Below are 57671 nucleotides of genomic sequence, written 5' to 3'. Positions count from 1 at the left end.
TGCTGTTCGGCGAGGTAGAGGTAGTTCTTGACCAGGGTGTTCTTGGCGTTGTGGCGGCAGCCGGTCATGCACTCGCCGCAGCCGATGCAGGTGGTGCGCTCGGGGCCGGCGCCGCCGAAGAACGGGTCGGCGACCCGCTCGCCCTGCTCCTGACCGGGACCGCCGAAGAAGACGCCGACCGGGGTCGGGTGGAAGGTGTCGGCCACGCCCATCTCGGAGGCGACCTTCTCCATCACCTCGTCGGACGGGGTGCGCAGCGGGTTCTCGACGACGCCGAGCATCCGCTTGGCCTGGTCGTAGTAGGGCGCGAGCTCGGAGCGCCAGTCGGTGATGTGGCCCCACTGCGGGTCCTCGTAGAACGCCGGCAGCGGCTCGTAGAGCGTGTTGGCGTAGACCAGCGACCCGCCGCCGACGCCCGCGCCGGAGACGATCAGGCAGTCGCGGAGCGCGTCGATGCGCTGGATGCCGTAGCAGCCGACCTCGGGACGGAAGAGGTACTTCTTCACGTCGAACGAGGTGTCGGGCAGGTCGGCGTCCTCGAAGCGGGCGCCGGCCTCGATCACGCCGACCCGGTAGCCCTTCTCGGTCAGGCGCAGCGCGGTGACCGAGCCGCCGAAGCCGGAGCCGACGACCAGGACGTCGAAGTCGAAGTCCTCGTGCTTGCCGGTCATCAGGCTCGCCCCAGCTTCTTCATCAGCCGCAGGTTGGCGGTCATCACCTTCGCGTACGCCGCGTCGGACATGCCGAGCATCGGCGCGAACCGGATCAGGCGCTGGGTCGCCACCGACTGCGACTCGGTGTAGCGGTGGATGCCCTCGCTGCCCTGGCGGCGACCCATGCCGGACTGCCGCATGCCGCCCATCGGGGAGTCGATGCTCGCGAAGGTGGCCCCGAAGGCCTCGTTGATGTTGACCGTGCCGCACTTGATCCGCGGCGCGATCGCCCGGGCGCGGGCGCCGTCCTGGCTGTAGATCGACGCGTTCAGGCCGTACTCACCCTCGTTGGCGCGGGCGACGGCGTCCGCCTCGTCGTGGAAGCGGTAGAGCGAGACGACCGGACCGAAGGTCTCCTTGCCGAAGCAGGTCATGTCGGGCGTGACGCCCTCCAGGACGGTCGGCTCGAAGAAGTAGGGGCCGAGGTCGGGCCGGGCGCGGCCACCGGTCAGCACTCGGGCGCCCTTCGCCACCGCGTCCTCCACGTGGGCGACGACCGTGTCGAGCTGGGCCTGGGAGATCAGCGAGCCCATGTCGTTGCCCCAGTCGAGCGTGGCCCCGAGGGTCATCGCCTCGGTGCGGGCCACGAACCGCTCGACGAACCGGTCGTAGACCTGGTCGGCCACGAACACCCGCTCCATCGACACGCAGAGCTGGCCCGCGTTCGAGAACGACGCGCGTACGGCGCCCTCGGCCGCCTTCTCGAGGTCGGCGTCGCGCAGCACGAGCAGCGGGTTCTTGCCGCCGAGCTCGAGCGAGCAGCCGATCAGCCGCTCGGCGCAGGCCTGGGCGACGGTGCGACCGGTGGCGGTCGACCCGGTGAAGCAGACGTAGTCGGAACGGGCGATCACGGCAGGACCGGTCTCCGCGCCGGGGCCGGCGACGACCTGCCACAGGTCGCGCGGGAAGCCGGCCTCCTCGAGCAGCTCGGCCGCGAGCAGGGCCGAGAGCATGGTCTGGGCGTCCGGCTTGGCGACCACGGCGTTGCCGGCGAGCAGGGCCGGGAGGCCGTCGCACAGCGCCATCGTGAAGGGGTAGTTCCAGGGCGAGATGATGCCGACGACGCCCTTGGGGACCCGGTTGACCTCGACGCGCGTCAGGCCCGGGACGACGCCCAGCTTGCGCTGGGTGTCGAGGTGCTGGTGGGCGGTGCGGGCGTAGTAGCGCGCGGTCAGCCCGATGTGGAGCGGCTCGTCGAAGGCGTGCTTGCGGGCCTTGCCCGACTCCCACACGATCAGGTCGATGATCTCGTCCTGGCGGTCGAGCACCAGGTCGTGCAGGCGCAGCAGGGCGGCCGACCGGGCCTCGATGCTGGTGCGCGCCCAGGCCGCCTGCGCGCGCCGGGCCCGTGCGAACGCCTCGTCGACGTCGGCGTCCGTCGACTGCGGGATGTGGGCCAGGGGCGCGCCGTTCAGCGGCGAGCGCACCTCGACCGTGCGCCCGGACGTCGCGAGCAGCCGGGCGGTCAGCGCCTCGACGTACTCCGGCTCGAGGGCGTACGACGCCGCCGGGTCGTGCTCGGGGTCGCGCGGTCCCTCGACGAGCGGACCGCCGGACGGGCTGGGGTTCGAGGCACTCATGATTCCGAGGGTATGTGACCCGCGTCTCCGGAACTACCTCCCAGTAGGAATGTGTCCGGATTTACAAGAGCGGGGTCGCTGTCAACGCCGCGCTCCGGTGGTTGAGGTGCGAGCGGAGCGAGCCTCGAAACCCGTCTTGCCGAGAGTCGGCCTCGTCCGAGGGGGCTTCTCAACTCATCGGGTTTCGAGGCTCGGCGCTAGCGCGCCTCGCACCTCAACCAGCGTCGGGGGTCACATGGCCGGCGCGCTGGGGTAGATCGCCTTCAGCTCGGTGTACTGCGCGAGGCCCTCGGGACCGAACTCCCGACCGATGCCGGAGGCCTTGAAGCCGCCGAACGGGGCGGCGAAGTCCATCGTGTAGGTGTTGACGCCGTACGTGCCGGCGCGGACCCGGCGGGCCACGTCGAGGCCGGCGGACTGGTCGGCGGTCCACACCGTGCCGGCCAGGCCGTAGTCGGACTCGTTGGCGATCCGGACGGCGTCGTCGACGTCGTCGTACGGGATGACCGAGAGGACGGGTCCGAAGATCTCCTCCTGGGCGATCCGCATCCGGTTGTCGACGTCGGCGAAGACGGTGGGCCGGACGTACCAGCCCGAGGAGAGGCCGTCGGGCATGCCGTTGCCGCCGACGACGAGGCGGGCGCCCTCCTCCTGACCGAGGGCGATGTACTTCTCCACCCGCTCCTGCTGGCGCTGCGCGACCATCGGGCCGATCTCGGTCGCCGGGTCCTCCGGGTCGCCGACGGCCATCCCGGAGACGGTCTCGGCGAGCGCGTCGACCACGGCGCCGTAGTTCTTCCGCGACGCCAGGATCCGGGTCTGGGCGACGCAGGCCTGCCCCGAGTTCATCAGGGCCACGAACTTCAGCCCCTCCATGGTCGCGGCCAGGTCGGCGTCGTCGAGGACGATCGCCGCCGACTTGCCGCCGAGCTCCAGCGACACGCGCTTGAGCTGCTCGCCGCACACCGCGGCGATCTTGCGGCCGGCCGCCGTCGAGCCGGTGAAGGCGACCTTGTCGACTCCCGGGTGGGCGACCAGGTGCTCCCCCACCTCGCGGCCGGCGGCCACGATGTTCACGACCCCGGCGGGTACGCCGGCCTCCGCGAGCAGCTCGGCCATCAGGTAGGCGTCCAGCGGGGTCTCGGGCGCCGGCTTCACCACCACGGTGTTGCCGGCGAGCAGCGCCGGGACGACCTTCGAGATGGTGGTGAACTGCGGGACGTTCCACGGCGGGATGGCCGCGACCACACCGACCGGCTCACGCCGCACGATGACGTCGGCCCCCAGCGCCCCCGGCCGGGTCTCCTCCCACGCGAAGGCGCGGGCGATGGTCAGGAACGACTCGATCTGCATCCACGGCGCCGGCGACTGCGCCAGGTTCGCGAACGAGGTCGGGGAGCCCATCTCGGTCGTGATCAGGCCCGCCATCTCGGTCAGCTTGCCGGCGTACAGCATCGAGAAGGCCTGGATCACCTCGATCCGCTCCTCCGGGCTCATCCGCGGCCACGGTCCCTCGTCGAAGGCCCGGCGGGCCGAGGCCACCGCGGCGTCGACGTCGGCGTTGCTGCCCTCCGGCACGGTCGCCACGACCTGCTCGGAGTGGGGCGAGACGACCTGGAGGGTCGCCGAGGTGGCGGGCGCGGCCCAGCCGCCGTCGATGAAGAAGGAGTCGCGGTCGAGGCTCATAGCAAGGTCTCCTGGAGGATGCGGTGGTTGAGACGGGACGTCGTCCCTCCTCAACCACCGTCGGTCGGGGTCAGGGGGCGAGGGTGAAGTAGTCGACGAAGCCACTGGGGTCGTGGCGGCCGATGCAGAAGTGCTCGAAGAGGCCCCAGCCCTCGACGGTGCGGCCGCCCTCGGTGAGCAGGCCCTGGCCGACGTGGTCGACGCAGCCGAACATGAAGCGGCCCGTCACCGCCTCGTCGGCCATGTCGTAGGTGACGCGCTCGACGAACTTCTCGCCCTTCCACACGCCGTGGGTCCAGTCCGGGTCGCCGCCGTACCCGCCCCCGACGTGGAGCGGCGTCGCCAGCAGCGAGGAGACCTCGAGCTCGATCGGGTCGCCCGCGCCGTTCGTGCACCGGATCGTCGCGCCGGTCGGGGTCCGGGTCCCGGCCGTGTAGTGGACCTCCACCCGCGGCCAGCCGAGCTGCTCGACGCGACCGTCGGGCCAGACCCGGTGGCAGTCGTTGAGGGTGCGGTAGCCGTTCGGGTCCTCCTGCAGGATCAGGACGACCGCGAAGTCGTCGAAGGCCAGCGGCACGTAGAGCCACCACATGCCCTCGAACGGCGGGTCGCTCGGCGCGCCCGGAGGCTCGGCCTCCCCGACCGGCCGGATGCCCCAGGAGCGGTCGCGGCTGCCGATCCAGCGGTCCGGGGTGACCTCGATCCGCTCTCCGTCGATCTCGAGGTGGCCGGACCAGCTGCCGAGCTGGGCGAACCGCTGCGCGTCCAGGGTGGTCCGGGCGCCCGAGCGCAGGATGTGGTGCTCCTCCTGGATCACCGGGAAGAGGCCCTGCCAGGTCAGGTCGGCCGCGATGCCCTCGGTCTCGTCGACCTGGATCCGGATCCGCTGGAGCGGCTCCTCCACCTCGACGCGGTAGCCGCCGACCTGCTGGTGCAGCCGGTCCCCGTCGCAGAGGTCGGAGAAGTGCAGGGCGGTCTGCTTCCCGTCGCGCGCGACGAGCAGGTAGGCGTCCTTGGTGCCGAGGTTCGGGTAGTAGCCGAGCCCGGTGATCACCATGATGTCGCCGCTGCGGTCGTGGCAGTTGAAGTAGTTGCGGTCGTAGAAGTTGCGGTCGCTGGACGCCGGCCAGGCGATCGGCAGCGGCGCCTGGTGGATCGGGTACTCGTCGAGCTCGGTGATTGCCATCGCTTAGGCCCCTACCTGGTTCATGATCCGCTCCATCAGCGGCTTGTGGTGCATGGCGGTCTCGATGTCCTCGGGCTTCTCCATCTCGCCGAAGTGCACCGAGCGGGCGGTGGTGCGCATGAAGATCACGCACCACTGCAGGGCGTTGAAGACGTGGTACCAGCCGAGATCGCCCAGGGTCGTGCCCGCGGCCGCCTCGTAGGCCGCGACGACGTCCTCCTCGCGCATGAAGTCGGGCATGCCCGGCATCTCGAGCATGTCGGTGATCGACTGAAACACCCAGTGGGCGAAGAGCATCCAGGACACGTCCAGCTCGCGCGGACCGATGGCGGCCATCTCCCAGTCCAGGACCGCGACCGGGGCGAAGTCCTGGTACATCACGTTGCCGATCCGGGCGTCGCCCCAGCAGAGCACGGTGTCGCCCTCCTCGGGGAGGTTCGCCTCGAGCCAGGCCAGGGCCCGCTCGGCGGTGGCCGAGCGACCGATGTCCGGTACGGCGAACTCGTACCAGGCCCGCGCCCGGGCCAGGTGTCGCTCCAGCAACGTCGCGCCCGGCTGCTCGGGGTCGAGGAACGCGAAGGTGCTCGCCACGTCCGGGATCGCGTGGAGCGCCGCGAGCGTCTGCGCGCTGGTGTCCTGCAGACGACGCTGCTCCTCGGGAGTGGCGTCGAAGAGCCAGTTGTCGCCGAAGGTGTAGGGCAGCACGTCCTGCGGCACGACGCCCTCGATCCGCTCCATGAGGAAGAACGGGGTGCCGAGGACCGAGCCGGTCGGCTCCATCTTGCTCACGGCGGGGACCGGCACGTCAGACAGCTCGCCGACGACCCGCATCGCGTCGTACTGGTGCTGGAGGTCGTAGCTGGGGAAGACGGGGAAGTCCGAGGCCGACGGGGCGACCCGGGCGACGTAGCGGCCGACCTGCTGCTCGCCCCCCTCGCTCCAGGTGGCGTCGAAGAGCAGGGTCTCCGACGACATCCCGTTGGCATCGATCCCGCTGTGCAGGACGACGACGGGGTCGGCACCGGCGGGCAGCAGGGTGGCCAGCCAGTCGGCCAGCAGGCCCGGGACGGTGCTGGCGTCGCGGCTGGAGACCTGCAGCTTCATGTCGGCGGGCGGCGGTGCCTGGGTCACGGTTCCTCCCGGGGTGTGACGTAGGTCATGAGGCAGTCAGCATTGTTGGAACGTGTTCTAGTTGTCAACGGGTTCCGTTACGCTGCGTCTCGTTATGGCCTCACCGGTTCAGTCCGCCGCCCCCGGTCGACCGCGCGACCCGCGCATCGACCAGGCCGTGCTGCGCGCGGCCGAGGAGCTCGTCGTCGAGGTCGGGTACGCCGACCTGACCGTCGGCGCGATCGCCGAGCGGGCCGGCACCACCAAGCCCGCCGTCTACCGACGCTGGCCCGGGAAGGCCTACCTGGTGCACGAGGCCGCCTTCCCCGACCTCGCGCCGGGTCCCGCGCCCGACGACGGACCGCTCGCCGACGACGTCCGCGCGATGGTGGCCGCCTGCCGCGACGTGTTCGCCCGGCCGGTGGCCCGCGCCGCCCTGCCCGGCCTGCTCGCCGAGGTGGTCGGCGACCCGGTCCTCAACGCCGCCGTGCTCGCCCGCTTCCGGGCCGGCACCTGGGGGTCGATGCACGAGCGCCTGGTCCGCGCCGTCGAGTCCGGCGAGGCCCGCCCCGACGTCGACCCCGACGTCCTCATCGAGACCGTCGGCGGCGCGACCCTGCTGGCCCTGCTCAACCGTCCCGACGGCGTCCTCGGCGACGACTGGGTCGAGTCGCTGTCGGCCCTGCTGCTCGGCGGCCTCCTCGGCCCCGATAGTCCCTGACGTCCTGCTGGTCGCCGACCCGCAGATGGTCAGGGACTATCGGCGGAGGCGGGGGCCGAGGGTGGGGCGGTGGTCGTGGTGCATGCGGTGGCGGGCGCGGGTGGCCGTGACCAGGGCCGGGTCGAGGTCCGCGACCGCCAGGCCCTCCTCCTCGGCCAGGCGCGCGAGCGGGCGGCCCTCGGGGTCGTAGACGGCCGAGCCGCCGATGAAGGACGACGCGCCGCAGCTGCCGGTCAGACCGGCGACGACGACGTAGAAGCCGTTCTCGAGGGCGCGGGCGGCGTAGTAGAGGTCGCGGCGGTGGGCGCCGCCCGGGAAGTAGGCCATCGAGCTGAGGTAGCCGACCGCCCCGTCGTCCGCCGCCGCGCGCGCGTGCTCGGGGAAGCAGCCGTCGTAGCAGATCGAGAGGCCCAGCTCATGGCCGTCGACGGTGATCGAGGCGCCGTGGTCGCCGGGCGCGAAGTGGTCGTTCTCGGCCCCGTCGAGATGCTGCTTGTCGTACGGCGCATCCGTCCCGCCGTCGGGCCGCACCACCACCGACGAGAGCGTACGACGACCTCCGCGCTCCAGGGCCGCGCTCGCGACGACCGTGGTGCCGGTCGCGGCCGCGGCGGCGCGGAGCGGGCCGAGGACCGGGCCGGCCAGGTCCGCGGCCGTGGGGAGCGGGCCCGCGAACACGGCGGCGTCGTACCCGGTGAGGAAGGCCTCGGGGAGGACGAGCAGACGGACGTCCTGGCTCCCGGCGAGCTCGGTGAGCCGGGCGGCGGTGGTCACGTTGGCGGCCAGGTCGCCGGCGACCGCGGCGGCCTGGCCGGCCGCGACGCGGAGCACGGGAGGATCGACGTCCATGCGCCGATCCTCCCGTGCCCGGGGGTGGATCAGGGGGAGGGGTAGGCCCAGGCGGTCACGTTGAGCGTGTCCTCCAGGCCGGTGAAGCCCTCCGCCGGGGTGTAGGTGTCCTCGGTGAAGTGCACGTCGAGGTCGTCGGCGGTGCCGCCGATCCCGTCGGGCCCGACGCCGAAGAGGTTGTCGAAGCCGGCGCCGCCCGAGTCCATGATGTTGACGGTCTCGGACAGGTTGTCGGTGTGGTAGCTGCCCACCATGTGGCCGACCTCGTGGGCGGTCACGTTGCCGACGGCCTGCGCGACGAACGCCTCGCGGTCGCTGGCGCTCGTCAGGTAGGTGTTCAGCGACGCGTCGTCGCCGGCCGGGTCGCTGAGCACGTCGAGCAGGACCAGCGCGGTGTCCTCGTGGCCGTAGTTGCCGGGGTCGATGTACTGGGCGATGCCGATGGTGCTGATGCCCGACTCGGCGATGGTGCCGCCGACGACGACCCGCGACACGTTCTCCTTCCCGGCCACCTCCGGGTGGTTGCGGGAGTTCACGACCCGGACCTGGAGGTTCGGGTTGAGGCCGCCCTCGGCGACCTCGTCGCGGAGGTTGTCACGGACCTCTCGCGTGATCTTGGTGATCATCGCGTCCTCGCGAGCCCGGGTCAGGCCCCACTTGCCGAGGAAGGCGGAGAACGGCGAGAGCTCGCGGACGCCGGGCCCGCCCCACAGGCCGGTGTTGACCCGCCCGCCCTCGAAGTCGAGGTAGACGGTCTGCTTCTGCTTCGGGTCGGTCTCGGCACCGGGCCGGTAGGCCTCGAGGCGGACCTGGTAGTCGCCGAGGGTCGCGCCGACGTCGAGGACGTACCAGCCGGCCTCCTCGGCGACGTAGGCCAGCGTGGTGTTGCCGCCACCGGGCAGCGGGGACTCCGGGGCGTAGAGCGCGGAGGCGTCGAGCAGCTCGGAGCCGACGGCGACCGAGCCGTCGGGGCGGTGCACGGTGAGACCCGACGCGGCCTTCTCGGCGACCGCACCGACGACGTCGCCCGGCTTCAGCCGCACGGCGTACTTGTCGGAGTCGACGGTGGTCGCGGCGATCGACAGGCCGTAGTCGCCCTCCTCGCCGACGCCGTTGCCGGAGCCGGAGTCGAACGGGTCGTTCGGGAGCGGGCCGAAGAAGTTGAAGCCGCCGACCATCAGGTAGTAGGTGCCGGCCGTCTCGGGCGTGAAGCTCAGCAGGCTGGCGTAGCCGGCGCCGCCGTCGTCGTCGGCGGCGACCAGCTCGCCGGCCCCGTCGTACAGGGCGAGGACGGTGTCGGTGGTGGTCGCCGAGGTGTCGGCCACGATGCTCAGCCCCGCGGCGACGTCGACGGCGTAGAAGTCGAAGTCGCCGGAGCCGTCACCCTCCGAGCCGTGCGGCCCGTCGCCGAGGGTGCCGGTCGTGGTCACCGCGGCCTCCCCCTCCAGGCCGGTGTCGCCGGCCAGCGGGATGGCGCCGTTGTCCTCGGCCACCGGCGCGAGGGCGGCCGGGGTGCCGGTGAACAGGTCGGCGCGCTCGCCCAGGATCCGCACGACGTTGTTCTTCTTCGCGCCGGTGCCGAACGTGGTGATCCGCTCGGCGGTCTCGAGCGTGTCGTTGGAGCCGCCCGTGCCGTCGGGCTCCTGCTCGTCCCAGACCACGGCGGCCTGGGCGGCCGGGGTCGCGGTGGCCGCCTGCTGCCGCGCGCTCCGGAGCGAGGCCGACGACTGCCGGGTCGCGCCGGCCGTCGCGAGGCGCTGCTTCCACCCGGCGTAGTCGACCTTCGTGAGGTCGGGGACCTCCGCCAGGAACGGGTTGGGTACGACGGCGCCGGCCGCCTTGGCCTGCCGGGCCGCGAGCGTCTTGGGCGCGACCTGGAAGCCGGCCTCGAGGGCGGTGCGCTGACCCGGGGTCAGGTCGGGGGCGGCCGCGGATCCTGGGGAGGGATCAGCCGCGAGGGTGGACGCCGGGACCGCGAGCGCGGCCAGCGCGAGACCGAGCGCGCCGGCCAGCGGCGCGATCAGCCGCCGACGGCGGGAGGGGTGTGTCATGGGGTGCTTCTTTCCCGAGAACGACGGTCCTCAGGGACCCCACGATCGGCAGGATCCCCGATGACCCTGGAGCCTGGAACGTAGGCCCTCGCCCCGGGAAGGTGAAGACACCCCCGAGCGGAGATTTACTCCACGACGACCTCGACCCGCTGGAACTCCTTCAGGTCGGTGTAGCCGGTAGTGGCCATCGACCGCTTCAGCGCGCCGATCAGGTTCATGGTGCCGTCGGCAACGCGCGAGGGACCGAACAGGATCTCCTCGAAGGTGCCGACCGTCTCGAACTCGACGCGCTGGCCGCGCGGCAGCTCGGCGTGGTGCGCCTCGGTGCCCCAGTGGAAGCCGCGGCCCGGGGCGTCGCTGGCCCGGGCGAAGGGCGAGCCGACCATCACGGCGTCGGCCCCGCAGGCGATCGCCTTCGCCAGGTCGCCGGACTTGCCGATCGAGCCGTCGGCGATGACGTGGACGTAGCGGCCACCCGACTCGTCGAGGTAGTCGCGGCGGGCGGCGGCGACGTCGGCCACCGCGGAGGCCATCGGCACCGCGACGCCCAGGACGGTCCGGGTCGTGTGGGCGGCCCCGCCGCCGAAACCGACGAGTACGCCGGCCGCGCCGGTGCGCATCAGGTGCAGCGCGGCCTGGTGGGTGGCGCAGCCGCCGACCACCACGGGCACGTCGAGCTCGTAGATGAACTCCTTGAGGTTCAGCGGCTCCGACTGCGACGAGACGTGCTCGGCGCTGACCGTCGTCCCGCGGATGACGAACATGTCGACGCCCGCGTCGACGACCGCCTTCGCGAACTCCTTGGTGCGCTGCGGCGACAGCGACCCGGCCACCGTCACGCCGGCCTCGCGGATCTCGCGCAGCCGCTCGGTGATCAGCTCGGCCCGGACCGGCTCGGTGTAGATCTCCTGCAGGCGCCGGGTGCCGTCGGTCCCACGCAGGCCCGCGACCTCCTCGAGCAGGTCGGTCGGGTCCTCGTAGCGCGTCCACAGCCCCTCGAGGTTGAGCACCCCCAGCCCGCCGTACCGACCGAGCGCGATGGCGGTGGCCGGGGACATCACCGAGTCCATGGGTGCGGCCAGGACGGGCAGCTCGAAGCGGTAGGCGTCGATCTGCCAGGCCGTGCTGACCTCCTCGGGGTCGCGGGTGCGCCGGGAGGGCACGATCGCGATGTCGTCGAAGGAGTACGCGCGGCGGGCCCGCTTGGCCCGGCCGATCTCGATGTCGGTCACGGGGCGAGTCTCCCATGGGGTCGCTTCCTAGGATGAGCCCACCATGCTGGTCCTCCCGCCGCACCTCGCGCCCCTGCTCTCCGGTCGACCCGTCCTGGACGCGGTCGGGTACGCCGACCCGTGGCCGATCCCGGAGGGCTGGACCCAGCAGGTCCAGCAGCGGGTGCGCGAGCTGGCCGAGGACCCGCGCGGGTTCGGCGAGAAGAAGATGGGCGGCAGCTTCCTCCCGACCACGTCGTACGTCGTGCCGCTGATGTGGCGGCTGCTGACCTACCTGCCGGGCGCGATCCCGGTGTGGACCGGCGTCGGCACGTCCCTGTCGGGCCGGATCATCGAGCCGTGGTTCACGGCCGAATACGAGGTCGTGGACCGCGAGGTCACGATGTACCGCAACACCGAGCACCTGTGGTTCCTCGACACCTTCCGCTCGGCCTTCAGCTCCGGCGCGGAGGCGCGGATCGCCTCGCTCGAGCTGAGCCTGGAGGGGATCGCGGTCCTGGAGCCGGTGCCCCCCTTCCAGCCGCGCGCCCGACTGCTGACCACCCTGCTGAACCGGGTCCTGGAGGACCCCGCGCTGCGGGCGGTGCACGCGACCGGCACCTGGGCCGAGGTCGAGAACGCCTGGCGTACCTCCGTCCTCACCGACGAGGAGGCCCAGCTGCTGCCCGAGGCGCGCGGCTGGCCGGCCCACCTGGCCTGGTCGCTGGACGGGCTCGACGCCGCGCACGCCCACCTCGCGGCCCGGACCAGCCGCACCCAGGGCGTCGACGAGCTGGTCGCGGCCCTCGCGCTGCACGGCGGCGTCGACGAGCTGCCGTCCGCGCTGGTGGCGGCGGTCGGCGCGACGCGCTACGGGCTGGTCCACACCGAGTTCGAGCGGCTGCGCCCCGGCTTCGACCGCGACGACTGGCTGGGCGACACCCGGGGCTGGCTGGCCCGCGCGATGGTCGGCGGCCACCTGGACGCCGTACGGCTCTGGCTGGTGACGGCCTCGCAGGTCGGCCACCTCGTCGTCGGCCTGCCGGACTGGAAGCGCTCGTCCGGGGCGCCGGACCGCTCCGGGTACGTCGAGGACCTGGCCAACGTGTTCCGCCCGCCGAGTCGGCCGGACAACCCGCTCGTCAGCCGGCTCGACCATCTGGCCCCGGTCGGCGGCACCCCGCTGGTCGCGACCGGCGACGACCCCGACGTGGTGCTCGGCGACCCGAACGAGCGTCAGGTGGAGATCGGCGACCCGCTGGGCGAGCTGGACGAGCTGATCGGCCTCGGCGCGGTCAAGGAGCAGGTACGACGGCTGGTGGCCGAGGTCCAGGCCGAGAAGCTGCGCGTCGACGCCGGCATGCCGCCCTCCGAGCGGGCTCGCCACATGGTCTTCCTCGGCAACCCCGGCACCGCGAAGACCACGGTCGCCCGGCTGCTGGCCCGGATCTACGCCCAGCTCGGCGTGCTCGAGAACGGCCACCTCGTCGAGGTGGCCCGCGCCGACCTGGTCGGGCAGTACATCGGCCACACCGCCCCGCGCACCACCGCCGCCTTCGAGCGTGCGGTCGGCGGAGTGCTCTTCGTCGACGAGGCCTACTCCCTGGTCCCGCCCGACTCGGCCCGCGACTTCGGGCACGAGGCGATCGCCACGCTGCTGAAGCTGATGGAGGACCGCCGCGACGACGTGGTGGTCATCGTGGCGGGCTACCCGGTCGAGATGCGCCGCTTCCTGACCTCCAACACCGGCCTGGCCTCGCGCTTCCCGACCACCATCGGCTTCGCCGACTACGCCGTCGACGAGCTGGTCGCGATCTTCGAGCTGGTCGCCGGGAGGGCGGGCTACGCCTACGGCCCCGAGGTGCTCGACGGGCTGCGCCGCCTGGTGCCGTCGCCGCGCCCGGTCGGCTTCGGCAACGGCCGCTTCGTCCGCAACGTCTTCGAGGAGGCGGTCGCCCGCCAGGCGCTCCGGATCACCGCGCTCCCCTCGCCCACGCCCGAGCAGGTGCGCGGTCTGCTCCCCGCCGACCTCCCGCCCGTCCCGCCCCCGCCGAAGCAGGCGGCGACGTCCGGGATGTACCTCTAGCCCCGCCGACCCGTCACTGAGTGACCGCTTCTCGCGGCGTGTCGGTCCGGAAGTGACGGGTCGATCCGCGCTCCCGCGACGGTGGCTCGGGATCGACCCGTCGATCGCTGCCCGACACGCCGCGAAAATGAGGCATTCAGTGACGGGTCAGCGTGGGGTCAGCGGCCGGTGTAGTTGGGGGCCTCGACCGTCATCTGGACGTCGTGGGGGTGGCTCTCCTGGAGCGAGGCGGAGGTGATCCGGACGAACCGGCCCTTCTCCTGCAGCTCCGGGACGGTCGCCGCGCCGACGTAGAACATCGACTGGTTGAGACCGCCGATGAGCTGGTGGGCGACGGCGGCCAGCGGGCCGCGGAAGGCGACCTGGCCCTCGATGCCCTCGGGGACGATCTTGTCGTCGCTGGTGACCTCGGCCTGGAAGTAGCGGTCCTTGGAGTAGGACTTCTTGCCGCGGCTCGACATCGCGCCCAGCGAGCCCATGCCGCGGTAGGACTTGAACTGCTTGCCGTTGACGAAGACCAGCTCGCCCGGCGACTCCTCGCAGCCCGCGAGCAGCGAGCCGAGCATCACGGTGTCGGCGCCGGCGACCAGCGCCTTGGCGATCTCGCCGGAGTGCTTCATGCCGCCGTCGGCGATCACGGGTACGCCGGCGGGCTTGCAGGCCAGCGACGCCTCGTAGACCGCGGTGACCTGCGGGACGCCGACGCCGGTGACGACCCGGGTGGTGCAGATCGAGCCCGGGCCGACGCCGACCTTGACCGCGTCGGCGCCCGCGTCGACGAACGCCTGGGCGCCCTCGCGGGTGGCGACGTTGCCGCCGATGACCTGGACGTGCTTCGTGGCCGGGTCGCTCTTGAGTCGCTGGACCATGTCGAGCAGCAGCCGCACGTTGCCGTGGGCGGTGTCGGCGACGAGGACGTCGACGCCGGCATCGATCAGGGTGGTGGCGCGCTGCCAGGCGTCGCCGAAGTAGCCGATGGCCGCGCCGACCAGCAGGCGGCCCTGGTCGTCGTACGACGCGTTCGGGAACTGCTCGCCCTTGACGAAGTCCTTGACGGTGATCAGGCCGGCCAGCCGGCCCTCGCCGTCGATCAGGGGCAGCCGCTCGCGCTTGTGCTTGCGCAGCAGGACGGTGGCGTCCTCGCGGCTGATGTCGGCCGGGCCGGTGATCAGCGGCATCTGGGTCATCACCTCGTCGACCTTGGTGGTCGCCCACTCCGCGACCGGGGTGAAGCGCAGGTCGCGGTTGGTGATGATGCCGATCAGCCGGTTGTCGAGATCGACGACCGGGAGGCCGGAGACGCGGTACTCGCCGCAGATCCGGTCGAGCTCCTCCAGCGTCGCGTCCGGGCCGATGGTGACCGGGTTGGAGATGATCCCGGTCTGGGTCCGCTTGACGAGGTCGACCTGGTAGGCCTGGTCCTCGATCGACAGGTTGCGGTGGAGCACGCCGAGCCCGCCCTGGCGAGCCATCGCGATGGCCATCCGCGACTCGGTCACGGTGTCCATGGCCGCGCTGACGAGCGGCACCTTCAGCGAGATCCCGCGGGTCAGCCGCGAGGTCGTGTCGATGTCGGCCGGCGCCAGGTCGGAGTGACCCGGCAGCAGGAGGACGTCGTCGTAGGTGAGACCGAGGGCGGCGAACTTGTCGGGGAGCTCCACGCCCCCAGCCTACCGGCGCCTCACCCGTCCGGGCGCCGCGGACCGTGTGCCGCCGGGCACGTCCGGGCACCGGGCGGAGGTGCCCGACGACACCACCCCCGATGCCCAGCTCCCACCCCACGTCCTGGTCCTCTTCGGCGCCACCGGCGACCTCGCGAAGCGCAAGCTCTTCCCGGGCCTCTACGCCCTGGCCGCCGCCGGCCGGCTCCCCGAGCAGTACGCCGTCATCGGCAGCGGCCGGCACTCCCCCGGCACCGACGACGAGTTCCGCCAGCAGGTCCGCGACGGCCTGACCGACTCCGTCGAGGAGTACGACGAGCAGGTCCTCGACGACCTGGTCGCCCGGGTCTCCTTCCAAACGTCCAACGCCGACGACGGGGCCGACCTGGCCGCAGCCGTCACGAAGGCCGAGGACGGCATGGGCGACGACGTACGACGGCTCGTCTACCTGTCCGTGCCGCCCTCGGCGATGGAGGACATGGTCGCCATGCTCGGCCGCGAGGGGATCGTGGAGCGGGCCCGGCTGGTCGTCGAGAAGCCGTTCGGTCTCGACCTCGAGTCGTCGCGGTCGCTGGACGCGGCGCTGAAGGACGTCGTCGACGAGGAGCAGGTGTTCCGGATCGACCACTTCCTCGGCAAGGAGGCGGTCCAGAACATCCTGGCGCTGCGCTTCGCCAACGGGCTGTTCGAGCCGGCCTGGGACCGGCGCAGCGTGGCCAGCGTGCAGATCGACGTACCGGAGGACCTCGGACTGGAGGGCCGCGCCGCGTTCTACGAGTCGACCGGGGCGCTGCGCGACATGGTCTCGACCCACCTCTCCCAGCTGCTCGGCTTCGTCGCCCTGGAGGACCCCGGCAGCCTCGACGAGCGCGCCGTGCGCGACGCGAAGGCGGCGCTCTTCGCCGACCTGCGCCCGTTCGACCCGGACCGCGTGGTCTTCGGCCAGTACGACGGCTACCGCGACGAGGACGACGTCGAGGACGAGTCGGACGTCGAGACGTTCGTCGCGCTGGAGGCCTTCGTCGACAACGACCGCTGGCAGGACGTGCCGTTCTACCTGCGCACGGGCAAGGCGCTGGCCGAGGGCCGGCGGACCATCACGCTGCGCTTCCGGACGCCGGAGTCGCCCCTGCTCGCCGGCGATCCCGGTCGCAACGAGCTGGTGCTGGAGCTGACCGACGACGCCGTCATCAGCATCGACGTTCGGGCCAAGAAGCCCGGGCCCGACATGCGGCTGACCGAGGCGACCTTCCACTTGGACCTCGGCGACGAGGACCCGGCCGAGCCGCTGGAGGCCTACGAGCGGCTGCTGCTCGACGTGCTGCGCGGCGACCAGACCTTCTTCACCCGCGCCGACGAGGTGGACCGGCTCTGGCAGGTCTGCCAGCCGGTCCTGGACGCGCGGCCCGCCGTGCATCCCTACGAGCAGGGGTCGTGGGGGCCGCAGGCCGCGCTCGACCTCCCGGCGGGTGGCTGGCGGCTCGGTGGCTGAGGGCTACCTGCCGATCGCGGACCACGGCCTGATCGGGGACCTGCGCACCTGCGCGCTGGTGGGGGCGGACGCGACGATCGACTGGTTCTGCGCGGGGCGCTTCGACTCCCCCAGCGTCTTCGGCTCGCTGCTCGACCCCGAGCGCGGCGGGTCCTGGCGGCTCGGTCCGGTCGGCGGCGCGGCCCGGACGACGCAGTTCTACCTGCCCGACTCGGCCATCCTGGTGACCCGCTTCCTCACCGAGGAGGGCGTCACCGAGGTCCACGACTTCATGCCGGTGCTGCGCTCGCACGACCCCGACCACCGGCAGCGGATCACCCGCCGGGTGGTGGCGGTCCGCGGGCACGCCCGGATCCGGATGGAGCTGGCGGCGCGGCCCGACTACGGCCGCTGCGACCCGACGACCGAGCCGGTCGAGGGCGGCGTGCTGGTCACGGGCGCCGGCGTACGGCTGGGGCTGACGTCGACGGTCGACCTCGACACCACAGACGGGACGGTCAGCGCCGAGGTCGCGCTCGACACCGGCGACGAGGCGCTCTTCGTGCTGCACGTGCTCGGCGAGGACGAGGACCTGCGCCCCGACGACTGCGCCGACACCGACCGCCTCTTCGACCAGACCGCCCGGTTCTGGCGGGACTGGCTGGCGCAGTCGACGTACGCCGGCCGCTGGCGCGAGATGGTCGACCGCTCGGCCATCACCCTGAAGCTGCTCACCCACGAGCCGAGCGGCGCGATCATCGCCGCGCCGACCACGAGCCTGCCCGAGGAGGTGGGCGGCGGGCGCAACTGGGACTACCGCTACGTCTGGATCCGCGACGCCGCCTTCAGCCTCTACGCCCTGCTGCGGCTCGGCTTCACCGACGAGGCGGGCGCGTTCATCGAGTGGCTGTCCGAGCGGATCGGCTCCCCGGAGACGACCGACGACGACCTCGGGCCGCTGCGGGTGCTCTACGACATCGACGGCAACCTGCCGCACGAGACCGAGCTCGACCACCTGCGCGGGTACGCCGACTCCCTCCCCGTCCGGGTCGGCAACGGGGCGGTCGACCAGCTCCAGCTCGACATCTACGGCGAGCTCATCGACTCGGTCTACCTGTTCAACAAGTACGGCCCCGGCATCAGCCACGACGCCTGGGCCGACCTCACCCGGCTGCTGGAGTGGGTGCTGGACAACTGGGAGCGCGAGGACGCCGGCATGTGGGAGATCCGCGACGACCCGCGGGCCCACACCACCTCGCGGCTGATGTGCTGGGTGGCCATCGAGCGGATGATGCGCACCGCCCGCCAGCGCGGGCTGCCCGGCGAGCTGGCCCGCTGGGCCGAGGTCCGCGACGCGATCTACGCACGGATCATGGAGCACAGCTGGGACGACTCCGTGGGCGCGTTCATGCAGCACGAGGGCGCGGACACCGTGGACGCCGGCGTGCTGCTGATGCCGATGGTGAAGTTCGTGGCGCCGAACGACCCACGCTTCGTCTCGACGCTGCAGGTGGTCGAGGAGCGGCTGGTCTCCGACAGCCTGGTCTTCCGCTACGACCTCGGCCACGCCACCGACGGCCTCGACGGCACCGAGGGCACCTTCTCGCTCTGCTCGTTCTGGTACGTCGAGGCGCTCACCCGGCTCGGTCGCCTCGACGACGCCCGGCTGGCGCTGGAGAAGATGTTCACCTACGCCAACCACCTCGGCCTGTACGGCGAGCAGGTCGGCCTCACCGGCGAGCAGCTGGGCAACTTCCCCCAGGCGTTCACGCACCTCGGCCTGATCAGCGCCGCGCTGAACCTGGACCGGGCGCTGGGCTGAGGAACTCGCCGCCGCGCCGGCGCGTCGTACGGGCATGCGTCGACTCCTCGCCCTCGCCCTCCTGGTGCCCCTGCTCGCCGGGTGCGAGGACGGACGTGAGCAGGCGGCCAGGACGTACGACGGCCCGCTGTTCGTGACCCGTGCCGAGGCGACCCACCCGGAGGCCGGGGCAGCGGGCGACGTCGTGGACTGCGACACCTGGGGAACCGGCGGGTTCGAGGACGCCGAGGTCTACGGCGAGGGTGCGACCGCGGACAGCGCGGAGCAGGCGCTCGAGTGGGGCGAGCACGGGCCGTACGGGCTCGACCCCGACGACCTCCGGGTCGCGGCGGAGACCGACGACCGGGTGCTCTACGTCGTCGAGGCCGACGACGGGACGCCGAAGCAGGCGCTGGTCGTGCACGACGGAGAGGGGACCGAGGGCGCCGGCGGCGACGGCTGGTACGTCGAGTCGTGGGCGCAGTGCGACCCGGTCGAGCTGCCGGCGTACGCCGAGGAGATCGGGCTGCAGGTCTGGACCGACGCCGACGGGCGGCCGGTGCCGAAGTCCGGGCTGGAGGCCTGGGTCGGACCCGAGCACTGCGGCTGGGAGTCGATGGTCTTCCTCTACCTCGGTGGGCGGACCTACGTCCGCGAGCCGCAGCGAGACCTGTGGGCCGACTACTTCACGGAGAAGTACGCCGCGCACGTGACCGTGCCGGCCGATGCGGTCGACACCGGCTTCGAGCGGGACGGCGACCACCTGTGGCTCGCGGCCGACCGGTCCCGGGCCTACGTCGGCGCCCGTGACGACGCGGAGCTCTGGCCCGCGACCGTGCAGGACCTCGGCTGCGCCTAGCCCAGGGGCTTCAGGTCGCGGACGGGGACCCGGACGGTGAGCACGTCGGCGGCCATCCGGATCCGGCCGCGCATGCCGGCGGCCAGGACCATGGGCAGAACGGCCTGGTTGTCGGAGCGGGTGGTCAGGATGATTTCGGCAGCCCCCATCCGGTGCGCGAGCCGGGAGGCGTCGACGAGCAGCCGGGTGCCGATGCCGCGGCGCTGCCAGGTCGGGTCGACCCGCAGGATCACCGGGCGCACCTCGGGGTCGTCGGCCAGTGCCGGCTGGACGGTCGCGAGGCCGACCACGACGTCCCCCATGATCGCGGAGACCGAGTCGCCCTCGTTGACGTAGTCGGGCGTCTGCCCGCCGCCGAGACGGCGACCCGTGGTGTTGGAGCCGATCGCGGCCGACTCCTTGCTGCGCTGCAGGACGTCGCTGACCAGGTCGGCCATCGCCGCGCCGCGGGCGTGCTCGGTCGGCGTGAAGGGCGCCTGCCGACGCACCTGCACCTGGACGTCGCCGACCGTCATCTCCATGACGTCCTGGGCGATCCCGGCGCCGGTCGCCGGGTCGGCCTCGGCGTCGAAGAGCTGGGCGATGACCTCGGGGAAGGACGCCGGCTGGGCCAGGATCGTCCGGGCGGCCTGCACGTAGCGGGTCGGCTGGTCGGAGAGCGCGGCCTCGGTGCAGGGGGCCGCGTTCACGAAGACGGCGCCGGAGCCCTCGATCAGCCCGGCGATCTCGGTGGTCCCCCACCCGTCGGGGGTCCGGAGCACCAGCTCGTCGGTGACGTTCTCGATGTCGGGGAAGATCTGCAACCCCAGGATGTTCACCCCGGCCGCCCCGCAGTGCTGGGCGAGGACGGCGAGTGCTCCGGGACGGTCGGGCAGCGTCGTACGAACTCTCCACAGCATGCTCCCCACCCTCCTCGCACGACGTTGCGCACCCGCGTCGACCCTGTTACCTGCGTGCAACAAATCAGATCGAGGGGTGTCTGAGAAGGTGTCCGGCATGGGCCGGCTCATCGGCTGGGTCGACGCCCGGCACACGATCGCGATCTCCGCCGTCGCCGCGTTCCTGCTGCGGCTGCCCGGGCTGACCCGGCCGATCCGGGCCGACGAAGCCGGCTTCACCCTCGTGGCCCGCGCCTGGGACCCGTCGCCGGAGCACCTCTACGGACCGTTCTTCGTCGACCGCCCGCCGCTGCTGATCGCGATCTTCCGCGGCTCCGACGACCTCGGCGGTCCGCTGTTCATCCGGGTCCTGGGCGCGCTCGCCTGTGCGCTCCTCGTCGTGCTGGCGGCCTGGACCGCGCGGCTCGTGGCCGACGAGCGGTCGGCCCGCTGGACGGCGGTCTGCGTCGCCACCATCACCTCCACCACGGTCATCGACGCGGTCGCGGTGAAGGGCGAGCTGCTGGGGCTGCCGTTCGTGATGGCGGCGTGCGCGCTCACGCTGCTCGCCGTACGACGGCGCTCGGCGTGGCTGGCCCTGCTGGCCGGCCTGGCCGCCGGCACCGCGCCGCACATCAAGCAGAACCTGGTCGGCGGGCTGGTCTTCGCCGCGGTGCTGCTGCTCGCGTCGGGGCTCACCCGGGTGCTGCGCCCGGGCGAGGTGGCCCGGCTCGCGGCCGCCGGCCTGGTCGGCGCGTCCGCGACGACGGTGGCGACGATCGCCTGGGCGCTCTCGGCCGGCGTGCACCTCGACGTGCTCTGGTACGACCTGGTCGGCTTTCGCTCCGACGCCGCGTCCGCGATCGCGGCCGGCTCGCCCGACGCCCCGGTGCTGCGCGCCGGCGTCCTGATCGTGGCCGCCCTGGTGTCCGGGCTGCTGATCGTGGTGGGCGGCTTCGTGTGGCACGTGCGCGAGCTGTGGTCGGCCGACCGGGCCCTGACCGCCGCGACCGCCGCGCTGCTGGTCACCGACACCCTCGCCCTGGTCTACGGCGGCAGCTTCTGGCGCGACTACCTCTTCCCGCTGGTCCCCGGCGCCGCGCTGGCCGCGGCCCTGCTGGTCACCCGGTCCGACCCCGGCGGGCGCCGGATGCGGGCCGTCGTGCTCGGGGCGGCCGTCTCGGCGCTGGTCTGCCTGGTCGGCTGGTCCGTGCTCAACGCCGCCGGGCTGCAGGAGTTCCACGAGCACGACACCGGCGTCGCCATCGAGGCCGCGGCCGAGCCCGGCGACACGCTCGTGGTCTTCGGCGGCCGGGCCGACCTGCAGCTGGCCAGCGGGCTGCGGTCGCCGTACGAGCACCTGTGGAGCCTGCCGATGCGCACCCTCGACCCCGACCTCGACGACCTCGACACCCTCGTCGCCGGCCCCGACGCCCCCACCTGGCTGGTCGAGTGGGTCGGCTTCACGACCTGGAGTGAGGACGGCGGTGCGCGCCTGCGCCGCCTCGTCGAGGAGCGCTACGACGTCCACGGCACCGGCTGCGACGGCCGCCCGGTCTACCTCCTGCGGGGACTCGAGCGCGGACCGGTGGCGCCGAACTGTGGGGAGACCGTCATGCAACCGATCCGGCCCTGACCCCGTTCTTCTCGGCATGGGACGACGAGAGGGACGCGGGTGAACCGGACGGACGAGCAGGCCTTCACCGAGTTCGCCCTGGCCTCGCGGACCCGGCTGCGGCGTACGGCGTACCTGCTGGGCGGCGACTGGGACCGGGCCCGCGACCACGTGCAGGAGGCGCTGGTCCGGGTCTACGTGCGCTGGCCGAAGCTGCAGAAGCAGGGCGGAGAGCTCGCCTACGCCCGGCGCGCGGTGGCCAGCGTGGTCATCGACGAGTCGCGGCGGCGGTCGAGCCGGGAGCTCCCGGCCGACCCCGACCTGGACCGGCCGTCGACCGAGGACGTGGCCGCGGCGGTGACCGACCGGGCCGCCCTGATGGCAGCGCTGGCGGGCCTGCCGCCGCGCCAGCGGGCCTGTGTCGTCCTGCGGTACTTCGAGGAGCTCGACGTCCGCGAGACCGCGGCCACGCTCGGCTGCAGCGAGGGGACGGTCAAGAGCCAGACCTCGCGGGCGCTGACGTCGCTGCGGTCGGCTTTCGAGAGCTCGTCGCGCGACGAGCTCGTCTTCGACGTGATGGGGAGGCAGTGATGGTGAACGACCTGGTGGACCTGATGCGGGACAGCGCGGACGACGCGCCCCCGGACGACGTCGACGTCGCGGCGGTGGTCACCACCGCCCGCCGGCGGGTACGGCGCCGCCGCGGGGCGGTCGGCGCGGTCGCCCTGGCCACCGCGGCCGTCGTGACGGCCGGCGCGCTGACCTGGGGCGGCCCGGGGACCGGGACCGACGGGCCGGTCGCCGGCAACCCGCCGCGCCCGGACGCGCCCGTGCTCCGGCTGGCCGATGCCGAGGCGGCCGTGGCCGGACGCGACTACGACGAGCTGACGTCGTACACGAACGAGGACCTGGACGCCGACAACGGGCAGTACCTCGACGGTGTCACCGACGACGGCCTGGTGCTCTTCCAGGACGGCCCACGCGAGGCCAACGGGCGGACGACGACCTACGCCCTGATGGACCCGGCGACCGGTGAGAAGGACTGGCTGCCCGACCCGGGCATCGGGCAGGCCCAGGTCTGGCCGGCCCAGCTCGGCCGGGACCGACTCGTGCTGCTCGGGCTGGACGAGTCCGACATCTCCGACGACGGCATGGAGGCCGACCTGCTCGCGTACGTCTTCGACCGGGACGCCCGGATGTGGAGCACCACGAGCTGGCGGGACCTGCCCCGGGTGGAGCACGCCCTGGGAGACGTCGGGCCGGACGGACGCCTCTACGTGACCACCCCCGACACCCGCGGTGCGATCCCGGAGGGCGGGTGGCCGACAGGCCCCGACGGCGACGCCGAGGACGCCGACGCCGAGGGCGACACCTACCGGCTCTGGTCGGTCTCGCTCACCGACCCCACCGATGTGCGGGACGAGCAGCTGGTGGTCGGCGACGTGGCCTTCACCGAGACCGCGATGGTGTGGACCGACTCCAGCAACGGCGACGCCGGACGCGTGCACGTGCGCGACCTCGCGTCGGACGAGGTCACCGACTTCGACCCCGACACGGGCGAGCGATGCAACCTGCTGAACCTCGGGGCCGTCGGCGACCGGATCGTGATGAGCCAGTACTGCGGCACCTACGCCGAGGGCGAGCGTGACGACCGGGTGCAGATCCTCAGCACCGACGGCGACCAGGTGGTCACGATCCAGGACAGCGACGCCGTGGGCTGGCTGCCCCGCGGAAGCGACGTGGTCAACCTGACGGTCCACACCGACGACGGTGACGCGGGCACCTACGTCTACGACCTGCGGACCGACCGTTTCCTGCGGCTGAGCGACACGCTGTCCTCCTGGAGCGTCGGCGGCTCGACCGGCGAACCGAACCAGTTCTTCTGGAGCACACCGGTGAACGGCGGCAAGGGCGCCACCCAGCACCTCGCCGCGCTGAGGGACTGACCCCGAAATCGCCGAGTCGGCGCGAGTTCGCGCCGACTCGGCAGCAAACTCACGCCGACTCGGCGTGGTGCGGGTGGTGCGGAGGGGTCAGTGACCGTGGCCGTGCCCGTGGCCGCCGGCAGCGGCTGCGGACTCGTCCTCCTCCTCGGGCTTCTCGACGATCAGCGTCTCGGTCGTCAGCAGCATGGCCGCGATCGAGGTCGCGTTGACCAGCGCGGAGCGGGTCACCTTGACCGGGTCGAGGACGCCCTGGGCGACCAGGTCGCCGTACTCGCCGGTGGCGGCGTTGTAGCCGTTGCCGACGCCGAGCTCGCGGACCTTGGTGGTCACGACGTAGCCGTTCTCACCACCGTTCTCGGCGATCCAGCGCAGCGGCTCGTCGGCCGCCTTGCGGACCACGCGGACGCCGGTCGCCTCGTCACCGGTGAGGCCGAGGTCGCCCTCGAGCACCGACACCGCGTGGATGATCGCGGAGCCGCCGCCGGGGACGATGCCCTCCTCGATCGCGGCGCGCGTCGCGGAGACGGCGTCCTCGATGCGGTGCTTCTTCTCCTTCAGCTCCACCTCGGTGGCGGCACCGACCTTGATCACGCACACGCCGCCGGCCAGCTTCGCGAGGCGCTCCTGGAGCTTCTCGCGGTCCCAGTCGGAGTCGGTGTTCTCGATCTCGGCCTTGATCTGGTTGACGCGGCCCTCGACCTCGGCCGAGTCACCCGCGCCCTCGATGATCGTGGTGTCGTCCTTGGTGATCACGACGCGGCGGGCGGTGCCCAGCACGTCGAGGCCGACCTGGTCGAGCTTGAGCCCGACCTCGGGGGCGATGACCTGGCCACCGGTGAGGGTGGCGATGTCCTGCATCATCGCCTTGCGGCGGTCGCCGAAGGCCGGGGCCTTCACCGCGACGGCGTTGAACGTGCCGCGGATCTTGTTGACGACCAGCGTCGACAGCGCCTCGCCGTCGACGTCCTCGGCGAGGATGAACAGCGGCTTGCCGGCCTGGATGACCTTCTCGAGCAGGGGCAGCAGCTCCTGGATCGAGGAGATCTTCCCCTGGTGAAGGAGGATGTAGGGGTCGTCGAGGACGGCCTCCATGCGCTCCTGGTCGGTCACGAAGTAGGCCGAGATGTAGCCCTTGTCGAACTGCATCCCCTCGGTGAACTCCAGCTCGGTGCCCATGGTGTTGGACTCCTCGACGGTGATCACGCCGTCCTTGCCGACCTTGTCGAAGGCCTCGGCGAGCAGCTCGCCGATGTGGGCGTCGCGGCTGGAGATCGTGGCGACCGAGGCCATGTCCTCCTTGGAGTCCACGTCGCGGGCGGCCGCGCGCAGGGCGTCGCCGACGGCGGCGGCCGCGGCGTCCATGCCCCGCTTGAGGCCCATCGGGTTGGCGCCGGCGGCGACCGCGCGCAGACCCTCGTGGACCATCGCCTGGGCGAGCACGGTGGCCGTGGTGGTGCCGTCACCGGCGACGTCGTTCGTCTTGGTGGCCACCTCCTTGGTCAGCTGCGCGCCGAGGTTCTCGAACGGGTCGTCCAGCTCGATCTCGCGGGCGACGGTCACGCCGTCGTTCGTGATGGTCGGGGCGCCCCACTTCTTGTCGAGGACGACGTAGCGGCCCTTGGGGCCGAGCGTCACCTTGACGGCGTTGGCGAGCTTGTCCACGCCGCGCTCGAGCGCGCGGCGGGCGTTCTCGTCGAACTCCAGGATCTTGGGCATTGCTCTCCTCTAACGAGTTCGGGTCGTGCGGCTCAACGGGCGCCGGAGCGCACGCTGAGCCACACGACCCGGAGTGAAATCAGGAAACGACGGCGAGGACGTCGCGCGCGGAGAGGATGAGGTACTCCTCGCCGGCGTACTTGACCTCGGTGCCGCCGTACTTGCTGTAGATGACCTTGTCGCCCACGGCGACGTCGAGCGGGACCCGGTTGCCGTTGTCGTCGATGCGGCCGGGGCCGATCGAGATGACCTCGCCCTCCTGGGGCTTCTCCTTGGCGGTGTCCGGGATGACCAGGCCGGAAGCCGTGGTCTGCTCGGCCTCGAGCGTCTTGACGACGATGCGGTCCTCGAGGGGCTTGATGTTGACCGACACGATGTCGACCTCCACTTTCGAACTTCGGATGGCGGGTGAAACACGTCTGGTGCCTGCGGTTCCGGTACGCCGTCGCGGGGGTCGAACCGGCCTCACAAGCGCTGGCACACTCACGGGGAGAGTGCCAGCTCCGAAACTAGCACTCTGCCCCACGGAGTGCCAGGGCCGCCCCTGCTCAGTCGTCGGCACCGGGTTCGGGCACGCGCACGGAGCGCTCCAGGGTCACCGTCGGGCGCGCGGGCGCACCGGGGAGCAGGGTGCCGGTGGGCCGGCCCACGTAGGTCGCCCGGAAGGAGACCCGGTGGCGCTCCCGAGGCTCGACCGCGAAGACGACCCGCTTGTCGTCCTGCTGGTTGCCGAGGCGCCGCGGCAACGTCGAGACGGGGCGCACCCCGTCGGCGAGCACCTCCCACGTCCGCAGGCGGGTGCGGTAGTCGGTCAGGTCGTCGTCGCCGATCCACCGCAGCGCGAGCAGGTCGCTCGAGGCGTCGGCGACGAACCAGACCTGGCCGGTGCCCGCCCAGCCCAGGCCGTCGACGTACGGCACCTCCCACGAGTCCAGGACGCCGCACGCGAACAGCGGCTCGAGCCCGCGGGTGCGCTCGGAGACGGGACAGGAGCCCCCGCCGTCGCCGAGCGAGCGGTCGGCCGCCAGCGGGACGTCGTACAGGCCGGCCGCCCGGCCGGGGTCGACCGCACGGGTCGCGAGGTCGACGGTCTGGGTGACGCCGTCGTAGGTCACCTCCAGCGCGAGGTCGTCGGCATCGCGGGGCACCCCGACGTAGACGCGGTCGGGGTCACCGACGCCGTTGAGCTGCCCCACATCGGGCACCTCGGTGCGTCGGCCGTCGGCGACCAGGGCGAGCGTCACGTCGAGGCCCTCGTCCCCGACGTCGGACCCGGTCATCAGGCGCATGACGTCCGAGCCGTACCCGAGGAACTCGCGTCCCCAGGCCAGCCGGAGGACGCGGGCGTCGTCGGCGGCGGGCACGTCCTCGAACTCCCCCGGCACCTCGTCGTCCGGCACGGCCCGCAGGTCGTCGTCGACCTCGAAGTACGCCGGGCCCGACGGGAGCCGCACCTCGATGCCCCGAGTCACCTCGGGCAGCACCGCCCGGCCCTCGATGACGTCGCCCACGGCGACCACCGGCCGGTCGTCCTGGTCGCCGGTCGCGTCGTCTCCCAGGCTGCATCCCCCGAGCAGGAGGGGCACCACGGCGAGCGGGGCGAGGAGGCGTCGGGGCACGACGAGAAGGTTCCGCCGACCGCGCTCCCTGAAACCGGGCCTGACAGGATCACCACGTGGACCTCGACGCCTTCCGCTGGCTGCTCACCGAGCCCGGCCAGCAGCTGCTGGCCCGGGCCACCGAGGTCGCCGGCGACGACCCCCTGCGCGCCCAGTCCGCCCTGCGCCGCGACGCCTCCGCCGAGCAGGTGGCGGCCGCGCTGACCCAGGCCACGCTGCGGCTGCGCGCGGTCCCCAAGTTCGGCGACCTGGCACCGCGGCTCTACTTCACCCCCGACGGCCTCGAGCAGGCGACCCGGGTGCCGGTGGCCGAGCACCGCGCCGCGCGTCTCGAGGCGTTCCGTACGACGACGCTGGTCGACCTGGGCTGCGGGATCGGGGGCGACCTGATGGCCGCGGCCCGGGCCGGCATCACCTGCGCCGGCGTCGACCTGGACCCGGTCCGGGTGGAGGTCGCCCGCGCCAACCTGGAGGCGCTCGGCCTGCCCGGCGCGGTGATGGTCGCCGACGCGACCACGGTCGACCCGGCGCCGTTCGACGTGGCGTTCGCGGACCCGGCCCGCCGTACCGGACGGGGACGGTCGTTCGACGTGGACGACTGGACGCCGCCGTGGCCCTTCGTCGAGCGGCTGCTGCGCCGGGACTCCTGCGTGAAGGTCGCGCCGGGCATCCCGCACGGGCTGGTGCCCGCTGGCGTCGAGGCGGAGTGGGTCAGCGACCACGGTGAGGTCAAGGAGGCCGCGCTCTGGTCCGGCAGCCTGGCCACGACCGCGCGCCGGGCGACGGTGATCGGCGACGGCGGCCTGGCCACCATCACCGACGAGGACGACCCGGGGCCCGGCGCGGTCGGCGTGGTCCCGGTCGGGCGGTACCTCTACGAGCCCGACGGCGCGGTCATCCGGGCCGGGCTGGTCACCGCGGTCGCGTCCGGGGTGGGCGGCGGGCTGGTCGACGAGCACATCGCCTACGTGACCTCGGAGCAGTCGTTCGCGACCCCGTTCGCCCGCGGCTACGAGGTGCTGACCGAGCTGCCCTACCGCGAGAAGCAGCTGCGGGCCGCCCTGCGCGAGCGCGGCATCGGGCGGCTGACGATCAAGAAGCGGGGTGTGGACGTCGTCCCCGAGCAGCTGCGCAAGCGGCTCGACCTGCGCGGTGACGACGAGGCCACGATCGTGCTGACCCGGGTCGCCGGACAGGGAACGGCCCTGCTGGTCCGACCCTTCTGAGGGCCGACCCAGCAGGGCCGGTACGACGACCTGGGGCTCAGGCCATCTGCGGGACGGGCGCGCCTGCCGTCCGGGTGGCGGTCCGGCGGGCGTGGACCAGCCCGACCGCGCCGAGCAGGAGCAGGAAGCCCGCGCCGACGAAGGAGACGATCGCCGCGATCCCGGCGATGGTGCCGATGGTGGCGAACGCGTAGCCGTAGAGGAGGAGACCACGGAGGGTGTTGCCCATGAAGAGCGACTCGCGCAGGCCCATCCAGGCGTCCGCCTCGTCGATCTGCGCCTGGGTGGCGGCCGGGTTGTCGGCGACGGCGGCCGACAGCTCGCGGCCCTTGGCGCTGGCCTCCTCGTAGGTGACGGCCTCACCGTCGTTGAGGGCGGCACCCTGCGCGTTCATGTGGGCCTGGATGTAGTGATCCGCGAAGGCCTTGGCCTCGGCACCGGTGTCGAGCGGGCTGCCGGCGTACTCCTCGAGGGCCTCACGGTCGGCGTCGGGCAGGGAGGTCAGCGCGTCGCCCTCGGGCATCACGATGTCCTGGGCCGAGAACTGCTGCTCGACCTGGTCCCCGATGAAGGTGTTGGCCCAGGTGAGGAGGCCGCCCGCGATCAGCAGCACCGCTGCCAGGAGCACCCCCGTCCACGAGATGAGTCTGTCGAATGCGGCGCGCATGGTGACCCTCCTGGATCTCCTGCCCGGGACCTGGTGTCCCGTGCTGATGAGTCCAGGTTGTCGTCGGCCGTCGGCGTGTCGGCAGAGGCGAAGGTGACCGGGTCCCGGGCCGGAGGTCCTGCCGGCCCGGGACGTCTGGCGTCAGGCGCCGAGCGCGGCCTTCTCGGCACCGATGGTGGTGTCGTCGCCGTGGCCGGTGTGCACGACCGTCTCGTCCGGGAGCGCGAAGAGCTTCGCGCGGATCGAGGCCTCGATGGTCGGGCGGTCGCTGAAGCTGCGCCCGGTGGCGCCCGGCCCGCCCTGGAAGAGCGTGTCTCCGGTGAACACGGCACCCAGCGAGGGGGCGTGGAAGCAGACCGCGCCCGGGGCGTGGCCGGGGGTGTGCAGCGCCCGGAGCAGGGTGCCGCCGACCATGATCTCGAAGCCGTCGCCGAGGTCGACGTCCCAGAGGTGGTCGGGGTGCGTGAGCTCCCACAGCGGCTTGTCATCGGGGTGCAGCATGATCGGCGCGACGATCCGCTCGCGCAGCTCCGGCGCCTTCCGCGAGTGGTCGTCGTGGGCGTGGGTCAGCAGGATCGCGCGTACGGCGCGGTCGCCGACCACGGCCATGATCGCGTCCACGTCGTGGGGGGCGTCGATGACCACGCACTCCGCGTCGTCGCCGACGACCCAGATGTTGTTGTCGACGTCGAAGGTCTCGCCGTCGAGGCTGAAGGTCCCGCTGACCACCGCGTGGTCCACCCGGGCGGTCACAGGATGACGACCGATCGCAGCACGTCGCCGTGGTGCATCTTGTCGAAGGCGGCCTCGATGTCGTCGATGCCGATCTCCTCGGTCACGAACGCGTCCAGGTCGAGCCGGCCCTGCTGGTAGAGGTCGACCAGCATCGGGAAGTCGCGGGTCGGCAGGCAGTCGCCGTACCAGCTGGACTTCAGGGCTCCGCCGCGGCCGAACACGTCGATCAGGGGCAGGTCGGGGACCTTCATGTCCGGGGTCGGGACGCCGACCAGGACCACGGTGCCGGCCAGGTCGCGGGCGTAGAACGCCTGCTTCCAGGTCTCCGGGCGCCCGACGGCCTCGATGACCACGTCGGCGCCGTCGGCGCCGTCGTACGTCTCGGCGGCGATCCGCTTGATCTCCTCGACCGGGTCGACCTGGGACGAGTCGACCGTGTGCGTCGCGCCCATCTCCTTCGCCTTCTCGAGCTTCTTGGGGTCGATGTCGACGGCGATGATCGGGCTCGCGCCGGCCAGCGCGGAGCCGGCGATCGCGGCCACGCCGACGCCGCCGCAGCCGATGACCGCGACGCTCTTGCCCCGCGTGACGGCGCCCGTGTTGATGGCCGCGCCGATGCCGGCCATCACGCCGCAGCCGAGCAGGCCGACCGCGGCCGGGCGGGCCGACGGGTCGACCTTGGTGCACTGCCCGGCGGCGACCAGGGTCTTCTCGGCGAACGCGCCGATGCCGAGGGCCGGGGAGAGCTCGGTCCCGTCCTCGAGGGTCATCTTCTGGGTCGCGTTGTGGGTGTTGAAGCAGTACTGCAGGTCGCCGCGCTTGCAGGCGCGGCACTCGCCGCAGACCGCGCGCCAGTTGAGGATCACGAAGTCGCCCGGGGCCACGCCGGTCACGTCCGCGCCGACCGCCTCGACGATCCCCGCGGCCTCGTGGCCGAGCAGGAACGGGAACTCGTCGTTGATCCCGCCCTCGCGGTAGTGGAGGTCGGTGTGGCAGACCCCGCAGGCCTGGACCTGCACGACCGCCTCGCCCGGGCCCGGGTCGGGAACGTTGATGGTGACCACCTCGACGGGTGCCCCCTTGGCCTTCGCGACGACGGCCTTGACCTGCTGCATGCTGCTCCCTCTCCTCGGAACCTGACGGACTCATGCAACCGTATGCGGGCCGTCCTCGTGTAGGGGGTGTGCAGCAGACGGGGACGAGGAGCGGATCAGTGACGGACTTCGAGTCCTGGCTGGTCGCCCGCGAGCCCACCCTGCAGCGGCTCGCGCACCTGCTGACCGGCGACGTGCACACCGCGCAGGACCTCGTCCAGACCTCGCTCGCCAAGCTCTACCTGGCCTGGGACCGACTGGCCGACCGCGACAACGTCGACGCCTACGCACGCCGGATCCTCGTCAACGAGCACCGCTCCGCGTGGCGCCGACCGTGGCGCCGGCGCGAGGTCCTGACCGAGGAGATCCCGGACAGCGGCTCCGCCGCCGAGGAGTACGACGGCCGCCGCGAGGCGGTCTGGCGGTTCGTGGCCACCCTGCCGCCGCGGCAGCGGGCCGTGATCGTGCTGCGCTACTACGAGCAGCTGACCGAGGCCGAGACCGCGGACGTGCTCGGCATCTCCGTGGGCACCGTCAAGTCGCAGGCGAGCCGGGCCCTCGCCTCGCTGCGGACCCACCTCCCCGAGGAGCTGGCATGAGCACCGAGGACCTGCTCGGCGACGCGCTGCGCGCCCGGGTCGACCACACCGACCACCCGCGCACCCCGCTGGCCGACGTCGTCTCGACCGCCCGGCGGATCCGGCGCCGTCGCCGGGCCACGACGGCAGCGGTGGCCGCGGTCGTCGTCGCCGTGCTGGCGACGCCATTCGTCCTGACCGCCGGGAACCGGCCCGACAGCGCCCCCGACCCGACGCCGCCGACGCCGGACGTCCGGCTCGGGGACGTCCCGCTCGGCGACCTGCCGGGCGTCGCGTGGCTGGACGGCAGCGACTACGTCGCCGCCGACGGCACCCGCACCACCCTGCCCCTCGACCAGGTCACCCGGGCGACGCCGTACGACGGGGGCTTCCTGGTCACCTCCTTCGGTGACAGGCGCATCACGCTGCTCGACGGGCGGCTGCGCGAGGTGTCGCGCCGCTGCTACGCCGGCGGCGGGTTCGCGGTGAGCGACGACGGCCTGCGCACGGCGTACACGACCAGCGGCTGCGACCGCTCGGACCCGATCCTCCACGTGGGTCCGACCGGCGGCGACGGTGGCGAGCGGACCGCACCGCTGCCGATCGTGGACGCCGGACCGGTCGGCTTCCTGGGCGACGGGGTGGTCGTCAACTCGCTCAACGAGGGACCACCGGCGATCGTCACCCCGGGCGACTCCCCCACGCACCTCGATGTGCTGGGCACCGCCGTCGACGTCGACGAGCGGCTCGGTCTCGTCGCGGGTCGCCTGGCCGGGGAGCCGACGCCCGAGCAGATGGTGCCGACCGGCGCCGTGGTCGACGGGAGCACCGGGATGGTCATGTGGAGCGCGCCGGGCTGGAGCCCCCTGGCGTTCAGCCCCGACGGCTCGATGGTCGTCGCGGCGAGGGCCGGAGCCGTACCCACCGTCCTGGCGGCGCTCGACAGCGGGACCGGTGAGCCGCTGCACGAGATCGCGCTGCCCGCGGGCGTCCAGGTCTGGCAGCTGGCCTGGGAGGACGACGAGCACCTGCTGATCGCCGTCAGCCAGGACCGGACCGAGGCGATGCTTCGCAGCACGCTCGACGGGACGTTCGAGCGGGCGACCGACACCGCGCCCTACGACGAGGACCGGGCCCGACGGTTCGGGCCGGCGCCGAACAAGTTCCCGTGACAACCGCTGGGGAGGGCGAGACGTGGAACGAGCATGAGAACCACCACCCTGCTGCTCGCTGCCGTGCTGTCCACGGGGTGCGCCGGGACGGCGGACCCAGCCGCTCTCCCGCCGACGTCGACCGCCCCCACCGCGCCGGGCTCTGCGACGACGGCACCACCGCGGTCAGCGCTCGCCGATCTGCCGGCCGGGCCGCCCCCGCGGGTCGCGTACGTCGACCACGGCGCCTACGTCGACGCCCGCGGCCGCCGTACGACGCTGGGGGCGCGGCACGGCGTCTCGGGCGCGGTGCCGTACGACGGCGGGTTCCTGGTCTCCGACACGCGCTGGTTCGAGGGCACCGTCGGACTCGCCGCTCTGCGTGACGGGCGGGTCACCGACGAGTGGTGCTCGAGCGGCACGCCGGTCGGCACCGGTCGATGGGCGGCCTGGACCGAGTTCCTCTGCCCGGAGACGGCCGAGGTCGTCCACGCCGACATCGTCCGGGCCCGTCCCGACGGCTCGGGCCGGGACTCCCAGCCCGTCACCGGGCTCGCCTCGGTCGTCGGCCTGCTCGGGTCGCGCGTCGTCTACAACCAGCCCCGTCCCGGTGGCGCGTGGATCACCGACTTCGTCCACACGCCCGAGCGGGTCCCCGGGATCGACGGAGTGGCCGACGTCGACGCCGCGCACGGACGCCTGATCGGCTGGCGGGGCGACCGGGGCCGGGTGGTGACCCTCGACGGGGAGCTCCTGTGGCGCTACGGCCACGGTTCGCTGGAGTCGTTCAGCCCGCGCGGAACCCGGGTGCTGGCCCGGCCCTCGTCCGGGCTCCGGATCCTGGACGCGGACGACGGGTCGGTGGTGGCGTCGCTCCGGCTGCCGTTCCGCCAGGTGCTGCAGCTCGGCTGGGAGGACGAGCGACACGTGCTCGCGGTGGTGGTCCGGCACGGACGCACGGCGGTGATCCGGCTCGGGAGCGACGGGTCGGTCGAACGGGCGACCTCGCCGGCGTCTTACGACCCGAACCGGCCGCGGTACGTCCTTCTCGGCTGACTGCAACCCTTTCCGCGGCGATCGCGTCCTCCTCTCGACACGGACGGGAGAGGCAGATGCAGACCACCGAGAGAGCGGGCCCCGACACTGGGGGCATGAGCCGCTCGGAGGCCCGGGACGCGGAGTTCACGGCGTACCTCGCCGCGCGGCAGCCGGCGCTGCTGCGGACGGCGTACCTGCTCACGGGCGACCGGCACCAGGCCGAGGACGTCCTGCAGACCGCGCTGGCCAAGCTCTACCTGAGCTGGGACAAGGTGCGCGACCGCGGCGCCGTCGACGGCTACGTACGGCGGATCCTGGTCAACGAGAACAACTCCGTGTGGCGGCGAGGCTGGAAGCGCCGCGAGCACGCGACCGAGGTCGTGCCCGAGGGCGCCCCGCACGTCGACGCGTACGACGAGGGCACCGGCGACGCGCTCTGGCAGGTCGTGCAGACGCTGCCCCGCAAGGCGCGCGCCGTGGTGGTGCTGCGCTACTACGAGCAGCTGACCGAGGCCGAGACCGCCGAGGTCCTCGGGATCACCGTCGGGACCGTGAAGTCCCAGGCCAGCCGGGCGCTCGCCACCCTGCGTGAGCGCACCCCCGCCGCACTCGACCCCCGGGAGGAGGAGCGATGAACGACCAGACCCTCGAGGAGCGGCTCGTCCGCTCCCTCGACCAGCAGGCCGGCGCCTTGTACGACGCGCCCTTCACCCTCGGCGACGTCCAGGGCCGGGCCCGGGGCCTCCGACGCCGACGCCGCGCGGCCGCGGTGGGGGTGGCGGCTGCCGTGCTCGCCGTCGTCGTCCCCACCGCTGTTCTCGTGGGCGGCGACGACCGGGGGGTCGACCCGGCGCCGGAGCCGGCTCCCACCCCACTCCGCGGCGGCGCATCGGTGCTCGACTCCAGCGGCGACCTCACGGCGCCGGACGGGTCGGTCCGACCGGTGCCGTTCGGCCCCGACGTGACCGAGTTTGCGGTGCTGGACGACGGCCGGGTCGTCGCGACCACGGGCCGGACCGTCCTCGTCGTCGACGACCGGGTACCGGGCATCACCCGCTACCGCACGGCCCTGAACGACCTGACCACGGGTGACGGGCGCGCGGCCGCCTGGGTCGGTGACGACTTACGCGTGCAGGTCCTCGAGTCCGGCGTCACCGATCCGGTGGCCTTCCCCGGGATCCCGATGGCGGGCGAGGCCGTAGGGATGGTCGACGCGGTGCTCGGCTCCGACTGCGCCGCCGGCGGGTGCCGAGTACTGGCCGGCGACGGGAGCACTACGCAGTACGACATCACGCTGGACGGCGCCGAGCCGCTGGCTCTCCCGGAGCCGCTCCGCGTGGAGGACGTCAGCCCGGATGGCACGCTCTGGTCGGTCCGGTACCCCGACGAAAGCGACCCCCAGTACGGCTGCTCCGGCCTGTACGACGTAGCCGCCGGGGCCCTCGAGGCCCGGACCTGCGAGACGACCGGCCTGCGCTTCTCCCCCGACGGCCAGCATCTGCTCGCATTGGAGGGCGACGGCGGCGTGTACGACGGAGTGACGGTCCTGGACCTCGGTCTGGGGTCGACGGTCCTGCGGTACGAGCCCCGGGACGGGGCCGTCGTGACCGGGGCAGCGTGGGCCGACGCCGACCATCTCCTCGTCAGCACCGCCGGCCTCGACGGCGCCGGCTGGGAGCTCACCCGGCACGGGATCTCGGACGGCTCCAGCGAGGTCCTCGCCGGTCCGGTCCCCGGCGGGAACCCCGAGGAGGCCCTCGAGTTCGCCTTCTCCGAATGACCCCGAACATCGCTACCTAAGTCGCATGCACCCCGGGGTACGGCGTCGCTAGGTTGAGGGTCATGTTCGGTGCTCTCGGTCGCCTCGCGTCCCGTCGTCCCTGGTACGTCATCGCCGCGTGGCTCGTCTTCGCGGTCCTGGTCGTCGCCTTCGCCCCGAAGGTCGAGTCGACCACCGACCAGGCCGACTTCCTGCCCGACTCCTACGAGTCGATCAAGGCCACCAACCTGATCAGCGACGCGTTCCCGCAGCAGCAGGACTCCGGCGCCACGATCGTGTTCGACCGGACCGACGGCGAGCCGCTCACGGCCGACGACCAGACCAAGGCCGGCAAGATCGTCAGCGGCCTGGACCTGCCCGAGGTCTTCACCGCCGCCGGGGAGCTGCAGGTGTCGCCGACGCAGCAGGTCGCGATCGCCAACCTGGCCCTCGACCCGGACGTGACCGGCCAGGACCCCGACGAGTACAACCAGGTCGAGGACCTGCGCGACGGCCTGGCCGAGGCCACCGACGGGACCGACCTGCGGGCGCAGACGACCGGGTCCCTGCCCCAGACCTACGACCAGGCCGAGTCCGGCAGCAACGCGGAGCTGATCGTCGGCGTGGCCACGATCGTGCTGATCGTCGTGCTGCTCGGCATCATCTTCCGCAGCGTGATCATCGCGATCATGCCGATCTTCCTGGTCGGCGGCATCTCGGTCATCGCCAACGGCCTCATCGACGTCGCGGCCAAGGTCTTCGACCTCCAGAAGGACGACTCGACGAGCGTCATCCTGATCGTCGTCCTCTACGGCATCGGCACCGACTACATCCTGTTCTTCCTGTTCCGCTACCGCGAGCGGATGCGGGCGGGCGAGGAGCACCGCTCGGCGGTCGCCCAGGCGCTGGAGCGCGCCGGTGAGGCGATCGCCTCGGCCGGTGCCGCGGTCTTCGTGGCCTTCATGACGCTCGCCCTCTCCAGCCTGGGCATCTTCCGGTCCATCGGGCCGTCCCTGGCCATCGCGGTCGCCGTCACCCTCGTCGCGTCCCTCACCCTGGTCCCGGCCGTGGTGACCGTGCTCGGCCGCGCCCTGTTCTGGCCCTCGAAGAACTGGAAGCAGCCGGCCACCGGCACCCGGTTCGGGTCGATCGGCACGTCGCTGGGCAAGCACCCGGTCCGTTTCGCGCTCGCCTCGGGCGGCGCCCTCGCCGTACTCGCCGTGTTCGCACTGGGCTTCAACCCGACCTTCGACCTGGGCTCGGCCGGCTCGTCGTCGACCGTCGAGTCGGCACAGGCGACCGAGACGCTGGAGGACGGTGGCTTCTCGGCCGGCGCGACCCAGCCGACGCCGATCGTCCTGCACGCCGACGACGGGCTCGATCCGGCCGACTTCGCCGCCTTCTCGGCCGCCCTGGCGAAGGCCCCGGGCGTGGCCGCGGTCTCCCCGGACGCGGTGCCGTCCGAGGACGGCACGACGGCGCTCTTCATCGTGACGCTGAAGGAGGACCCGTCCTCGGACGCGGCGCTCGGCGACGTCAAGGACGGGCTCCGACCGGCGGCCGACGCGGCCGCCCCCGAGGGCAGCGAGGCGTACGTCGGCGGGCTCACCTCGGTGTTCGTCGACTTCCAGGCGGCGATGAACCGCGACTACGCCGTGGTCTTCCCGGTGGCCGCCGTCATCATCATGATCATCCTGGCCCTGCTCCTGCGCTCCCTGGTCGCGCCGCTCTACCTCATGGCCTCGGTCGGGCTCGGCTTCGGCGCGACGCTCGGCGCCGCGGTGCTGGTCTTCCAGCACGCCGCCGGCGAGAGCGGGCTGATCTTCCTGCTGCCGATCTACATCTACCTGTTCGTGGTCGCCCTCGGCACCGACTACAACATCCTGATGATCGCGCGGCTCCGCGAGGAGTCACGGGAGGGCAAGAGCTCGCGCGACGCCGCGGCCGAGGCGGTGCACCACGCGGGGCCGACGATCGCCGCCGCGGGCGTGATCCTGGCGGGCACGTTCGCGTCCCTCATGCTGGCCGGCAACTCGCTGCTGGTGACGATGGGCTTCTCGATCGCCTTCGGCATCTTCGTCGCGGCCTTCGTGATGTCGATGTTCTTCACCCCGGCCATCACCGCGCTGATCGGGCACGCCGCCTGGTGGCCGGGTCACGGCGACGAGAAGAAGCCGGAGCCGGAGACCGCGGAGGGCTGACCTCCCGGCCCGGCGGTCGCGAGGCCAGAAAACTGACGGGCCGGCTCGACGGGACGCACGCTCCGGGTGGCCCCGCCCGTCAGTTTCCGACCTAGCCGGCCAGAACCTCGGTCACCGGCAGGCTGGAGTCGGCGGGCAGGTCGAGCGGGGACGGCGTCCGGCCGCGGGCGACCATCTCGGCGCCGAGGGCGGCGACCATCGCGCCGTTGTCGGTGCACAGGCCGGGGCGCGGGACCCGGACCCGGATGCCCAGCTTCGACGCCCGCTCCTCGGCGACCGCCCGGAGTCGCGAGTTGGCGGCGACGCCGCCGCCGATGAGCAGGTCCTCGATGCCCTCGGAGGTGGCGGCGTCCAGCGCCTTGCGGACGAGCACGTCGCAGACCGCCTCCTGGAACGACGCCGCCACGTCGGCGACCGGCACCGGCTCGCCGGACCGCTCGCGCGCCTCGACCCAGCGCGCGACGGCCGTCTTGAGCCCCGAGAATGAGAAGTCGAAGCGGTGCCGCTCCAGGTCGCGGCGGGAGGACAGACCGCGCGGGAAGTCGACGTACACGCTGCTGCCCTCGCGGGCGACCCGGTCGATGTGGGGACCGCCCGGGAACGGCAGGCCGAGCAGCCGGGCGACCTTGTCGAACGCCTCGCCGGCGGCGTCGTCGATGGTGGCCCCCATCGGCTGGACGCCGCTGGTGACGTCCTCGACCCGGAGCAGGCTGGAGTGGCCACCGCTGACCAGCATGGCCAGGCACGGCTCGGGCAGCGGGCCGTGCTCGAGCTGGTCGACCGCGACGTGCGAGGCGAGGTGGTTGACGCCGTAGATCGGCTTGCCCAGCCCGAGCGCCAGCGCCTTGGCCGCGGCGACGCCGACCAGCAGCGCGCCGGCGAGGCCGGGTCCGCTGGTCACGGCGATCGCGTCGACGTCGCGCAGCCGGATGCCCGCGGTCTCGCAGGCGCGCTCGATGGTCGGGACCATCGCCTCCAGGTGGGCACGGCTGGCCACCTCGGGGACCACGCCGCCGAAGCGCGCGTGCTCCTCGACGCTGCTCGCGACCGCGTCGGCCAGCAGGGTGCGGCCGCGCACGATGCCGACACCCGTCTCGTCGCAGGACGTCTCGATGCCGAGGACCAGGGGCTCGTCGCTCACCCGACCATCGTGCCCGACCGGGGCGCCCGGCCGGAACTCGCGGGTCCTACCCGCAGCCGCTGACCAGCGGCAGCCGCAGCACGATCGCGGTCGTGCCGTCGGCGTAGTAGCGCGGCCGGCGGTCGATCTCGACGAAGCCGCGATCGGCGTAGAAGCGCAGCGCGCCGGCGTTGTCCTCGCGGACCTCCAGCAGCAGCCGGTCCGCGCCGGACGCGCGGGCCAGGCGGCCGCCCTCGTCCAGCAGCGCCGTCGCCAGCCCGGTACGGCGGGCCGCGGGGGTGACGGCGATGCGCTGCAGCTCGGCGATGTCGGCGACCGCGCTCACGACGGCGTGCCCGACCAGGGCCCCGTCGACCTCGGCGACCAGGTAGAACACGGTCGGCAGGTTGCCGGCGATGCCCTCGCCGACCAGGTGCGGCGACCAGGCGTCGGCGCCGAGGTTCTCGGCCTCGAGCGCAGCGACCTCCTCGACGTCGGCGAGGGTCGCCGCGCGGATCATGAGACCTTCTTCGGCGGCCGCGGCAGCTCGGCGTCCGGCCGGCGCAGGTAGAGCGGCTCCGGGTCGACGATCTCGGCCAGCTCCTCGGCGACCGTACGGGCCAGCCAGCCGGCGCTGGGACGCTGCGGGCCGGTGGCGTGCGGGAACGCGTCGGGGTAGAGCGACCCGCCCTCCCCCACCACCGGCAGGTCGGACGCGACGTCCGCGGGCTTCGACACGACCGGGCCGTCCAGGCGCGCGCCCGTGGCGTCGTACGACGCGAGGTAGACCTCCTTGCGCCGCGCGTCGGTGGCCACGACGAAGTCGGTCCCCAAGGCGGACGCCGCCTCGACCGCGAGGACGTCGAGCGAGCAGACGCCGTACACGGGGACCTCGAGGACGAAGCCGAGCGTGCGGGCGGTGACCAGGCCGACCCGCAGGCCGGTGAACGGGCCGGGGCCGACGCCGACCGCGATCGCCGTCAGGTCCTGGCGGACCAGGCCGGCCTGCTCCAGGGCGGACGCGATCAGCGGCGCGAGCTGCTCACCGTGCTTCATCGGCCGCTCGGAGGTCAGCTCGACGACCACGTCCTCGCCGTCGTGGAGGGCGACGGCGACCAGGGGCGTGGCGGTGTCGAAGGCGAGCAGCACGGGCGCGAGCCTACGAGAGACCTACGAGAGGCCCAGCGCGAGCCGGGCCAGATGGGCGTCGATCGGCGAGAGACCGGGCAGGTCGGACTCGAGGTCCCACCAGACCATCTGCTTCACGTCGCCGGCCGGGGCCGCGTCGGAGGGGTGGTCGATGACGCAGCGGTAGATGGCGGCGTACTCGATGCGGCGCTCGTGGCCCAGCTGCACGGTGGCGACCCCGACGAAGTCGAGCTCGGGGGCCTCGGCGCCGGTCTCGGTGAGGTACGCCGTCGTCGCGGCCCGGCGGGGGGTCTCGCCGAGGTCGTCGTCGACCTCCTTGCCCGACAGCTCCCACTCGCGGCTCCAGTGGTTGCGGACCATCAGGGCCCGGACCTGCGAGCCGTCGCGGTGCTCGGCGACCGTCAGCGACAGCACCAGCGGGATCTCGGGGTCGAGGTGGTCGAGCTCGGCCTCGGGGCAGCGACGGAAGTCGAGCAGCAGGTTCTCGTTGAGCTTCTCGGCCAGCGGCGGCCGGTGGCTGGAGGGGACGTCGAGCTCGTACCAGCGCGGGCCGACCGGCGTCATCAGGACCCGGCGCGGGTCGAGCTCGGACGGGTCGTCGAGGTCGGGGTCGTCGTCGGCGAGCGCCCGGATGATCCGGACCTCGAGCCGCGACTCGGCCAGCCCCTCGGCCACGCCCTCCCCCCACTCGACGACGGTCACGGCCTCGTCGAGGGAGGTGTCGAGGTCGAGGTCGTCGAGCTCCTCGATGCCGCCGAGCCGGTAGGCGTCGACGTGCACGAGGGCCGGGCCGTCGACCAGGGACGGGTGGACCCGGGCGATGACGAAGGTCGGCGAGGTGACGTCGCCGCGCACCTGCAGCCCGGTCCCGATGCCCTGCGTGAAGGTGGTCTTGCCGGCGCCGAGCTCGCCGCTGAGGACCAGCAGGTCGCCCGCCGCCAGCTGGGCGGCGAGGGTCTCGCCGATCTCGCGCATGGCCTCCGCGTCGGGCGCGTCGAAGACGAAGGTGTTCAGCGGCCGGCGCAGCTCGACGTTGGGCGAGTGGCGGCGTACCTCCCGGAAGCCCTGGCGCTGCCAGAAGCGCACGGTGCGGGGCAGCTCCTCGCGGGCGACCACGGTCAGGTCGTCGAAGCCGGACGAGGCGTAGACCGCCGCATCGATCAGCCGGCCCGCGACGCCGTGGCCCTGAGCGCTCGGAAGCACACCGAACCGGCGCAGGTACATCGTCCCGCCGATCGGGTCGAGGACCAGGGCGCCGACGCTCACCTCGCCCAGCCGGGCCACCAGGCCGCCGTGCTTGCCGAGCAGCGCGGCCAGGCTCTCCTCGGTCTCGGTCAGCGCGTCGGCGGGCGGGTCGAGCGGCGGGCGGGCCGCGAACGCCTCGCGGACCACACCCAGCACCTCGGCGGCGGCCTCCGGCCCGACGCGGTGCACCGACGGGACGATCCGGGTCGTGCTCATCGTCCGGCTCCTGCCTCGGCGTACAGCTGCTCCAGGGCCGCGTCGACCTGGTCGTGCGACTCGATCATCACCATGTGCCCGGCCCCCTCGACCTCCAGCAGGCGCGAGCCCGCGATCCGCTCGTGCAGCTTGCGGCTGTGCCCGATCGAGGTGAGCCGGTCGTCGGTGCCGCAGACGATCGTCGTCGGCACTTTGCCCATCACCTCGACCGCGTCGAACTTGTCCAGGCCTCGGAAGCTCGGGAAGAACTCGGCCACCACCTCGAACGGCGTGGCGGAGAGCATGTCGTCGACGAAGTCGACGTACGCCGGCGGCACCGGTCCGCCGAAGGCGAAGACGTCGGTGGCGACCGTGGCGACCGAGCGGCCCAGCCGGCGCAGCCCGTCGACGGTGCGGTGGCTGCGGGCCAGGGTGCGGACGGCGCCGTCGGTGAGCCCGCTGCCGAGCCGCGACGGGATGAACGGCAGGAGCAGCCGGCTCGGGTCGAGGCCGCCCGCGGTGGTCGCGACCAGCCCGACACCGACGACCCGGTCGCCGAACAGCTCCGGGCGCTCCTCGGCCAGCGCCACGACCGTCATGCCGCCCATCGAGTGCCCGACGAGGACGACGGGCCCGTCCGGCACCACCTCGTCGAGCAGCTGGGCCAGGTCGGTGCCGAGCTGCTCGATGGTGGCGTTGCCACGGTCGGAGCGGCCCGAGCGGCCGTGGGAGCGCTGGTCGTAGAGGACCGCCCGCAGCCCGGCGCGCCGGCAGGCCGCGCGCTGGAAGTGCCAGCAGTCCAGGTTGAGCGCGTAGCCGTGGCAGAACACCACGGTCAGCTCCGAGTCGGCCTCGTCGACCTCGACGTGCAGCGGGACGCCGTCGGACGCGACGACCGTGGTGGGCGTGCCGCGCAGGCTGCCGAACTCGGTGCCGTCGGGGTCCCGGCGGGCGATCGAGCGGCGCCGGCGGGTGACGCCGACCGCGGTGCCGGCCGCGGCGAGACCGGCGGCCCCGGCCGCGGCGCCGAGGATCTTGCGGGTGACGCTCACGCGGGCGCCCCCGGATCGGTCTCGCTGTCGACGTACCGACGCGGCATCCGGCCGCTGCCGATCCGGGTGACGATCTCGTAGCTGATCGTGTCGCTGGCCTCGGCCCAGTCCTGCGCGGTCGGGCCGCCGTCGTGACCGTCGCCGAACAGCTCGACGTCCTCGCCGGGCCGGTGCTCCTCGCCCTCGAGGTCGACCAGCAGTTGGTCCATGCAGACCCGACCGCGCACCGGCCGGCGCCGGTCGCCGACCAGCACCTCGGCGTGGTTGCCGGAGCGGCGCGGGACGCCGTCGCCGTACCCGACGGGCACCAGGCCGATCGTCGTCGGCGTCTCGGCGATCCAGGTGCGGCCGTAGGAGACCGCGTCGCCCGGCTCGACGTCCTTGACCAGGGCCAGCGAGGCCCGGGCGGTCATGGCCGGCCACAGGTCGACCCCGGAGGTCTCCCCCGGCGCCGGGTCCAGGCCGTACGACGCGATGCCGCACCGGACCAGGTCGAAGCGCGAGCTGGGCCGCAGCAGGGTGGCCGCGGAGTTGGCGAGGTGGCGCACCTCGGGCCGCAGCCCGGCCGCCTCCGCGACCGTCAGCGCCCACCGGAACGACGCCTCCTGCGCGTCGTTGGCCGGGTCGTCCGGCTCGTCGCTGGAGGAGAAGTGGGACCAGATGCCGGTGACCTTCCAGTGCCCGGCCCGCTCGCCCTCCCGGGCGCGCTCGACCAGCGCCGGCCAGGACGCGGGCGACGCACCGCCGCGGGACAGGCCGGTGTCGATCTTCAACTGGACCAGGGCGGTGCGGCCGGTGTCGCCCACCGACTCCTCGATCTCGTCGAGCTCGGCCGGGGTGTAGGCGGTCAGGTCGAGACCGGCGGCGACGCCGGCGTCGTACTCCTCGCCGGGGACGTAGAGCCAGCACAGGATCCGGCCGGTGTCGCCGGAGGCACGCAGCTCCAGCGCCTCGTCGAGGGTCGCGACACCGAGCCACTCGGCGCCCGCCTCGCGGGCGGCGCGCGCGACCGGGACCATCCCGTGGCCGTAGCCGTCGGCCTTCACGACCGTCATCACCGGGACGCCGGCCACCTCGCGCAGCACCCGGACGTTGTGCCGGATCGCCGCGAGGTCGACGACGATCTCGGCGCGGGCGGCGGGCAGCATGACCTCTATCCTCCCTCAGACGCGTGGGAGGTTGCGGACCGCGTCCGGGATCGCGTGCGCCACCTCACCCGCGACGACCGGGCCGCCGCGCGACGCCAGGGCCGCGGCCGCGCCGTGCAGCCAGGACCCCACCGAGGCCGCGTCGTACGACGGGAGCCCGGCGGCGAGCAGGGCGCCGATCAGCCCGCCCAGCACGTCGCCCGCGCCGGCGGTGGCCAGCCACGGGACCCCGGTCTCGGTGACCCGCACCCGCCCGTCGGGCGCCGCCACCAGGGTCCGGCGCCCCTTCAGCAGCACCACGCAGCCGTACGACGCCACCGCGTGCCGCGCGTGCGCCAGCGGGGCGGCCTCGACCTCGGCCCGCTCGACGCCGAGCATCCGCGCGAGCTCGCCGGCGTGCGGCGTGAGCACGGTGTGCTGCGGGAGGGTGTGGTCGACGTGGTGGAGCGCGTCGGCGTCGACGACGGTCGGGACGCCGTCGGCCAGCGCGGCCCGGAGCTCGGCCCCGGCGTGCTCGCCCCCGCCCGAGCCGACCACCCAGGCCTGGACCCGGCCGGCGCCGACGACCTCCGGGTGGGCGGTCCGCACCCGGTCGGCGACGGCGGGCTCGCCGACGTACCGGACCATGCCGGCCAGGCCGCTCGCCGCGCCGGCCACGCTCAGCAGCGCGGCGCCCGGGTACTGCGTCGAGCCGGCCCGGACGCCGACGACGCCACGGGTGTACTTCTGCGCGTCGCTCGTGGGCCGCGGCAGCAGGTGGGCCACGTCGGCGGGCTGGAGGGCCTCGACGTGCGCGTGCGGCAGCTCCAGACCGAGGTCGACCAGGTGCACCGCGCCGCAGGCCGCCGCGGCCGGGTCGACGAGGTGGGCGATCTTGTGGGTGCCGAAGGTGACGGTGAGGTCGGCGACGACGTGGGCGTCGGGGAGCTCGCCGGTGTCGACGTCCACGCCGCTGGGCGTGTCGACGGCGACCAGCGGCACGCCGGCGACCCGGGCGAAGGCGGCCGCCGCGTCGGGCCGCAGGCCCGGTCGGCCGCCGATCCCCACCACGCCGTCCACGACGACGTCGGGGCGGGCCGGGGCATCGGTCACGACCCGGCCGCCGGCCGCGTGCAGAGCCGCGAGCCCGCCCGTGTGCGCGTGCTCGGACAGCAGCCAGGCCTCGACCGCGCAGCCGCGCCGGGCGAGGACCGCGCCGGCGTACAGGGCGTCGCCGCCGTTGTCGCCCGAGCCGACGAGCAGCAGCACCCGCCGCCCGTACGACGATCCCAGCAGGTCGAGGACCGCGTGCGCCAGCCCGTGCGCCGCCCGCTGCATCAGCGTGCCCTCGGGCAGCCGGGCCATCAGCGCCGACTCGGCCCGGCGTACCTGCTCGACGGTGTGTGCGTGCCTCACCCGGCCGACCCTACTGAGCGCAGGGTCGGCCGGGCGCGGCGTGGAGCGGTCGGGTCAGCGACGGACGCGGACCGTGACCGTCTTGCTGCTGGCCGTGAAGCCGACGGCCGGCCGGTAGACGACCTTCAGCCGGTAGCTGCCGGCCTTCTTGCGGGGCAGCGTGACGGTGACCTTGCCGTTCTTCAGCGGGGCGGCGGCCTTGACCACCTTGCCGCCGTAGGTCACCTTCACCGTGCCGGCCGGGGTGATCCCGGAGGCCGCCACGGCGATCCGCACCGTCGGGCGCTTGCTCTTCTTGACCGTGCGCGGCGCCGTCACCGTGGTGGACGTGGTGGCCCGGGCGACGGTGCCGGCGGCGGCCGTGGCCGAGCCGGTCACGTGGTCCTTCTTCGCCGCCGAGACGACCACGTCGACCAACGTGCCGGCGTCGGCCGGGCGGAGGACGTAGGACCGGCCCGTGGCCCCTGCGACGGGCCGACCCGCGCGACGCCACTGGTAGGTCAGCGACACCCCGGGGACGTCCCAGCTGCCGCCCGAGACGGCGAGTGTCCGTCCGACCCGGACCGTGCCGGAGACCTTCGGCGCCGTCGTGGCGACCGGGGCCGCCTTGGCGAGCGCCTCGACCGGGACCACGCCGATGCCGGTCGTCGTGGTCGAAGCCCGAGCCGTGGTGACCGTCTCCAACGACGGCGCCGAGACCGCCGCCGGGCCGACGCCGACCGCCGTGAAGGTGACCTCGGCCAGGGTCACCGGCCCGGTCGCGGCCGGGGAGGTGCCGAGCTTGGTGTGCACCACCTCGACCGCCCCCGCCGACTCCAGCCCGTACGTCGAGCCGGTGAGGTCGGTGCGCGCACTGTCGTCGACGTAGTCGAGCACGTCGGCGTCGTACGCGAGCTTCAGGTCGTAGGCGTAGAGGTCGCTCACGTCGGTGGCCGTGACCGTCACGGTCACGGTGTCACCCACGACGACCTCGTCGGCCGACACCTCGATGCCGTAGCCGTCGAGCGCCGCGGCCTCGGTGATCACGGTGTCGTCCGGACCGGCCACGGCGTTCGGGATCCAGGCCAGGGCCCCGAGTCCGAGGGCCAGGGCGGCCACCCCGCCGATCTGCTGCCGGCGCTTGCTCATCTGCGTCCTCTTCTCGATCTCGCTCATCAGTCCTCCTCGAGGGCTGGGAAGAGCGCCGGGGTGGTGCGGTGGTGGGTGGCCTGCTCGTAGTCGTAGGCGTAGCCGAGCAGCATCTCCTCGGAGTAGCTCGGGCCGAGCAGCTCGAGGTTGACGCCGGCGCCCAGGATCGGGCTGGTCCCGTCCCCGGCGGCCGCCTGGCCCATCGGGACCGACACCGCCGGCATGCCGGTGTTCGGGCTGAGCCGCATGTTGGTGCTCTGCGTGCCGTACGGGTTGCCGCTCGGGTAGATCAGCGCCGACACGTTCTGCTCCGCCAGGAGGGCGTTCACCGCGACCTCGCCGTCGGCGATGGCCTTGAGGTGGGTGCCCATCCAGGTCTCGTACTGCGTCTGGGTGAGGTTGTTGCGCCCCGAGTAGGTGCCGGACCGGCCCGGGACCATCTGACCGCCCGCCAGCAGGTCCGCGATGCTGCGCTGGGTGACCGTCGGGTCGAGGTGCTGCTGGATGTAGATGTTCAGGTCGCGCTTGAACTCGTTGGTGCTGCCGCTGCCCTCGTTGAGGGTGGCGGTCACGGCGGCCGGGGTCGTCGAGATCGGCACCACGGTGGCGCCCTGGGCGGTCAGGTCCGCGACCGCCTGGTTGAACAGGCGCACGGTCGTCGCGTTGGAGCCGAGCATGCTGGTCAGGTAGCCGATCCGCTTGCCCCGGAGGGCGTCCGGGTCGAGCGCCGCCGTGTACGACGCCGGCACCTTGCCCGTCTGCTCGCTGGTGATCGGGTCGTTCGGGTCGACGCCGGTGACCGCGTCGAGCGCGACCGCCGCGTCCGCGACCGAGCGCGTGATCGGGCCGCCGGTGTCCTGACTCAGCGCGAGCGGGACGATGCCGTCCCGGCTGGACAGGCCGACCGTGGGCCGGATGCCGACCAGCTGGTTGTAGGACGACGGGATCCGGATCGAGCCGCCGGTGTCGGTGCCGAAGCCGATCGCGCCGAGGTTGGCCGCGATCGAGGCGCCGGTGCCGCCGCTCGAGCCACCGGCGGTCCTGGTCATCACGTAGGGGCTGGAGATCAGCAGCGACTTGCCGGGGTCGCTGTTCGTGCTGAACTCCGAGGTGAAGCCGAGCGCGAACTCGTCGAGGGACGCCTTGCCCAGGATGACGGCGCCCGCGTCGCGTAGGCCCTTCACCATGAACGCGTCGTCGACGGTCTGGTTGTTCTTCCAGCCACCCGTGCCGGCGCTGGTCGGCATGTCCACGGTGTCGTAGTTGTCCTTCAGCAGAACCGGGATGCCGTCGAGCATGCTCGACGGGCCGCCGTTGGCCGCCCGGGCCGCGTCGCTCGCCGCGGCCGCGGCGAGGGCCTTCGGCCCGCCGGTCGTGACGATCGAGTTCAGGGCCCGGGTACCGGTCGCCTCGAACGTCTTCGCGTCGTACGCCGCGATCCGGTCGAGGTAGGCCTGGGTCAGCTTCACCGAGCTGGTGACGCCCGCGTTCATGGCCTTCTGCATGTCGAGCGCCGAGGCCTCGACCAGGTCGAACGCGCCGTCGTCGTACAGCATCCGCTGCGAGAGGTCGGCGACGTCGGTCAGCTCGATCTCGTCGTCACCGTCGTAGTCGGCCGCGGAGACGGCCGCCCAGCCGGCGTCGCCCTTCTTCGTGCCGAGCGCGGCGACGAGCAGGTCGAGGTCGTCGCCGTCGATCTGCTGGTCCCCGGTGAGGTCGCCCTTCGTGTAGTACGGGGCGAGGTAGATCCCGTCGCCCGTGGCGGCGGGCGCCGCCTCCTGCGAGCTGGCCGGACCGGTGGCGCCCACCGTCAGCACGGCCGTGCCGAGAGCCGCTGCGGCGAACGACGCCCGCGACCTCCTGAGTTTCTTCACGCTGTTCCTCCCCTGGTCGATCCCGAGACCGACGTGACCGTAAGGAGAGGGGATTACCGAACCGTTTCGGCAGCGAGTCCGGGAGGGACGACTTCGAGCCGTGTCCCTCGGCGCGCGTCCGGGCGCCCGGCCCGGGGCACGACTCGCGGGCTCAGCCCTCCAGGACCACCACTGCCGAGGCGATGCCGGCGTCGTGGGAGAGCGAGACGTGCACGGAGACGACGCCCAGCTCGGTGGCCCGGGCGAGGACCGAGCCGCGCATCTCCAGCAGCGGCCGGCCCGAGGACTCGTTGACCACCTCGGCGTCGTGCCAGGCCAGGCCGACGGGGGCGCCCAGCGCCTTGGCCAAGGCCTCCTTGGCGGCGAACCGGGCGGCGAGGGAGGCGAGCGGGCGGCCGGCCTCGGCGGGGGTGAACAGCCGGTCGCGCAGGCCGGGGGTCCGCGCCAGGGACGCGCCGAAGCGCTCGATGTCGCAGACGTCGATGCCGACCCCGACGATCACTCGACCGTGACCGACTTCGCGAGGTTGCGCGGCTGGTCGACGTCGTGGCCCATCGCGGTGGCCAGCTCGCACGCGAACAGCTGCAGGGGTACGACGGCGACCAGCGGCTGGAGCAGCACCGGGACCCGGGGCAGCCGGATGACGTGGTCGGCGTACGGCGTGATCGCCTCGTCGCCCTCCTCGGCCAGGCAGATCGTGTAGGCGCCGCGGGCCCGCACCTCCTGGATGCCGCTGATCATCTTGTCGTGCAGCTGGTCGCGCCCGCGGGGCGGGACGACGCACAGCACCGGCAGCCCCTCCTCGACCAGCGCGATCGGGCCGTGCTTCAGCTCGCCCGCGGCGAATCCCTCGGCGTGCAGGTAGGCGAGCTCCTTGAGCTTCAGCGCCCCCTCCAGGGCGACCGGGTAGCCGGCATGCCGGCCGAGGTAGAGGACCGACCGGGTGCCGACGTGCTCCCGGGCCAGGTCGTAGATCTCGGGCGCCGCGTCGAGCACCGAGGAGATGTGGGCCGGCATCGCCTCGAGCTGCTCCATGACCAGCGCGATCTCGTCGCCGTACCGCGTGCCCTTGACCTGGGCGAGGTAGAGCGCGAGCAGGTAGCAGGCGACCAGCTGGGTCAGGAACCCCTTGGTCGAGGCGACGCCGATCTCCGGGCCGGCGTGGGTGTAGATGACCGCGTCGGACTCGCGGGGGATGGTCGAGCCGTTGGTGTTGCAGATCGCCAGCACCTTGGAGCGCTGCAGCCGGGCGTGCCGGATGGCCTGCAGGGTGTCGGCGGTCTCGCCGGACTGGCTGATCGCGACGACCAGGGTCGAGTAGTCGAGGATCGGGTCGCGGTAGCGGAACTCCGAGGAGAGCTCGACCTCGACCGGCACCCGGCACCAGTGCTCGATGGCGTACTTCGCGACCATGCCGGCGTAGAACGACGTGCCGGCCGCGATGATGATGATCTTGTCGATGTCGCGCAGCTCCTGGTCGGAGAGCCGCATCTCGTCGAGCTGCAGCTGCCCGCCGCGGGTGTGCCGGCCGAGGAGCGAGTCGGCGACCGCGCGGGGCTGCTCGAAGATCTCCTTGCGCATGAACCAGTCGTGGCCGTCCTTCTCGGCGGCCGACAGGTCCCAGTCGACGTGGTAGCGCTTGCCCTCGGCGGGCGTCCCGTCGAAGCCGGTCACGGACACGCCGGAGCGGGTGATCGTGACGACCTGGTCCTGGCCCAGCTCCAGCGCCTCGCGGGTGTGCTCGATGAACGCGGCGACGTCGGAGCCGAGGAAGTTCTCGCCCTCGCCCAGGCCGACGACCAGCGGGCTGTTGCGCCGCGCCGCGACCACCCGGGAGGGGTCGAGCGCGTCGACGGCGACCAGGGTGAAGGCGCCCTCGAGCTGCTGGCAGACCCGCTGCATCGCGGTGGTCAGGTCGACGCCGGTGGCGACCTGCAGCTCCAGCAGGTGGGCGGCGACCTCGGTGTCGGTCTCGGAGAGCAGGTCGTGCCCGTCGGCCTCGAGCCGGGCCCGCAGGTCGGCGAAGTTCTCGATGATCCCGTTGTGGACCAGCCCGACCCGGCCGGCGTGGCCGAGGTGCGGGTGCGCGTTGGCGTCGTTGGGCGCGCCGTGGGTGGCCCAGCGGGTGTGCCCGATGCCGGTGGTCGAGGGCGGGAGCGGCGCGTCGACGATCGCCTTCTCGAGGTTGGCGAGCTTGCCCGCCCGCTTGTCGACCGCGAGCGCGTCGCCGTCGACCAGCGCGATCCCGGCGGAGTCGTAGCCGCGGTACTCCAGGCGCCGCAGTCCCTCGATGACCACGCTCTGGGCCTGCTGTTCCCCGACGTAGCCCACGATGCCGCACATGGGCCCCACTCTAGGGCGGCGTCCCCGCCCCGCCCGGGAGCGCCCGCCGGGCAGTGAGGCGGACGCCACACCCGGCGGCGGCAACCTTGCTGCAACAATCGCGCCCATGTCTTCCGGCGGTCACCACGACGGTGCCCACGAGTCCTCCCCGTACGCCAACCTCGACCGGTCGGCCTGGGCGGCGCTCGCGGCGGAGACCGAGAACCCGCTCAGCGTCGAGGAGGTCCAGAGCCTCCGCGGCCTCGGGGAGTCCCTCGACCTCGACGAGGTCCAGGAGGTCTACCTCCCCCTCAGCCGTCTCCTCAGCCTGTACGTCGGCGCCGCCGGCCAGCTGCACCGCGCCCAGGAGGCCTTCCTCCACCAACGCACCCCGCCGCGCACGCCGTTCGTGATCGGGCTGGCCGGCTCGGTGGCGGTCGGCAAGTCGACGACGGCCCGCGTGCTGCAGCAGATGCTCGCCCACTGGCCCGAGCACCCGAACGTCGCGCTGGTGACGACCGACGGCTTCCTCTACCCCAACGCCGAGCTCGAGCGCCGCGGGATCCTGCAGCGCAAGGGCTTCCCCGAGTCCTACGACCGCCGCGCGCTGCTGCGCTTCGTGGTCGACATCAAGTCCGGCAAGGACGAGGTCGAGGCGCCGACGTACTCCCACCTCGTCTACGACGTCGTGCCCGACCAGAAGGTCGTCATCAAGCGGCCCGACATCGTGATCGTCGAGGGCCTCAACGTCCTGCAGCCGGCGCGGGTGCGCGACGACGGCCGCACCGGCCTGGCGGTCAGCGACTTCTTCGACTTCAGCGTGTACGTCGACGCCGGCCGCGACAAGATCCGCGACTGGTACGTCTCCCGCTTCCTGCGCCTGCGCGAGACCGCGTTCCGCGACCCGGGCTCCTACTTCGCCAAGTACGCCGCCCTCACGCCCGACGAGGCCGTCGCCGAGGCGCAGCGCATCTGGGACACGATCAACGGACCCAACCTGGTCCAGAACATCCTGCCGACCCGCGCCCGCGCCACGCTGGTGCTGCGCAAGGACCGCGACCACTCGGTCCGCTACGTGCGGCTCAGGAAGCTGTAGCGGAGCGTCTCTGCACGTCGAGGCAGCGCTCGACGACCCGGTAGCCGAGCGCCTCGTTGACCGCGTTCATCGGCGCGTTGACCCCGGCGTTCGTGGTGACGACGACCGGACAGGCCGGGAACAGCTCCTGCAGCCGCCGGTGGGTCGCCAGCTTCATGCCGAGCCCGAGCCGGTGACCGCGGTGCTCGGGCAGCACCAGCGTGCCGCCGACGGTGGCCAGCCGGGGGTCCGCCCGACCGACCCCGAGCTCGTGGAACCCGGCCAGCCGTCCGTCCGGCGCCACCCCGACCGCGACCAGCCAGGCGCGGGCCGAGGCGGCCATCCGCTCCTCGTGCTCGTGCAGCCGCTCCGGGGTCCAGGCCGCGTCCTCGAGGTCGAGGTCGCCGCTCGGGACCATCGACATGAAGCGCGACAGCAGGCCGCAGAAGTCGTCGACCCACTCCGGCGGGACCCGGTCCTCGAAGGCCGCCACGCGGTAGCCGTCGAGGTGCGCGGCGACGTCGACCGCCAGGGGCGGCCAGCGGTCCGGTGCGACCGCCAGGTCGAGCAGCTTGGACTCCTCGGCGCTGGCGACCGGGTAGCCGTGCGCGGCGGCGAAGAGCGACCCCGGGCTCTCCCCGTCGACCGGCGCGTGGGTGGTCCCGACGTACGTCGTCCGTCCCTCCGCGGCCGCCCGGCGCTCCAGCTCGGCCAGCAGTGCGCGGCCGACGCCGCGCCGCCGGTGCCCGGGTCGCACCCGGACCTCGATCTCGGCGAGGTGCCGGTTCTCCAGCCGCCACCACACGACCAGGCCGTGCCCGACCACCTCGCCGTCCACGACGGCCAGCAGGCGGGAGCGGGCCAGGTCGCTGCGGACCGCCCGCATCGACGCGGACCCGACGTCCCAGGACGGCCAGGCGTCGTACGGGCGGTCGTGGGCGGTGACCGCCGCGCCGACCTCCCACCACGCACGCAGGGCCACGTCGTCGGCCAGGTCGACCTCCCGGAGCTCGACGCCGCTCATCCGATGTCCCGCCGGAAGGTCGTGAGCCGACCGAGCAGCGCGAAGACCGCGCCGTACCCGAGGAGCACCAGCGCGCCGGCCCACCGCGGCAGCAGGTCGACCCCCGCGATCTCGCCGAACAGGCTGGCGCCGATGAGCGCGTCGGCCGCCGCTCCGGGCAGGTACGCCGAGACGCCGGCGACGGCGTCGAACGCACCCAGGGCGGTGCGGGCGATCGGCTCGACCAGCTGGGTGAAGGCGAGGATCACGACGACCACGGCGACCTGGTTGGTGAGCAGGGTCCCGAGGGCCGCGCCCACGACCGCCCACACGGCGGTCGTCACGACGCCGAGCACCAGGACCGCGATCACCTCGGGGTCGGTGAGGAACGCGCCGTCGCCGCGCCAGGACAGCAGCGGCGCGCTGGTCGCAACCAGGGCGAGGACGCCGACCAGCCCGAGGGCCAAGCCGACGGGCACCGTCGCGAGCAGCTTGGCCACCACCACGACCGTGCGTCGCGGCTCGACCAGCAGCGTCTGGGTGATCGTGCGGTGCCGGAACTCGGAGGTCACCGAGAGGCTGCCCACCACGAGCGGGAAGACGTAGCCGATCGCGTTCACCAGCGAGTACGTCGCGGTCGCGGCGTCGACGCCGGTGAGCGGGGCCTCGGCCCCGTCGGCGGTGACGGTGAAGGTGAAGGCCATCACCGCGCCGATGAACGCGAGGTAGCCGGCCATGCCGATCAGCAGCACCCACCAGAGCCGGGTCGAGACCAGCTTGCGGTGCTCGGCGAGCAGGGCGTTCCTCATGCCGCCACCTCCGGCACCGCCGTGAGCCGCAGGAAGGCCGCCTCGAGGTCCTCGGTGCGCGTGGCGAGCTGGTGCAGCTCCAGGCCGGCGGCGAAGCAGGCCGCGCCCGCCTCCGCGGCGGGGATTCCGCGCACCAGGAGGCCGGCTCCCTCCGGTTCGGCGGTCCAGCCCCGGTCGGCGACGAGCCGGGCCAGCCCGGCGGGGTCGGCAGCGACCACGAGGGTGCCCGACTCCGCGGAGGCGGCCAGCTCGGCGAGCGAGGAGGCGTGCACGAGCCGGCCGCGGGCGATGACCACGACCTCGTCGACGGTGTGCTGGACCTCGGTGAGGACGTGGCTGGAGACCAGCACGGTCCGGCCCTCCTCGGCGAAGCGGCGGAGCAGCCCGCGGAGCCAGACGATGCCTTCGGGGTCGAGGCCGTTGGCGGGCTCGTCGAGGACCACCGCCGGCGGGTCGGCGAGCAACGCCGTCGCCAGGCCCAGCCGTTGCTTCATGCCCATCGAGTACGCGCCCACGCGCCGGTCGCCGAAGTCGCCCATCCCGACCAGCTCCAGCACCTCGCGGCAGCGCGCCCGCCCGACCCCGACCTGGGGCGCGTAGGTCTCCAGGTGCGCCAGGCCGGTCCGTCCGGGGTGGAACCCCGGGTCCAGCGACGACCCGACGAGCCGGGCCGGCTGCGGGTGCTCGGCGTACGGGCGGTCGCCCACGAGGCCGCGGCCGGAGGTCGGCTCGGCCAGGCCCAGCAGCATCCGCAGCGTGGTGGTCTTGCCGGACCCGTTGGGTCCGAGGAAGCCGGTCACCACGCCGGGGCGCACGGTGAAGGACAGGTCGTCGACGGCGCGGACCCGTCCGAACTGCTTGGTCACGCCCTCCAGGGTCAGCGTCGGCCCAGTCATGGGCCCAACCCTAGTGAGAGGCCGAGTCGACCTCAGCCGAGGGCGAGCCGCTCGCGGACGACCGCGGCCAGCCGCTCGGCGACGCCCTGGGCGCCGTCCTGGGTCTCGGCCTCGACCATCACCCGGACCAGCGGCTCGGTGCCGGAGGCCCGCAGCAGCACCCGGCTGCTGCTCCCCAGGGCGGCCTCCTCGGCGGCGACCGCCTCGAGGAGGACCGGGTCGTCGGTGCGGGTGCGGTCGACCCCGGGGACGTTCAGCAGGACCTGCGGGAACCGGGTCATCACGCCGGCCAGCGAGGCCAGCGACTCCCCCGTCACGACCATCCGCTCCAGGACGTGCAGCGCGGTGAGGAGGCCGTCGCCGGTGGTCGCGAACTCGCGCTGGATCACGTGGCCGGACTGCTCGCCGCCGAGGAGGTAGCCGCCCGCGTTCATGTCCTCGAGCACGTAGCGGTCACCGACGGCGGTCTGGCGGACGCGGACGCCGTGCTCCTCCATCGCCCGGAGGAACCCGAGGTTGCTCATCACGGTCACCACGACCGTGTCGTCGGCCAGCCGACCGGCGTCGCGCAGGCCGAGGGCCAGGATGGCCAGGATCTGGTCGCCGTCCACGACCTCGCCGCGGTGGTCGACCGCCAGGCACCGGTCGGCGTCCCCGTCGAGGGCGAAGCCGGCGTCCGCGCCGTGCTCCAGCACGGCCGCGCGCAGCGGCTCCAGGTGCGTCGAGCCGCAGCCGTCGTTGATGTTGAGCCCGTCGGGCTCGGCGTTGATCGCGATCACCGTCGCGCCGGCCTCGGCCAGCGCGAGCGGTCCGGCCTCGGACGCGGCCCCGTGGGCGCAGTCGAGGACGACCTTCAGGCCGCTGAGCGGCTTGGTCGTCGCGACGAGGTGGGCGACGTACTCCTGGATCGGCGTGGCGTACGGCGTGACGCGGCCGACGTCACCGCCAGTGGGCGGCTCCCACGGCTGGCCCATCCGCTCCTCGATGGCCTGCTCGATCGCGTCGTCGAGCTTGACGCCCCCGCGGGCCAGGAACTTGATGCCGTTGTCGGGCATCGGGTTGTGCGAGGCACTGATGACCACGCCCAGGTCGGCGCCCAGGGAGTCGGTCAGGTAGGCGACGCCCGGCGTCGGGACCACCCGGACGCGCAGCACGTCGACGCCGGCGGAGGCCAGACCGGCCACCACGGCGTGCTCGAGGAACTGCCCCGAGATCCGGGTGTCCCGGCCGACCACGGCGAGCGGCCGCTTGCCGGCGTACTCGCCCCGGTCGACCAGCACCCGGGCGGCGGCCACGGAGAGGTCCAGGGCCAGCGAAGCGGTCAGTCGACCGTTCGCCAGACCCCGGACCCCGTCCGTGCCGAACAGACGTCCCACGAAGGAGACGTCAGCGCTTGCTGAACTGCGGAGCCTTGCGGGCCTTCTTGAGGCCGGCCTTCTTGCGCTCGATGACGCGGGCGTCACGCGTGAGCAGCCCGGCCTTCTTCAGCGCCGGGCGGTTGGCCTCGACGTCGATCGCGTTCAGGCAGCGGGCCACGCCGAGGCGCAGCGCGCCGGCCTGGCCGGTGATGCCACCGCCGTGGATGCGGGCGATGACGTCGAAGCGCCCGTCGAGCTGCAGCTCGGCGAAGGGCTCGTTGACGACCTGCTGGTGCAGCTTGTTCGGGAAGTACGACTCCAGCGTCCGGCCGTTCACGCGCCACTGGCCGGTGCCGGGGACGATGCGGACGCGGGCGACGGCCTCCTTGCGGCGGCCGGTGGCCCCCGCCGGAGCGATGGTCGCGGGACGCAGCGGGGCGTCGGCGGACGGGGCGCTCTCGGAGCTGTAGGCAACGCCCTGCTCGTCGGCCTGGAAGGTCTCCTCGACCTCGTTGGTCTCAGTGTCAGCCACTGTCAAATCCTCTTCAGATCTCGGTTCGGCGGGTGCGATTACTGGGAGATCTGGGTGATCTCGAAGGGAACGGCCTGCTGCGCCGCGTGCGGGTGCGTCGGGCCGGAGTAGACCTTCAGCTTCTTCAGCATCTGCCGACCGAGCTTGTTCTTGGGGAGCATGCCCCAGACGGCCTTCTCGATCGCCTTGCGGGCGTCCTTCTCCAGCAGCTCACCGATCGGGGTGGCCGAGAGGCCGCCCGGGTAGCCGGAGTGGCGGTAGGCCATCTTCGTCGTCTTCTTGGTGCCGGACAGGGCCACCTTCTCCGCGTTGATCACGATGACGAAGTCACCGGTGTCGACGTGGGGAGCGAAGATCGCCTTGTGCTTGCCACGCAGGAGGTTCGCCGAGGTGACGGCGAGCTTGCCGAGGACGATGTCCGTGGCGTCGATGACGTGCCACTGGCGGGTGATGTCCCCGGGCTTCGGGCTGTACGTAGGCACAGGTCTAGCCTTCTCGTTCGTTGGGACCCGGGCGGTCTGCCGACCGGGTGGGTGAAGACGCGCCTTCTGACGAACACTGCCCGGCTCGAACTCGTCCGGATCTGCCCTCGAAGAGAGAGCGGCAGGGGCGCGACCACTCAAGATACGGGCCCCGCGAGGCGCCGGTCAAAACGTCGAGGGGACCGTGACGCGGACACCGGGTGTCGGTGCTTTACCGGCAACGGATAAGTTGCGAGGGTGACTGATTCCCTCACCGTCCGTGACAACCGCACCGGACAGGAGTACGACGTACCGATCGTCGACGGCACCATCCGCGCTGCCGACCTCGGGAAGATCAAGGCCACCGAGGAGACCCCGGGCCTCGCGGTCTACGACCCCGGCTTCGTCAACACCGCCTCCTGTCGCTCCGCCGTCACCTACATCGACGGCGAGAAGGGCATCCTGGAGTACCGCGGGTACCCGATCGAGCAGTTGGCCGAGAAGTCCAACTTCCTCGAGGTCGCCTACCTGCTGATCAACGGCACACTCCCGTCCAAGGCCGAGTACGACGCGTGGGTGCACGAGATCACCTACCACACGTTCGTGCACGAGAACGTGAAGTCGTTCATGGAGGGCTTCCGCTACGACGCGCACCCGATGGGGATGCTGATGGCGTCGGTGGGGGCCCTCTCCACGTTCTACCCCGACGCGCGCAACATCTCCGACGCCGACAACCGGCACATGCAGATGGTCCGGATGATCGCGAAGATGCCGACCCTGGGTGCCTGGTCCTTCCGGCACGCGCAGGGCAAGCCGTTCGTCTACCCCGACAACGACCTCGGCTACACCGCGAACTTCCTCTCGATGCTGTTCAAGATGAGCGAGCAGAAGTACGAGCCCGACGAGCGGCTGGTCAAGGCCCTCGACGTGCTGTTCATCCTGCACGCCGACCACGAGCAGAACTGCTCGACCAACGCCGTCCGCTCGGTCGGCTCCTCCCAGGTCGACCCCTACTCCGCGGTCGCGGCCGGCGTCGGCGCCCTCTTCGGGCCGCTGCACGGCGGGGCCAACGAGGCGGTCCTGCGGATGCTGCGGCGGATCGGCTCGAAGGAGAACATCCCGTCCTTCATCGACGGGGTGAAGAACGGCAACGAGAAGCTGATGGGCTTCGGCCACCGGGTCTACAAGAACTACGACCCGCGCGCCAAGATCATCAAGAAGTCCGCCGAGGACGTCTTCGAGGTCACCGGCACCAACCCGCTGCTCGACATCGCCCTGGAGCTCGAGAAGATCGCGCTGGAGGACGAGTACTTCGTCAAGCGCAAGCTCTACCCCAACGTCGACTTCTACTCCGGCCTCATCTACGAGGCCTTCCAGTTCCCGCCGGAGATGTTCACGGTGCTCTTCGCCATCGGCCGTACGCCGGGGTGGCTCGCCCAGTGGCACGAGCTGGTGCAGGACAAGGAGCAGAAGATCGCGCGCCCGAAGCAGATCTACACGGGTGACCGCCAGCTGACGTTTGCGCCCGCGTCGGAGCGCTGGCGCTGAGCGCAGCGAGGCCCCAGCGCTCCGACGCGGCACGGGCCAGGTCGAGTAGCGGCGCGGCTGAGGAACGAAGCCGCGACCCGCGTACCGAGACCACACCGGCTTGAGCAAGCAGACCACCACCACGACCCCCGACGGGACACCGTCGGGGGTCGT

Annotated in this window: 51 protein-coding genes (2 of these 51 running past the window's edge); 18 read left to right on the top strand and 33 right to left on the bottom strand. The window is 72.8% G+C overall.

Annotation, left to right across the window (positions count from 1 at the left end):
* From BLT76_RS01170 to BLT76_RS01150, 5 genes are all read right to left on the bottom strand, one after another.
* Positions 1–671: the start of a GMC oxidoreductase gene (locus tag BLT76_RS01170; protein ID WP_090849926.1), read on the bottom strand. The gene continues 1057 nt to the left of window position 1, outside the view; the window shows 671 of its 1728 coding nt (coding positions 1–671); the start codon lies at positions 669–671; the stop codon falls past the left edge of the window.
* On the bottom strand, positions 671–2293 hold the full coding sequence (locus BLT76_RS01165) for a succinic semialdehyde dehydrogenase (protein WP_090849924.1): 1623 nt from the start codon (positions 2291–2293) through the stop codon (positions 671–673). Before BLT76_RS01165 ends, BLT76_RS01170 begins: the two co-directional genes overlap by 1 nt.
* A 231-nt stretch (positions 2294–2524) precedes the next feature.
* Positions 2525–3979 carry an aldehyde dehydrogenase gene (locus BLT76_RS01160; protein ID WP_090849922.1) on the bottom strand — a complete coding sequence of 485 codons (1455 nt, stop codon included), beginning with the start codon at positions 3977–3979 and terminating at the stop codon, positions 2525–2527.
* A gap of 70 nt (positions 3980–4049) precedes the next feature.
* Positions 4050–5165, bottom strand: a complete 1116-nt coding sequence (locus tag BLT76_RS01155) for an Rv3169 family protein (RefSeq protein WP_090849920.1) — start codon at positions 5163–5165, stop codon at positions 4050–4052.
* A gap of 3 nt (positions 5166–5168) precedes the next feature.
* A complete protein-coding gene (locus BLT76_RS01150; protein ID WP_211752658.1) occupies positions 5169–6296 on the bottom strand; it encodes a phosphotransferase family protein in 1128 nt (375 codons plus the stop codon).
* A gap of 94 nt (positions 6297–6390) precedes the next feature.
* Between BLT76_RS01150 and BLT76_RS01145 the strand changes: the two genes are divergently transcribed.
* On the top strand, positions 6391–6996 hold the full coding sequence (locus BLT76_RS01145) for a TetR/AcrR family transcriptional regulator (RefSeq protein WP_090849916.1): 606 nt from the start codon (positions 6391–6393) through the stop codon (positions 6994–6996).
* 36 nt (positions 6997–7032) lie between these two features.
* Here the strand turns inward: BLT76_RS01145 and BLT76_RS01140 are convergent, their stop codons facing one another.
* The 3 genes from BLT76_RS01140 to BLT76_RS01130 all read right to left on the bottom strand — a co-directional run bounded on the left by BLT76_RS01140 (position 7033) and on the right by BLT76_RS01130 (position 11128).
* Positions 7033–7845: a carbon-nitrogen hydrolase family protein gene (locus tag BLT76_RS01140; protein ID WP_090849914.1), complete on the bottom strand. Its 813-nt coding sequence runs from the start codon at positions 7843–7845 to the stop codon at positions 7033–7035.
* Positions 7846–7874: 29 nt separating this feature from the next.
* Complete coding sequence (locus tag BLT76_RS01135; RefSeq protein WP_090849912.1) at positions 7875–9896, bottom strand: PPC domain-containing protein; 2022 nt, start codon at positions 9894–9896, stop codon at positions 7875–7877.
* A 125-nt stretch (positions 9897–10021) separates the two neighbouring features.
* Positions 10022–11128: a GuaB3 family IMP dehydrogenase-related protein gene (locus BLT76_RS01130; protein ID WP_090849910.1), complete on the bottom strand. Its 1107-nt coding sequence runs from the start codon at positions 11126–11128 to the stop codon at positions 10022–10024.
* A 43-nt stretch (positions 11129–11171) separates the two neighbouring features.
* Here BLT76_RS01130 and BLT76_RS01125 point away from each other — a divergent pair, with 43 nt between their 5' ends.
* Positions 11172–13193, top strand: a complete 2022-nt coding sequence (locus BLT76_RS01125) for an AAA family ATPase (RefSeq protein ID WP_090849908.1) — start codon at positions 11172–11174, stop codon at positions 13191–13193.
* Between the two features lie 158 nt (positions 13194–13351).
* On the opposite strand, the gene guaB is transcribed toward BLT76_RS01125, so the two are convergent.
* Positions 13352–14854, bottom strand: coding sequence for an IMP dehydrogenase (gene guaB, locus BLT76_RS01120; protein WP_090849906.1), 1503 nt, complete (start codon positions 14852–14854; stop codon positions 13352–13354).
* Between the two features lie 79 nt (positions 14855–14933).
* Here guaB and zwf point away from each other — a divergent pair, with 79 nt between their 5' ends.
* From zwf to BLT76_RS01105, 3 genes are read left to right on the top strand one after another with little or no spacing between them, the layout of a single operon-like run.
* On the top strand, positions 14934–16346 hold the full coding sequence (gene zwf, locus BLT76_RS01115) for a glucose-6-phosphate dehydrogenase (protein WP_090850796.1): 1413 nt from the start codon (positions 14934–14936) through the stop codon (positions 16344–16346).
* Positions 16339–18147, top strand: a complete 1809-nt coding sequence (locus tag BLT76_RS01110; protein ID WP_211752656.1) for a glycoside hydrolase family 15 protein — start codon at positions 16339–16341, stop codon at positions 18145–18147. Before zwf ends, BLT76_RS01110 begins: the two co-directional genes overlap by 8 nt.
* A 34-nt stretch (positions 18148–18181) precedes the next feature.
* On the top strand, positions 18182–18985 hold the full coding sequence (locus BLT76_RS01105; protein WP_090849902.1) for a hypothetical protein: 804 nt from the start codon (positions 18182–18184) through the stop codon (positions 18983–18985).
* On the opposite strand, the gene BLT76_RS01100 is transcribed toward BLT76_RS01105, so the two are convergent.
* The gene (locus BLT76_RS01100; RefSeq protein ID WP_244509201.1) at positions 18982–19884 is read right to left on the bottom strand and encodes a GNAT family N-acetyltransferase; all 903 of its coding nucleotides are present in this window, start codon (positions 19882–19884) and stop codon (positions 18982–18984) included. The two genes, BLT76_RS01105 and BLT76_RS01100, sit on opposite strands and share 4 nt — an antisense overlap.
* Positions 19885–19960: 76 nt before the next feature.
* On the opposite strand from BLT76_RS01100, the gene BLT76_RS01095 reads away from it, so the two are divergent.
* From BLT76_RS01095 to BLT76_RS01085, 3 genes are read left to right on the top strand one after another with little or no spacing between them, the layout of a single operon-like run.
* Positions 19961–21499 carry an ArnT family glycosyltransferase gene (locus tag BLT76_RS01095; protein WP_170866892.1) on the top strand — a complete coding sequence of 513 codons (1539 nt, stop codon included), beginning with the start codon at positions 19961–19963 and terminating at the stop codon, positions 21497–21499.
* 39 nt (positions 21500–21538) lie between these two features.
* Entirely contained in the window at positions 21539–22069 is a 531-nt protein-coding gene (locus tag BLT76_RS01090) for a SigE family RNA polymerase sigma factor (protein WP_090849898.1), read from the top strand.
* A gap of 2 nt (positions 22070–22071) precedes the next feature.
* A complete protein-coding gene (locus BLT76_RS01085; protein WP_170866891.1) occupies positions 22072–23424 on the top strand; it encodes a hypothetical protein in 1353 nt (450 codons plus the stop codon).
* An 87-nt stretch (positions 23425–23511) separates the two neighbouring features.
* Here the strand turns inward: BLT76_RS01085 and groL are convergent, their stop codons facing one another.
* From groL to BLT76_RS01070, 3 genes are all read right to left on the bottom strand, one after another.
* The gene (groL, locus tag BLT76_RS01080) at positions 23512–25140 is read right to left on the bottom strand and encodes a chaperonin GroEL (RefSeq protein ID WP_090849894.1); all 1629 of its coding nucleotides are present in this window, start codon (positions 25138–25140) and stop codon (positions 23512–23514) included.
* A gap of 79 nt (positions 25141–25219) precedes the next feature.
* Positions 25220–25513: a co-chaperone GroES gene (gene groES, locus BLT76_RS01075; RefSeq protein ID WP_090850792.1), complete on the bottom strand. Its 294-nt coding sequence runs from the start codon at positions 25511–25513 to the stop codon at positions 25220–25222.
* A 175-nt stretch (positions 25514–25688) separates the two neighbouring features.
* Complete coding sequence (locus BLT76_RS01070; protein ID WP_090849892.1) at positions 25689–26759, bottom strand: hypothetical protein; 1071 nt, start codon at positions 26757–26759, stop codon at positions 25689–25691.
* A 56-nt stretch (positions 26760–26815) separates the two neighbouring features.
* Between BLT76_RS01070 and BLT76_RS01065 the strand changes: the two genes are divergently transcribed.
* Positions 26816–27985, top strand: coding sequence for a class I SAM-dependent methyltransferase (locus BLT76_RS01065; RefSeq protein WP_090849890.1), 1170 nt, complete (start codon positions 26816–26818; stop codon positions 27983–27985).
* Between the two features lie 37 nt (positions 27986–28022).
* Here the strand turns inward: BLT76_RS01065 and BLT76_RS01060 are convergent, their stop codons facing one another.
* The 3 genes from BLT76_RS01060 to BLT76_RS01050 all read right to left on the bottom strand — a co-directional run bounded on the left by BLT76_RS01060 (position 28023) and on the right by BLT76_RS01050 (position 30502).
* On the bottom strand, positions 28023–28652 hold the full coding sequence (locus tag BLT76_RS01060; RefSeq protein ID WP_090849888.1) for a hypothetical protein: 630 nt from the start codon (positions 28650–28652) through the stop codon (positions 28023–28025).
* Between the two features lie 141 nt (positions 28653–28793).
* Positions 28794–29405, bottom strand: a complete 612-nt coding sequence (locus BLT76_RS01055) for an MBL fold metallo-hydrolase (RefSeq protein WP_090849886.1) — start codon at positions 29403–29405, stop codon at positions 28794–28796.
* Positions 29402–30502, bottom strand: coding sequence for an S-(hydroxymethyl)mycothiol dehydrogenase (locus BLT76_RS01050; RefSeq protein WP_090849884.1), 1101 nt, complete (start codon positions 30500–30502; stop codon positions 29402–29404). The genes BLT76_RS01055 and BLT76_RS01050 overlap by 4 nt, the downstream gene beginning before the upstream one ends.
* A 98-nt stretch (positions 30503–30600) precedes the next feature.
* On the opposite strand from BLT76_RS01050, the gene BLT76_RS01045 reads away from it, so the two are divergent.
* The 6 genes from BLT76_RS01045 (at position 30601) to BLT76_RS01020 (ending at position 37208) form a co-directional block, all read left to right on the top strand.
* Entirely contained in the window at positions 30601–31080 is a 480-nt protein-coding gene (locus tag BLT76_RS01045; protein ID WP_244509200.1) for a SigE family RNA polymerase sigma factor, read from the top strand.
* On the top strand, positions 31077–32231 hold the full coding sequence (locus BLT76_RS01040; protein ID WP_090849878.1) for a hypothetical protein: 1155 nt from the start codon (positions 31077–31079) through the stop codon (positions 32229–32231). The genes BLT76_RS01045 and BLT76_RS01040 overlap by 4 nt, the downstream gene beginning before the upstream one ends.
* Before the next feature lie 33 nt (positions 32232–32264).
* Positions 32265–33266 carry a hypothetical protein gene (locus tag BLT76_RS01035; RefSeq protein ID WP_090849876.1) on the top strand — a complete coding sequence of 334 codons (1002 nt, stop codon included), beginning with the start codon at positions 32265–32267 and terminating at the stop codon, positions 33264–33266.
* A gap of 95 nt (positions 33267–33361) precedes the next feature.
* Positions 33362–33883, top strand: coding sequence for a SigE family RNA polymerase sigma factor (locus tag BLT76_RS01030; protein ID WP_090849874.1), 522 nt, complete (start codon positions 33362–33364; stop codon positions 33881–33883).
* Entirely contained in the window at positions 33880–35028 is a 1149-nt protein-coding gene (locus BLT76_RS01025) for a hypothetical protein (protein WP_090849872.1), read from the top strand. The genes BLT76_RS01030 and BLT76_RS01025 overlap by 4 nt, the downstream gene beginning before the upstream one ends.
* Positions 35029–35090: 62 nt before the next feature.
* Positions 35091–37208, top strand: a complete 2118-nt coding sequence (locus BLT76_RS01020) for an MMPL family transporter (RefSeq protein WP_090849870.1) — start codon at positions 35091–35093, stop codon at positions 37206–37208.
* Positions 37209–37299: 91 nt separating this feature from the next.
* Here BLT76_RS01020 and tsaD read toward each other — a convergent pair whose 3' ends face one another.
* The 11 genes from tsaD to glmS all read right to left on the bottom strand — a co-directional run bounded on the left by tsaD (position 37300) and on the right by glmS (position 49857).
* Positions 37300–38349 (bottom strand): tRNA (adenosine(37)-N6)-threonylcarbamoyltransferase complex transferase subunit TsaD, encoded by a 1050-nt coding sequence (gene tsaD / locus BLT76_RS01015; RefSeq protein WP_090849868.1) that lies wholly within the window; start codon positions 38347–38349, stop codon positions 37300–37302.
* Between the two features lie 46 nt (positions 38350–38395).
* Positions 38396–38848 carry a ribosomal protein S18-alanine N-acetyltransferase gene (gene rimI / locus BLT76_RS01010; protein WP_090849866.1) on the bottom strand — a complete coding sequence of 151 codons (453 nt, stop codon included), beginning with the start codon at positions 38846–38848 and terminating at the stop codon, positions 38396–38398.
* Complete coding sequence (tsaB, locus tag BLT76_RS01005; RefSeq protein WP_090849863.1) at positions 38845–39477, bottom strand: tRNA (adenosine(37)-N6)-threonylcarbamoyltransferase complex dimerization subunit type 1 TsaB; 633 nt, start codon at positions 39475–39477, stop codon at positions 38845–38847. Before tsaB ends, rimI begins: the two co-directional genes overlap by 4 nt.
* A gap of 21 nt (positions 39478–39498) precedes the next feature.
* On the bottom strand, positions 39499–40938 hold the full coding sequence (tsaE, locus tag BLT76_RS01000; RefSeq protein WP_139175365.1) for a tRNA (adenosine(37)-N6)-threonylcarbamoyltransferase complex ATPase subunit type 1 TsaE: 1440 nt from the start codon (positions 40936–40938) through the stop codon (positions 39499–39501).
* Positions 40935–41969, bottom strand: coding sequence for an alpha/beta fold hydrolase (locus BLT76_RS00995; protein ID WP_090849861.1), 1035 nt, complete (start codon positions 41967–41969; stop codon positions 40935–40937). Before BLT76_RS00995 ends, tsaE begins: the two co-directional genes overlap by 4 nt.
* A complete protein-coding gene (alr, locus tag BLT76_RS00990) occupies positions 41966–43117 on the bottom strand; it encodes an alanine racemase (RefSeq protein WP_090849859.1) in 1152 nt (383 codons plus the stop codon). Before alr ends, BLT76_RS00995 begins: the two co-directional genes overlap by 4 nt.
* Positions 43118–43132: 15 nt before the next feature.
* Complete coding sequence (locus BLT76_RS00985; protein ID WP_090849857.1) at positions 43133–44512, bottom strand: NAD(P)H-hydrate dehydratase; 1380 nt, start codon at positions 44510–44512, stop codon at positions 43133–43135.
* 54 nt (positions 44513–44566) lie between these two features.
* Positions 44567–45667, bottom strand: a complete 1101-nt coding sequence (locus BLT76_RS00980; RefSeq protein ID WP_090849855.1) for a cohesin domain-containing protein — start codon at positions 45665–45667, stop codon at positions 44567–44569.
* A complete protein-coding gene (locus BLT76_RS00975; protein ID WP_090849853.1) occupies positions 45667–47514 on the bottom strand; it encodes an amidase family protein in 1848 nt (615 codons plus the stop codon). The genes BLT76_RS00980 and BLT76_RS00975 overlap by 1 nt, the downstream gene beginning before the upstream one ends.
* 151 nt (positions 47515–47665) lie before the next feature.
* Entirely contained in the window at positions 47666–48016 is a 351-nt protein-coding gene (locus BLT76_RS00970) for a holo-ACP synthase (protein WP_090849851.1), read from the bottom strand.
* Positions 48013–49857 (bottom strand): glutamine--fructose-6-phosphate transaminase (isomerizing), encoded by a 1845-nt coding sequence (gene glmS, locus BLT76_RS00965; RefSeq protein ID WP_090849849.1) that lies wholly within the window; start codon positions 49855–49857, stop codon positions 48013–48015. The genes BLT76_RS00970 and glmS overlap by 4 nt, the downstream gene beginning before the upstream one ends.
* A 106-nt stretch (positions 49858–49963) precedes the next feature.
* On the opposite strand from glmS, the gene coaA reads away from it, so the two are divergent.
* Positions 49964–50932 carry a type I pantothenate kinase gene (gene coaA, locus BLT76_RS00960; protein ID WP_090849846.1) on the top strand — a complete coding sequence of 323 codons (969 nt, stop codon included), beginning with the start codon at positions 49964–49966 and terminating at the stop codon, positions 50930–50932.
* Here coaA and BLT76_RS00955 read toward each other — a convergent pair.
* Genes BLT76_RS00955 through rplM form a run of 6 tightly spaced genes read right to left on the bottom strand, consistent with a single transcriptional unit; the run spans position 50919 to position 55991 of the window.
* Entirely contained in the window at positions 50919–51935 is a 1017-nt protein-coding gene (locus BLT76_RS00955) for a GNAT family N-acetyltransferase (protein ID WP_090849844.1), read from the bottom strand. The genes coaA and BLT76_RS00955 overlap by 14 nt on opposite strands.
* Positions 51932–52723, bottom strand: coding sequence for an ABC transporter permease (locus BLT76_RS00950; protein ID WP_090849842.1), 792 nt, complete (start codon positions 52721–52723; stop codon positions 51932–51934). Before BLT76_RS00950 ends, BLT76_RS00955 begins: the two co-directional genes overlap by 4 nt.
* The gene (locus BLT76_RS00945) at positions 52720–53619 is read right to left on the bottom strand and encodes an ABC transporter ATP-binding protein (RefSeq protein WP_090849840.1); all 900 of its coding nucleotides are present in this window, start codon (positions 53617–53619) and stop codon (positions 52720–52722) included. The genes BLT76_RS00950 and BLT76_RS00945 overlap by 4 nt, the downstream gene beginning before the upstream one ends.
* 32 nt (positions 53620–53651) lie before the next feature.
* Positions 53652–54995 (bottom strand): phosphoglucosamine mutase, encoded by a 1344-nt coding sequence (gene glmM / locus BLT76_RS00940; protein ID WP_090849839.1) that lies wholly within the window; start codon positions 54993–54995, stop codon positions 53652–53654.
* A 10-nt stretch (positions 54996–55005) separates the two neighbouring features.
* A complete protein-coding gene (rpsI, locus tag BLT76_RS00935; protein ID WP_090849837.1) occupies positions 55006–55509 on the bottom strand; it encodes a 30S ribosomal protein S9 in 504 nt (167 codons plus the stop codon).
* Positions 55510–55547: 38 nt separating this feature from the next.
* Entirely contained in the window at positions 55548–55991 is a 444-nt protein-coding gene (rplM, locus tag BLT76_RS00930) for a 50S ribosomal protein L13 (RefSeq protein WP_090849835.1), read from the bottom strand.
* 237 nt (positions 55992–56228) lie between these two features.
* On the opposite strand from rplM, the gene BLT76_RS00925 reads away from it, so the two are divergent.
* Positions 56229–57518 carry a citrate synthase gene (locus BLT76_RS00925; protein ID WP_090849834.1) on the top strand — a complete coding sequence of 430 codons (1290 nt, stop codon included), beginning with the start codon at positions 56229–56231 and terminating at the stop codon, positions 57516–57518.
* A 100-nt stretch (positions 57519–57618) separates the two neighbouring features.
* A protein-coding gene (locus BLT76_RS00920) for an HAD-IA family hydrolase (protein WP_090849832.1) crosses the window boundary here: on the top strand, positions 57619–57671 show its 5' end (the start). It continues 592 nt past the right edge of the window; the window shows 53 of its 645 coding nt (coding positions 1–53); the start codon lies at positions 57619–57621; its stop codon lies beyond the right edge, outside the window.

The sequence above is a fragment of the Nocardioides lianchengensis genome, assembly GCF_900101465.1.
GTDB classification, from domain to species: Bacteria; Actinomycetota; Actinomycetes; order Propionibacteriales; family Nocardioidaceae; genus Nocardioides; species Nocardioides lianchengensis.
Note: the sequence above shows the minus strand (reverse complement) of the source record. Positions and strands in the feature narration are given on the sequence as shown.

Excerpts from the sequence above, each read along its gene's own strand:
- BLT76_RS01165 (WP_090849924.1), bottom strand. The coding sequence starts at position 2,293 with ATGAGTGCCTCGAACCCCAGCCCGTCCGGCGGTCCGCTCGTCGAGGGA.
- BLT76_RS01160 (WP_090849922.1), bottom strand. The coding sequence starts at position 3,979 with ATGAGCCTCGACCGCGACTCCTTCTTCATCGACGGCGGCTGGGCCGCG.
- BLT76_RS01155 (WP_090849920.1), bottom strand. The coding sequence starts at position 5,165 with ATGGCAATCACCGAGCTCGACGAGTACCCGATCCACCAGGCGCCGCTG.
- BLT76_RS01145 (WP_090849916.1), top strand. The coding sequence starts at position 6,391 with ATGGCCTCACCGGTTCAGTCCGCCGCCCCCGGTCGACCGCGCGACCCG.
- BLT76_RS01140 (WP_090849914.1), bottom strand. The coding sequence starts at position 7,845 with ATGGACGTCGATCCTCCCGTGCTCCGCGTCGCGGCCGGCCAGGCCGCC.
- BLT76_RS01135 (WP_090849912.1), bottom strand. The coding sequence starts at position 9,896 with ATGACACACCCCTCCCGCCGTCGGCGGCTGATCGCGCCGCTGGCCGGC.
- BLT76_RS01125 (WP_090849908.1), top strand. The coding sequence starts at position 11,172 with ATGCTGGTCCTCCCGCCGCACCTCGCGCCCCTGCTCTCCGGTCGACCC.
- BLT76_RS01105 (WP_090849902.1), top strand. The coding sequence starts at position 18,182 with ATGCGTCGACTCCTCGCCCTCGCCCTCCTGGTGCCCCTGCTCGCCGGG.
- BLT76_RS01100 (WP_244509201.1), bottom strand. The coding sequence starts at position 19,884 with ATGCTGTGGAGAGTTCGTACGACGCTGCCCGACCGTCCCGGAGCACTC.
- groL (WP_090849894.1), bottom strand. The coding sequence starts at position 25,140 with ATGCCCAAGATCCTGGAGTTCGACGAGAACGCCCGCCGCGCGCTCGAG.
- BLT76_RS01060 (WP_090849888.1), bottom strand. The coding sequence starts at position 28,652 with ATGCGCGCCGCATTCGACAGACTCATCTCGTGGACGGGGGTGCTCCTG.
- BLT76_RS01050 (WP_090849884.1), bottom strand. The coding sequence starts at position 30,502 with ATGCAGCAGGTCAAGGCCGTCGTCGCGAAGGCCAAGGGGGCACCCGTC.
- BLT76_RS01040 (WP_090849878.1), top strand. The coding sequence starts at position 31,077 with ATGAGCACCGAGGACCTGCTCGGCGACGCGCTGCGCGCCCGGGTCGAC.
- BLT76_RS01035 (WP_090849876.1), top strand. The coding sequence starts at position 32,265 with ATGAGAACCACCACCCTGCTGCTCGCTGCCGTGCTGTCCACGGGGTGC.
- BLT76_RS01030 (WP_090849874.1), top strand. The coding sequence starts at position 33,362 with ATGAGCCGCTCGGAGGCCCGGGACGCGGAGTTCACGGCGTACCTCGCC.
- BLT76_RS01025 (WP_090849872.1), top strand. The coding sequence starts at position 33,880 with ATGAACGACCAGACCCTCGAGGAGCGGCTCGTCCGCTCCCTCGACCAG.
- BLT76_RS01020 (WP_090849870.1), top strand. The coding sequence starts at position 35,091 with ATGTTCGGTGCTCTCGGTCGCCTCGCGTCCCGTCGTCCCTGGTACGTC.
- rimI (WP_090849866.1), bottom strand. The coding sequence starts at position 38,848 with ATGATCCGCGCGGCGACCCTCGCCGACGTCGAGGAGGTCGCTGCGCTC.
- tsaE (WP_139175365.1), bottom strand. The coding sequence starts at position 40,938 with ATGAGCACGACCCGGATCGTCCCGTCGGTGCACCGCGTCGGGCCGGAG.
- alr (WP_090849859.1), bottom strand. The coding sequence starts at position 43,117 with ATGCTGCCCGCCGCCCGCGCCGAGATCGTCGTCGACCTCGCGGCGATC.
- BLT76_RS00980 (WP_090849855.1), bottom strand. The coding sequence starts at position 45,667 with ATGAGCGAGATCGAGAAGAGGACGCAGATGAGCAAGCGCCGGCAGCAG.
- glmS (WP_090849849.1), bottom strand. The coding sequence starts at position 49,857 with ATGTGCGGCATCGTGGGCTACGTCGGGGAACAGCAGGCCCAGAGCGTG.
- coaA (WP_090849846.1), top strand. The coding sequence starts at position 49,964 with ATGTCTTCCGGCGGTCACCACGACGGTGCCCACGAGTCCTCCCCGTAC.
- BLT76_RS00955 (WP_090849844.1), bottom strand. The coding sequence starts at position 51,935 with ATGAGCGGCGTCGAGCTCCGGGAGGTCGACCTGGCCGACGACGTGGCC.
- BLT76_RS00950 (WP_090849842.1), bottom strand. The coding sequence starts at position 52,723 with ATGAGGAACGCCCTGCTCGCCGAGCACCGCAAGCTGGTCTCGACCCGG.
- BLT76_RS00945 (WP_090849840.1), bottom strand. The coding sequence starts at position 53,619 with ATGACTGGGCCGACGCTGACCCTGGAGGGCGTGACCAAGCAGTTCGGA.